Source organism: Nonomuraea sp. NPDC049714, assembly GCF_044465295.1.
Taxonomy (GTDB): domain Bacteria; phylum Actinomycetota; class Actinomycetes; order Streptosporangiales; family Streptosporangiaceae; genus Nonomuraea.
Genome location: NZ_JBITLM010000009.1, coordinates 216,861 through 261,026, shown reverse-complemented (window position 1 = coordinate 261,026; position 44,166 = coordinate 216,861). Strand labels below are relative to the sequence as shown.

Annotated in this window: 46 protein-coding genes and 1 pseudogene (1 of these 47 cut by a window edge); 27 read left to right on the top strand and 20 right to left on the bottom strand. The window is 70.8% G+C overall.

Annotated elements, in window-relative coordinates:
- On the bottom strand, positions 1 to 565 hold a 565-nt coding region (locus ACIBQX_RS32565; RefSeq protein WP_397011283.1), incomplete at its 3' end, for a hemopexin repeat-containing protein.
- A gap of 108 nt (positions 566 to 673) precedes the next feature.
- Here ACIBQX_RS32565 and deoC point away from each other — a divergent pair.
- Together deoC and ACIBQX_RS32555 are read left to right on the top strand one after the other, a co-directional pair.
- The gene (deoC, locus tag ACIBQX_RS32560; protein WP_397011545.1) at positions 674 to 1,603 is read left to right on the top strand and encodes a deoxyribose-phosphate aldolase; all 930 of its coding nucleotides are present in this window, start codon (positions 674 to 676) and stop codon (positions 1,601 to 1,603) included.
- 129 nt (positions 1,604 to 1,732) lie between these two features.
- Positions 1,733 to 2,689, top strand: coding sequence for a metallophosphoesterase (locus ACIBQX_RS32555; protein ID WP_397011281.1), 957 nt, complete (start codon positions 1,733 to 1,735; stop codon positions 2,687 to 2,689).
- A gap of 39 nt (positions 2,690 to 2,728) precedes the next feature.
- Here the strand turns inward: ACIBQX_RS32555 and ACIBQX_RS32550 are convergent, their stop codons facing one another.
- On the bottom strand, positions 2,729 to 3,610 hold the full coding sequence (locus ACIBQX_RS32550) for a helix-turn-helix domain-containing protein (RefSeq protein ID WP_397011279.1): 882 nt from the start codon (positions 3,608 to 3,610) through the stop codon (positions 2,729 to 2,731).
- 103 nt (positions 3,611 to 3,713) lie between these two features.
- Here ACIBQX_RS32550 and ACIBQX_RS32545 point away from each other — a divergent pair, with 103 nt between their 5' ends.
- A complete protein-coding gene (locus ACIBQX_RS32545; RefSeq protein ID WP_397011277.1) occupies positions 3,714 to 4,415 on the top strand; it encodes an SDR family NAD(P)-dependent oxidoreductase in 702 nt (233 codons plus the stop codon).
- Between the two features lie 2 nt (positions 4,416 to 4,417).
- Here ACIBQX_RS32545 and ACIBQX_RS32540 read toward each other — a convergent pair whose 3' ends face one another.
- Positions 4,418 to 5,611, bottom strand: a complete 1,194-nt coding sequence (locus tag ACIBQX_RS32540; protein ID WP_397011275.1) for a cytochrome P450 — start codon at positions 5,609 to 5,611, stop codon at positions 4,418 to 4,420.
- A gap of 116 nt (positions 5,612 to 5,727) precedes the next feature.
- Here ACIBQX_RS32540 and ACIBQX_RS32535 point away from each other — a divergent pair, with 116 nt between their 5' ends.
- From ACIBQX_RS32535 to ACIBQX_RS32500, 8 genes are all read left to right on the top strand, one after another.
- Complete coding sequence (locus ACIBQX_RS32535) at positions 5,728 to 6,375, top strand: TetR/AcrR family transcriptional regulator (protein ID WP_397011273.1); 648 nt, start codon at positions 5,728 to 5,730, stop codon at positions 6,373 to 6,375.
- Positions 6,376 to 6,479: 104 nt separating this feature from the next.
- Positions 6,480 to 6,815, top strand: a complete 336-nt coding sequence (locus tag ACIBQX_RS32530) for a hypothetical protein (protein ID WP_397011271.1) — start codon at positions 6,480 to 6,482, stop codon at positions 6,813 to 6,815.
- Between the two features lie 224 nt (positions 6,816 to 7,039).
- Positions 7,040 to 7,489 carry a hypothetical protein gene (locus ACIBQX_RS32525; RefSeq protein WP_397011269.1) on the top strand — a complete coding sequence of 150 codons (450 nt, stop codon included), beginning with the start codon at positions 7,040 to 7,042 and terminating at the stop codon, positions 7,487 to 7,489.
- Positions 7,490 to 7,495: 6 nt separating this feature from the next.
- A complete protein-coding gene (locus tag ACIBQX_RS32520) occupies positions 7,496 to 8,419 on the top strand; it encodes a hypothetical protein (RefSeq protein ID WP_397011267.1) in 924 nt (307 codons plus the stop codon).
- A gap of 982 nt (positions 8,420 to 9,401) precedes the next feature.
- The gene (locus ACIBQX_RS32515; RefSeq protein ID WP_397011265.1) at positions 9,402 to 9,722 is read left to right on the top strand and encodes a hypothetical protein; all 321 of its coding nucleotides are present in this window, start codon (positions 9,402 to 9,404) and stop codon (positions 9,720 to 9,722) included.
- 228 nt (positions 9,723 to 9,950) lie between these two features.
- Entirely contained in the window at positions 9,951 to 11,375 is a 1,425-nt protein-coding gene (locus ACIBQX_RS32510; protein WP_397011543.1) for an aldehyde dehydrogenase family protein, read from the top strand.
- Positions 11,365 to 11,553: a hypothetical protein gene (locus ACIBQX_RS32505; RefSeq protein ID WP_397011263.1), complete on the top strand. Its 189-nt coding sequence runs from the start codon at positions 11,365 to 11,367 to the stop codon at positions 11,551 to 11,553. The genes ACIBQX_RS32510 and ACIBQX_RS32505 overlap by 11 nt, the downstream gene beginning before the upstream one ends.
- Entirely contained in the window at positions 11,546 to 12,394 is an 849-nt protein-coding gene (locus ACIBQX_RS32500; RefSeq protein ID WP_397011262.1) for an aldehyde dehydrogenase family protein, read from the top strand. The genes ACIBQX_RS32505 and ACIBQX_RS32500 overlap by 8 nt, the downstream gene beginning before the upstream one ends.
- A gap of 28 nt (positions 12,395 to 12,422) precedes the next feature.
- On the opposite strand, the gene ACIBQX_RS32495 is transcribed toward ACIBQX_RS32500, so the two are convergent.
- The gene (locus ACIBQX_RS32495) at positions 12,423 to 13,865 is read right to left on the bottom strand and encodes an amidase (protein ID WP_397011260.1); all 1,443 of its coding nucleotides are present in this window, start codon (positions 13,863 to 13,865) and stop codon (positions 12,423 to 12,425) included.
- Positions 13,866 to 14,133: 268 nt separating this feature from the next.
- Here ACIBQX_RS32495 and ACIBQX_RS32490 point away from each other — a divergent pair, with 268 nt between their 5' ends.
- Genes ACIBQX_RS32490 through ACIBQX_RS32480 form a run of 3 tightly spaced genes read left to right on the top strand, consistent with a single transcriptional unit; the run spans position 14,134 to position 15,984 of the window.
- Complete coding sequence (locus ACIBQX_RS32490) at positions 14,134 to 15,084, top strand: SPFH domain-containing protein (protein WP_397011258.1); 951 nt, start codon at positions 14,134 to 14,136, stop codon at positions 15,082 to 15,084.
- A 5-nt stretch (positions 15,085 to 15,089) separates the two neighbouring features.
- Positions 15,090 to 15,359: a hypothetical protein gene (locus ACIBQX_RS32485; protein ID WP_397011256.1), complete on the top strand. Its 270-nt coding sequence runs from the start codon at positions 15,090 to 15,092 to the stop codon at positions 15,357 to 15,359.
- Entirely contained in the window at positions 15,334 to 15,984 is a 651-nt protein-coding gene (locus ACIBQX_RS32480; RefSeq protein WP_397011254.1) for a GPP34 family phosphoprotein, read from the top strand. Before ACIBQX_RS32485 ends, ACIBQX_RS32480 begins: the two co-directional genes overlap by 26 nt.
- Positions 15,985 to 16,108: 124 nt before the next feature.
- Here ACIBQX_RS32480 and ACIBQX_RS32475 read toward each other — a convergent pair whose 3' ends face one another.
- From ACIBQX_RS32475 to ACIBQX_RS32465, 3 genes are all read right to left on the bottom strand, one after another.
- Positions 16,109 to 16,900, bottom strand: a complete 792-nt coding sequence (locus ACIBQX_RS32475) for a hypothetical protein (RefSeq protein ID WP_397011252.1) — start codon at positions 16,898 to 16,900, stop codon at positions 16,109 to 16,111.
- A 71-nt stretch (positions 16,901 to 16,971) separates the two neighbouring features.
- On the bottom strand, positions 16,972 to 19,449 hold the full coding sequence (gene hrpB, locus ACIBQX_RS32470; protein ID WP_397011250.1) for an ATP-dependent helicase HrpB: 2,478 nt from the start codon (positions 19,447 to 19,449) through the stop codon (positions 16,972 to 16,974).
- The gene (locus ACIBQX_RS32465) at positions 19,436 to 19,753 is read right to left on the bottom strand and encodes an ArsR/SmtB family transcription factor (RefSeq protein ID WP_397011248.1); all 318 of its coding nucleotides are present in this window, start codon (positions 19,751 to 19,753) and stop codon (positions 19,436 to 19,438) included. Before ACIBQX_RS32465 ends, hrpB begins: the two co-directional genes overlap by 14 nt.
- An 84-nt stretch (positions 19,754 to 19,837) precedes the next feature.
- Between ACIBQX_RS32465 and ACIBQX_RS32460 the strand changes: the two are divergent.
- A pseudogene (locus ACIBQX_RS32460) lies at positions 19,838 to 20,917 on the top strand (MFS transporter); the annotation flags it as partial.
- Positions 20,918 to 20,953: 36 nt separating this feature from the next.
- On the opposite strand, the gene ACIBQX_RS32455 reads toward ACIBQX_RS32460, so the two are convergent.
- On the bottom strand, positions 20,954 to 21,784 hold the full coding sequence (locus ACIBQX_RS32455; RefSeq protein WP_397011246.1) for an undecaprenyl-diphosphate phosphatase: 831 nt from the start codon (positions 21,782 to 21,784) through the stop codon (positions 20,954 to 20,956).
- Positions 21,785 to 21,944: 160 nt separating this feature from the next.
- Positions 21,945 to 22,760 (bottom strand): NmrA family NAD(P)-binding protein, encoded by an 816-nt coding sequence (locus tag ACIBQX_RS32450; RefSeq protein ID WP_397011244.1) that lies wholly within the window; start codon positions 22,758 to 22,760, stop codon positions 21,945 to 21,947.
- Positions 22,761 to 22,836: 76 nt separating this feature from the next.
- Here ACIBQX_RS32450 and ACIBQX_RS32445 point away from each other — a divergent pair, with 76 nt between their 5' ends.
- The 4 genes from ACIBQX_RS32445 (at position 22,837) to lipB (ending at position 25,159) form a co-directional block, all read left to right on the top strand.
- Positions 22,837 to 23,757 carry an AraC family transcriptional regulator gene (locus tag ACIBQX_RS32445; protein ID WP_397011242.1) on the top strand — a complete coding sequence of 307 codons (921 nt, stop codon included), beginning with the start codon at positions 22,837 to 22,839 and terminating at the stop codon, positions 23,755 to 23,757.
- A complete protein-coding gene (locus ACIBQX_RS32440; protein WP_397011240.1) occupies positions 23,754 to 24,260 on the top strand; it encodes an HAD domain-containing protein in 507 nt (168 codons plus the stop codon). Before ACIBQX_RS32445 ends, ACIBQX_RS32440 begins: the two co-directional genes overlap by 4 nt.
- A gap of 63 nt (positions 24,261 to 24,323) precedes the next feature.
- Positions 24,324 to 24,506 carry a PspC domain-containing protein gene (locus ACIBQX_RS32435; RefSeq protein ID WP_397011238.1) on the top strand — a complete coding sequence of 61 codons (183 nt, stop codon included), beginning with the start codon at positions 24,324 to 24,326 and terminating at the stop codon, positions 24,504 to 24,506.
- Between the two features lie 17 nt (positions 24,507 to 24,523).
- A complete protein-coding gene (gene lipB, locus ACIBQX_RS32430; RefSeq protein ID WP_397011236.1) occupies positions 24,524 to 25,159 on the top strand; it encodes a lipoyl(octanoyl) transferase LipB in 636 nt (211 codons plus the stop codon).
- Between the two features lie 99 nt (positions 25,160 to 25,258).
- Here lipB and ACIBQX_RS32425 read toward each other — a convergent pair whose 3' ends face one another.
- The 3 genes from ACIBQX_RS32425 to ACIBQX_RS32415 all read right to left on the bottom strand — a co-directional run bounded on the left by ACIBQX_RS32425 (position 25,259) and on the right by ACIBQX_RS32415 (position 27,797).
- Positions 25,259 to 26,782 (bottom strand): amino acid permease, encoded by a 1,524-nt coding sequence (locus ACIBQX_RS32425; RefSeq protein ID WP_397011234.1) that lies wholly within the window; start codon positions 26,780 to 26,782, stop codon positions 25,259 to 25,261.
- A gap of 98 nt (positions 26,783 to 26,880) precedes the next feature.
- On the bottom strand, positions 26,881 to 27,417 hold the full coding sequence (locus tag ACIBQX_RS32420; RefSeq protein ID WP_397011232.1) for a type 1 glutamine amidotransferase domain-containing protein: 537 nt from the start codon (positions 27,415 to 27,417) through the stop codon (positions 26,881 to 26,883).
- A gap of 32 nt (positions 27,418 to 27,449) precedes the next feature.
- The gene (locus tag ACIBQX_RS32415) at positions 27,450 to 27,797 is read right to left on the bottom strand and encodes a DUF2809 domain-containing protein (protein ID WP_397011230.1); all 348 of its coding nucleotides are present in this window, start codon (positions 27,795 to 27,797) and stop codon (positions 27,450 to 27,452) included.
- 28 nt (positions 27,798 to 27,825) lie between these two features.
- Between ACIBQX_RS32415 and ACIBQX_RS32410 the strand changes: the two genes are divergently transcribed.
- From ACIBQX_RS32410 to ACIBQX_RS32385, 6 genes are all read left to right on the top strand, one after another.
- Positions 27,826 to 29,454, top strand: coding sequence for an ABC-F family ATP-binding cassette domain-containing protein (locus ACIBQX_RS32410; protein ID WP_397011228.1), 1,629 nt, complete (start codon positions 27,826 to 27,828; stop codon positions 29,452 to 29,454).
- 119 nt (positions 29,455 to 29,573) lie between these two features.
- Complete coding sequence (locus ACIBQX_RS32405; protein WP_397011226.1) at positions 29,574 to 31,382, top strand: ABC transporter substrate-binding protein; 1,809 nt, start codon at positions 29,574 to 29,576, stop codon at positions 31,380 to 31,382.
- On the top strand, positions 31,379 to 32,410 hold the full coding sequence (locus tag ACIBQX_RS32400) for an ABC transporter permease (protein ID WP_397011224.1): 1,032 nt from the start codon (positions 31,379 to 31,381) through the stop codon (positions 32,408 to 32,410). The genes ACIBQX_RS32405 and ACIBQX_RS32400 overlap by 4 nt, the downstream gene beginning before the upstream one ends.
- Positions 32,407 to 33,288, top strand: coding sequence for an ABC transporter permease (locus ACIBQX_RS32395; RefSeq protein ID WP_397011222.1), 882 nt, complete (start codon positions 32,407 to 32,409; stop codon positions 33,286 to 33,288). The genes ACIBQX_RS32400 and ACIBQX_RS32395 overlap by 4 nt, the downstream gene beginning before the upstream one ends.
- Entirely contained in the window at positions 33,285 to 34,259 is a 975-nt protein-coding gene (locus tag ACIBQX_RS32390) for an ABC transporter ATP-binding protein (RefSeq protein WP_397011220.1), read from the top strand. The genes ACIBQX_RS32395 and ACIBQX_RS32390 overlap by 4 nt, the downstream gene beginning before the upstream one ends.
- Positions 34,256 to 35,266 (top strand): ABC transporter ATP-binding protein, encoded by a 1,011-nt coding sequence (locus tag ACIBQX_RS32385; protein WP_397011216.1) that lies wholly within the window; start codon positions 34,256 to 34,258, stop codon positions 35,264 to 35,266. Before ACIBQX_RS32390 ends, ACIBQX_RS32385 begins: the two co-directional genes overlap by 4 nt.
- Here the strand turns inward: ACIBQX_RS32385 and ACIBQX_RS32380 are convergent.
- The 3 genes from ACIBQX_RS32380 to ACIBQX_RS32370 all read right to left on the bottom strand — a co-directional run bounded on the left by ACIBQX_RS32380 (position 35,245) and on the right by ACIBQX_RS32370 (position 37,613).
- The gene (locus ACIBQX_RS32380) at positions 35,245 to 36,081 is read right to left on the bottom strand and encodes an NAD(P)H-binding protein (protein WP_397011214.1); all 837 of its coding nucleotides are present in this window, start codon (positions 36,079 to 36,081) and stop codon (positions 35,245 to 35,247) included. The genes ACIBQX_RS32385 and ACIBQX_RS32380 overlap by 22 nt on opposite strands.
- 112 nt (positions 36,082 to 36,193) lie before the next feature.
- Positions 36,194 to 36,835 (bottom strand): maleylpyruvate isomerase N-terminal domain-containing protein, encoded by a 642-nt coding sequence (locus ACIBQX_RS32375; protein WP_397011212.1) that lies wholly within the window; start codon positions 36,833 to 36,835, stop codon positions 36,194 to 36,196.
- 43 nt (positions 36,836 to 36,878) lie between these two features.
- Positions 36,879 to 37,613, bottom strand: a complete 735-nt coding sequence (locus tag ACIBQX_RS32370) for a nucleotidyltransferase domain-containing protein (RefSeq protein ID WP_397011210.1) — start codon at positions 37,611 to 37,613, stop codon at positions 36,879 to 36,881.
- Positions 37,614 to 37,703: 90 nt separating this feature from the next.
- Here ACIBQX_RS32370 and ACIBQX_RS32365 point away from each other — a divergent pair, with 90 nt between their 5' ends.
- A complete protein-coding gene (locus tag ACIBQX_RS32365) occupies positions 37,704 to 38,468 on the top strand; it encodes an SDR family oxidoreductase (RefSeq protein ID WP_397011208.1) in 765 nt (254 codons plus the stop codon).
- Positions 38,469 to 38,510: 42 nt separating this feature from the next.
- Here ACIBQX_RS32365 and ACIBQX_RS32360 read toward each other — a convergent pair whose 3' ends face one another.
- Genes ACIBQX_RS32360 through ACIBQX_RS32350 form a run of 3 tightly spaced genes read right to left on the bottom strand, consistent with a single transcriptional unit; the run spans position 38,511 to position 40,564 of the window.
- Positions 38,511 to 39,449 (bottom strand): ribose-phosphate diphosphokinase, encoded by a 939-nt coding sequence (locus ACIBQX_RS32360; protein WP_397011206.1) that lies wholly within the window; start codon positions 39,447 to 39,449, stop codon positions 38,511 to 38,513.
- Between the two features lie 18 nt (positions 39,450 to 39,467).
- On the bottom strand, positions 39,468 to 39,938 hold the full coding sequence (locus ACIBQX_RS32355) for a GNAT family N-acetyltransferase (RefSeq protein ID WP_397011204.1): 471 nt from the start codon (positions 39,936 to 39,938) through the stop codon (positions 39,468 to 39,470).
- Positions 39,935 to 40,564 carry an HAD family hydrolase gene (locus ACIBQX_RS32350; RefSeq protein WP_397011202.1) on the bottom strand — a complete coding sequence of 210 codons (630 nt, stop codon included), beginning with the start codon at positions 40,562 to 40,564 and terminating at the stop codon, positions 39,935 to 39,937. The genes ACIBQX_RS32355 and ACIBQX_RS32350 overlap by 4 nt, the downstream gene beginning before the upstream one ends.
- A 138-nt stretch (positions 40,565 to 40,702) precedes the next feature.
- On the opposite strand from ACIBQX_RS32350, the gene ACIBQX_RS32345 reads away from it, so the two are divergent.
- The gene (locus tag ACIBQX_RS32345) at positions 40,703 to 42,505 is read left to right on the top strand and encodes an alkyl/aryl-sulfatase (RefSeq protein WP_397011200.1); all 1,803 of its coding nucleotides are present in this window, start codon (positions 40,703 to 40,705) and stop codon (positions 42,503 to 42,505) included.
- Here the strand turns inward: ACIBQX_RS32345 and ACIBQX_RS32340 are convergent.
- Both ACIBQX_RS32340 and ACIBQX_RS32335 read right to left on the bottom strand, forming a co-directional pair.
- A complete protein-coding gene (locus ACIBQX_RS32340) occupies positions 42,444 to 42,956 on the bottom strand; it encodes a hypothetical protein (protein ID WP_397011198.1) in 513 nt (170 codons plus the stop codon). The two genes, ACIBQX_RS32345 and ACIBQX_RS32340, sit on opposite strands and share 62 nt — an antisense overlap.
- Positions 42,957 to 42,985: 29 nt before the next feature.
- A protein-coding gene (locus tag ACIBQX_RS32335) for a purine-cytosine permease family protein (protein WP_397011196.1) crosses the window boundary here: on the bottom strand, positions 42,986 to 44,166 show its 3' portion. Its footprint extends 229 nt past the window's final position; 1,181 of the gene's 1,410 nt are visible here — the last part of the coding sequence; the start codon falls outside the window, past its right edge; it ends in the stop codon at positions 42,986 to 42,988.

Genomic DNA, 44,166 nt, shown 5'->3' with positions numbered 1-44,166 from the left:
CGTAGCCGAGGTAGTGGTCGCCTTTGAAGAAGTAGGCCTTGCCGTTGTTCCAGGTGACGGCCGCGTTGATGCCGTCGCCGAAGCCCGCCTCGGCCACGCCGGGCCAGTTGCCGGCGATGAGTTTGGGCTGGGGGTCGGCGTGGTCGGCGTTGAGGTCGTAGCCGAGGTAGTGGTCGCCTTTGAAGAAGTAGGCCTTGCCGTTGTTCCAGGTGACGGCCGCGTTGATGCCGTCGCCGAAGCCCGCCTCGGCCAGGCCCGCCCAGTGGTCGGTGATCAGCAACGGGTAGCCCTGGTCGACCGTGTTGCTCTGCTGATCCACTCGGACGTACTCAGCGCCTTTGAACAGATAGACCTTTCCCCCCGCCAGGTCGAGAGCCGCGTCCAGGTCGCTCTTGAATGCCTCCGGCAGGTTGGTCCAGCCCGCCGAGAGCGCCTTCGGGTAATCGCCGTCCACACGATCGGCGTCGGTGTCGTACCGCACGTAGCGGCTGCCACTCAGCAGGTAGGCCTTGGCCATGACGGTGTCGTCCCTCTCCTTGGACGCATGGATGATCTCGAGCGTCACTTACCCGACGGCTTTCTCGATCAACCGCTGACCTGCGTAAATGCCATTCCTTGAGGCTCCGGTTTGGAGGTGGGCTCTCGGGTCGGCGATGCTGTGGTGGTGTCAACTCTGACTACTTCGCTCGCGGACGTCGCCGCGTCAGGCGCGACCCTGCGCGCATTCCTGCACGGCCTGCCCGGTGTCGACCGGGTCGGCGCGGACCAGCGGGCGGCGATGCTCGGCACCCGATCCATCAAGACGACGGCCAAGGCGCAGGCCATCGACCTGGCCATCTCCATGGTCGACCTCACCACGCTCGAAGGCGCCGACACCCACGGCAAGGTCAGGGCGATGTGCGCCAAGGCGATGCACCCCGGCGAGGGCGCGCCCAGGGTGGCGGCCGTCTGCGTCTACCCCGACCTGGTGTCCGTCGCCGTCGAGGCGCTGGCCGGCTCGGGGGTGAAGGTGGCCTCGGTGGCGACCGCGTTCCCCAGCGGCCGCACCTCGCTGGAGGTCAAGGTGACCGACACCGCGCTCGCCGTCGCCGCCGGCGCCGACGAGATCGACATGGTGATCGACCGTGGCGCGTTCCTGTCCGGCGACTACGCGAAGGTCTTCGAGCAGATCGTCGCCGTCAAGGCCGCCTGCGGCGACGCCCACCTGAAGGTGATCCTGGAGACGGGCGAGCTCGCGACCTACGACAACGTACGGCGTGCGTCCTGGCTGGCGATGCTGGCCGGGGCCGACTTCATCAAGACCTCCACCGGCAAGGTGTCACCGGCGGCGACGCTGCCGGTGACGTTGATCATGCTGGAGGCGGTGCGCGACTTCCGCGACCGGACCGGACGCCAGGTGGGCGTGAAGCCGGCCGGCGGCATCCGCACCACCAAGGACGCCATCAAGAACCTCGTCCTGGTCAACGAGACGGCGGGCGACGACTGGCTCTCCCCGGACTGGTTCCGCCTGGGCGCGTCGTCGCTGCTCAACGACCTGCTGATGCAGCGCCAGAAGCTGGTCACCGGCCGCTACGCGGGTCCGGACTACTTCACCCTGGACTGAGGCGGTGGCAGCGCCGCGAGCACCGGATGGTGGGTCTCCCGGGCGGCCATCCATGCTCGTCGGCAAGATTTCTCCGAGTGGTCGGCCCTGCGTCCATGCCCGGTAGCCGGAGCATGTCGAGATTCTCCTATGCGTAATCCCCTGTTCGCAGCAGCCGTCGTCGCAGCCTCGCTGGCCGCGGGCCTGCTGTCTCCCGCCGCCGCCGACACCCGGCCCGGTGCCGTCACCTTCGCCCTGCTCGGTGACACCCCCTACGGTGACGCGCAGCAGGTGGTGTTCCCCGGCCTGGTCAAGGCCATCGACGCCGACCCGGACGTGCGCTTCGTCCTGCACGCGGGCGATGTCAAGAACGGCTCCTCCACCTGCGACGACGCCCGCTTCGCAACCTTGGCCGAGCTGTTCGGCACCTTCGACGACCCGTTCGTGCTGACCCCCGGCGACAACGAGTGGACCGACTGCCACCGCACCGCCGCGGGTGGCTACCTGCCGACCGAGCGCCTCGACGCGGTCCGCCGGGTGTTCTTCCCGACCGCAGGCCGCACGCTCGGTGGCCACCAGATGGCGGTGCGCACCCAGGCCAAGGACCCTGGTCACCGCGACTACCGCGAGAACGTGCGCTTCACCCGCGGCCGGGTCGTCTTCGCCACCGTGCACGCCGTCGGCAGCGACAACGGCCTGGCGCCGTGGGACCAGCTGCCCGGCGGGGACCGGCCGCAGGTGCGTCTGGCCGAGTTCGAAGCGCGCAAGGCCGCCGCTCTCGACTGGATCGACGCCGCGTTCGCCACCGCCGAGCGCACCCAGGCCCCCGGTGTCCTGCTGATGATGCAGGCCGAGCCCGTCGAGACCCCGGGATTCAGCGAGATCCGCGCCCGCATCGTCGAGCGGGCTCGCGCGTACGGCAAGCCGGTCCTGCTCGTGCACGGTGACGAGCACGTCTACGAGGAGGAGCCGTCCTACGCGGGCGTGCCCAACCTGACCCGCCTGGAGACCTACGGCGACACCGCGACCCAGTGGCTACGGGTCACCGCCGACCCGAAGGCGCCCCAGGTCTTCTCCTGGGAGCCGCAGACGGTGACCGCCGGATAGTCGATCGGCCCGCCACCACGACACCCCTGCCTCCAGCCCTTAGCGCTGGAGGCGACGGGTAGCTTGTGGTGGCGACGGGGGACCGGCGATCACGGCGAGCCGGAGCTTGGTCTCGTCCGTGCCGCCGGGCTCGGTGCTCATGATCACGATCTTGAGCTCGGAGTCGCCGTCGGTCAGCACGTCGCAGTCCACCGTGACCGGTCCCACCGAGGGGTGCTCGATCGTCTTGTGGTCCTCGCGGTGCGCGGCCACCGTACCGATCGCCCACAGGTCGGCGAACCGCTGGTTGCCCGTGCTCAGGTGGCGGATCAGCTCCGCCAGGCGGGGGTCCTGCGGGAAGCGGCCGGTGGCGCGGCGCAGGTCGGACACGACGGCGGCGTCGATGGCGTCCCGGTCCAGTTCGATCACGGGCCACAGCGCGAGCTGGGCGGGACCCGTACCGACCGGGAACCTGTCGCGGGCGAAGTTGCGCAGCCGCGGTGGCGCCGACGAGGGGTCGCCCAGCAGGGCGGCCCAACCGCGGTTCCACCAGATCAGCTGCCAGTCCGCCGCGAACACGGCGACCGCGACATCTCCCAGCCTGGCGAGCACCCGGTGCACCCCGGGCGGGATGTGGTCGGAGATCATGCCGTCCGCCGGCGGTACGAGCCGGGCGAGCCGGTACAGATGGTCCCGTTCCGGGATGGTCAGCTGCAGCGCGCGGGCGAGGGACGCGACGACCTGTGCCGAGGGCGTCGTGGCCCGTCCCTGCTCCAGGCGCACGACGTAGTCGACCGACACGCCGGCGAGCTCGGCGAGCTCCTCGCGGCGCAATCCGACCGCGCGGCGTGCCGGGCCCACCGGCAGCGCCGCGGCCGACGGAGGCAACCGCTCCCGCCACGTACGGATCATCGCGCCCAGTCCGGCCCCGGGAGTCGTCATGACCTCCATCCTGCGCCATCCCCGGTCGTCGATGGTGGTACGGCTGCTCCTACCGTCGCGGCTTCCCTGGCTGAACGCCGCAGGTGAAACGAACAATGGCCCTATGACAGTCACCTTCATCACCGGAGCGAACAAGGGCCTCGGCCGTGAGACCGCCCGCCGCCTCATCGAACTCGGCCACACCGTGCTCATCGGAGCCCGCGACCCCGGACGGGGCGAGGTGGCCGCCGCCGCGCTCGGCGCGCGGTTCGTCCAGATCGACGTGACCGACGACGCGTCCGTCGCCGCCGCGGCCGCGGACGTCGCCGCTCACGAGGGCTCGGTCGATGTCCTGGTCAACAACGCCGGCGTCCACGGCCCGTACGGTGACCCCAGCACCCTGACCGGCACGGACGCGCTCAGCGTCTTCGACGTCAACCTCGCCGGCGTGGTCCGGACGACCACCGCGTTCCTGCCCCTGTTGCGCCGGTCAGCGGACCCGGTCATCGTCAACGTCAGCAGCGGAATGGGCTCGCTCGCCCTCACCCACGACCCGTCGCGGCCCGAATCGGCGGTGGTCGCGCCCCTCTACACCGCCTCGAAGGCGGCGCTCACGATGCTGACCACCCAGTACGCCAAAGGGCTGCCGGACATCCGCGTCAACGCCGCCGACCCCGGCTACACGGCGACCGACCTGAACGGCAACAGCGGCCCGCAGACCGTCACCGAGGGCACGGACGCCATCGTCGCCCTGGCCACCGAGAAGCCCGGCGCCGGCTCCGGCCGCTTCGTCAGCCGCACCGGCGAGATCGCCTGGTCCGGATGATCTCACCAGGTGACGGGTAGCTCGTGGACGCCGTAGACGGTGGCTCTGGTACGCATCCGCACCTGCTCGGGCGGCCCGGCCAGTTTCAGCCCCGGCAGGCGGCGCAGCAGCGCCGGGAAGGCGACGCGCATCTCGATGCGGGCCAGTTGCTGGCCGAGGCACTGGTGGATGCCGTGCCCGAAGGCCAGGTGGCTCTCGGCCTGGCGGGTGAGGTCCAGCCGGTCGGGGTCGGTGAAGCGGCTGGGGTCGCGGTTGGCGATCGGCAGTGAGACCGTCACCGTCTCGCCCGCTCGTACGGTGTGTCCGCCCAGTTCGATGTCGGCCTTGGCGACGCGGATCGGCCCGATGTGGATGATGGAGAGATACCGCAACAACTCCTCCACGGCGCTGTCGGCCAGGGCCGGGTCCTGACGCAGCGCGTCGGCCTGTGCCGGATTCCGCAGCAGCAGGAAAGTGCCCAGGCCGAGCATGTTGGCGGTGGTGTCGTGCCCGGCGGTCAGCAGCAGCGCGGCCACGCCGCTCAGGTCCTCGTCGGACAGCTCGCCCCCGGCCACCAGACCGCCGAGCACGTCGTCGGTCGGTTCGGCCCGCTTGCGCACCACCAGCTCAGCCAGGTAGCCCATGGCCTGCGCGGAGGCCCGCGCCCGGTCCTCGGGCGGGCGGCCGAGATCCAGCATGGTGTCGGCGGCCGCCAGGAACGGCCCGCGGTCAGCGGCCGGTACGCCCAGGAGTTCGCAGATGACCTGGGAGGGCACCGGCCGCGCGAAGGCCGCGACGAGATCGGCCGGTGGCCCGGCGCGCTCCATGTCGTCCAGCTGCGCCTCGACGATCTCGGCGACCCGCGGCTCCAGCGCGCGCATCCGCCGGGTGCTGAACTGGCCGGTCAGGAGTCTGCGGAAGCGGCCGTGCTCGGGGTCGTCCATCGCGATGAAGTACCCGGGCGGCGCCGGTATGGGCTCCTTGGGCATGACGGCGAGCAGCTCCTTCAACGGCGGGCTGCCGCCGGCTTCCAGCCGGTTGCTGAAGCGCGGATCGTCCAGCACGGCGCGGGCCTCGGCGTAGCCGGTGACCAGCCAGCCGAGCCGGCCGTCGGCGTACGTCATGGGATGTACCGGCGCCTGGTCGCGGACCGCGAGCAGCCCGGTGGGCGGGTCGAACGGGGTCGCGCGGTCGGTCGGCAGGCTGGGAAGGGTCATGGCGCCCTCCGGGCGGAAAGTGCGGGACGGCGTCCCGCGACCACTTCAAGAAAACCTCAGACTCTGAAACATTGCAACCTATGAAGAAGTTTAGCTTCTGCGTGTTAAGCTGAACCATGACTTCTGAGCTGGGTCTTCGTGAGCGCAAGAAGCTGCGCACGCGCCGGGCGCTGGTGGCGGCCGCAGTGCGGCTGTTCGACGAGAAGGGCTACGAGCAGACCACCGTGGACGAGATCGCGGCGGCGGTCGACGTGTCCGCCCGGACCTTCTTCAGCTATTTCGGCACCAAGGAGGACGTGCTGTTCATGCAGGCCGAGGCCCGGGGCGAGCGGATCCTGGAGGTGGTTGACCACCCGCTTCCCGGCGAATCGCTCGAGGACGTGCTGATCCGGCTGTACGAGGCCGACGTGCAGGCGTTCGTCGACGACGACGACCTGGACGTCGCACTCTCGCCGGTGCGCACCCGGCTGATGCTCACCGAACCGGCCCTGCGGGCACGCGCCATGCGCCTGACCGCCGAGGCGCAACCGCGACTGGCCGGGGCGCTGCTGCGGGCCTTCCCCGACCGGCTCGACGTGATCTCCGCCGCCGCCCTGGTCGGCAGCTTCTTCGGGGCCATCGCCGCGGCCGGCATCGCCGCCCACGAGCAGGGCTACCCCGCCGACCAGATGCTGGAGATCGGCCGGCGCGCCACCAAGATCGCCGTGTACGGCGTGGCCGCGCTCGGCCCGCCCGGGGATTCCCAGAACGCCACCGCGAGATGACCCGTGCTTCCGCGAGGGGGCGGGGCGCTTGTAAGAAGCGAGCCGATCTTGCCCTCCGGACCAGGCTCTCAAACCCAAAGGTCAGAGGGCGGCGGGGTGGTCGGGTGGCGTGGCTGCAGGACACCGAGCGGGAGGCGCGGGCCGCCGTAGAACGCGCCAGCGCCCCGCTGGCCCTGAGCCAGCTCCCGCTCGGAATGGGCATGCTCACCGACAGCCAGCTGGCCGCCCGGACGCGGCCGCTCACCGAGCGCGCCAGTTCGGCGGCCGCCGCTCGCCAAGCCGCTGAACAGCAGGCCCGCCGATACGCCCGCGACGGGGGCGGCCCCGCGGAGAAGGCGCTGCAGGAGAGGCGGGCCCGGCTCGCCGATCAGGTCCGCCAGATCGACGTCGCCGCACGCGGCCGCACGGGAACTGCAGCGCGTCCTACGGCTGTCCGGTGACGCACGTTGGCGATCTTCTCGAAATCGACCGTTTCCGGGACGGCTCTTTTTGCGGGTCGGCGCGGTCGCGGCGGCCGCCTCCTGGGGCATGACCTTGATGCGCGCCCGGGTCTTCTTCTCGAAATCTGTGCAGACATGATCATCTACGGCCGGCATACCGCCGATATACCGCTGATCCCTACGATCCTTTCGACGGATGCAAGTAAGGCAACGGAAAGGGCATCATGCGACTGAGCACCATACTTCGGCATGCGGCGATCGTCGGGACCGCGGTACTGACGTTGTCGATCGTCGGCGCCGGCGGCGCTTCCGCCTCTGCGTCGGCTGACAAGACTCTCAGCGGTAGTTGCTCGTCGGACCCCAAGGGTTTCAGCGGCTCGGCACGCTACTACTACAACGGCGTAGGGCGTGACGTCTTCACCAAGTTCACGTACACGATCGGCGGTCGCGCTGGATCGAAGACCGACGTGGCCATCGATGTCTATTCGGACAAGAACAACGCACCCGACACGTGGTGGAACGGTTGGAGCACCGACAGCGCCAAGGTGGGCACGAAGAGCGTGACCGTCAGCATCCCTGCCTCGTCGAAGGACAAGGTCTACGTGAAATTCTGGGTGCGCTGGGACCTTCCGGGCCTCGACCCCACGTGCAGCTTCCAGACCAAGCGGATCTAGCGGCCGATGAACCACCGCGCACGTGTCGCGTCCCTGGTGGCGCTGGTGGCGGTCACGTCGTGTTCCACCGGCGGTGAGCAGGAAACTCCGCCGGTGTTCGTCGCCGCATCCTCGACAGGGGCGATCGTGTACGACCCGCAGACCGAATCGCACTTCGGATACGCCTCGGACGGGCGGCACGTGTGGACGGACAAGCAGGCTGCCGTCTGCGCGGCCCGGTGCCCTGAAGCGGCCTTCTCCACCGCTACCCGGAAGGTGCTGAGCCGGCGGGGCGATACGGACACGGTCGTCGCCGAGGGAGGCACACTCCAGATCCAGCGTTCGGACGGCAAGGAGAGCCATCAGATCGCCGGCGCGGAGAACGTCCTCTGGCGGGAGAGCCCCGACCGGACGACGGCTCTGCTGCTCTACGCCGACCCCACGCTGCCCGGCGGCGAGATCCTGCGCTTCCAGCGCGACGCTCACGGATGGCGGGCTACAGGGAAGCGCGTGCCCGCTGGGGGGTTCTGGGGTGGCTGCGTCGGCGGAGACTGGGCGGTCCTGACCGGCGAGCGCGGAGGGATACTCAAGGACGGGACCGTCGTTCCCCTTCAGGTCAATCTCGACCAGCCCGGGGAATGCGTGGCCGGTACGCGAGGGGGCGCGGTGGTGTCCCGCTACGTTGACCAGCGCGGAACCCATCACACCGAGGTTCGCGGCATCGACCCGAGCGGGCGGCAGACGTGGTCGCGCGATGTCGCCGCTCGGGCCGGTGTGATCGCCGATCCGTCCGGTACGGCGGTCGGCCTGGTCCACGAGGGTGAGCTGGAATTGCTCGACGCCAAGGGGGAGGTCCGCGAGCGGCGCGAGGACGTCGTCGCGGCCAGCTTCACTGAGACGGGCCGCATGGTGACGGTGAACGCCGACGGCAAGGTCACCTGGGCTGCATAAAGCTCACTCATCCGCGTGTCAGCCGGCGTGTACGCCTGTGCGAACGTGCCGGGCCAGTTCGGCCGACCCACAAGCCTCATCGCTGTGCAGCGTGATCTCATCGGCGTGACGATCCCAGCGCTGTAGCACTCACACCACCTGGGGCGGCGCAGCGTTCGGAGGGCCCTGAGGGACGCTCGCTTCGGTCGACGGCCTCAGGGCCCGGCGCTCGGGTCGGTGTCACCAGACGCAAAGTAGGGCGTCCGCGCAGGTCAGAGGGCTGGACGGCGGGTGGCCGCCGGAGCGGTTACGGCTGTGGACAACCAGGGCGGGGCAGTGGCCGAATCATGGCGTTCGGGAGTCCTAGGGCGCTGACCTGGGCGGATGCGATTCGGGAGACCCGACAGAGCTAACGTTCTGTCCGGGTCAGACCTCACGCTGAGCTACTTCACCCCTGGTGACACCGACTGCCGGATGATGCGTGGGACGTGGCGGTACGCCAGGCGGAGGTGATCGGCCGGCTGGCCGCCGAGCCGCGGTGACCGACGACGTGCTCGCCGCCGCCCGGGCCCGCCAGGGGGCGGCCAGTCCATCAAGGGCGGTGCACGACCCAACAGTGTCGAGTCGGCTCTCGGCCCGAATCTGGCGGGGACAGTCCAGCCAGCTACCGTGATCTTGAGTTTTTCCGCAGGTCGCGATGGCCATCTGTTTCGTGATCGGTCTCACCGCCAGTGGCTGTCTCCGCGTTCCTCGACCCCAGACCTGGGGCGTTCATGCTGGGCGGGCATGACACGACCCTCGATGCACATCGACGAGCTCGTCGAGCATTGGACGATCCTGGAGGAAGAGCGCCAATACCCCTGCCCGCTCTGCTGCCGGCGAGCATCCTGGTCCCGCCACCGGGAGCGGATCGGGGGCATGGCGAGCACCGGTTCCAGCGCGAACGCTGCATGGGACGGCCTGATAGCAGAGGGCCTGGCAGAAGCCCTGGACGGCGGCACGCATGCCCGGGAACGACGGCTCCGCCGGGGCGGCCTCGGCTACGGCGGCCTCTACTGGGGCCCCGGCCGCGGCTCCGGCCGCAGCCGCGGCGCTGGCCACCTCGTCGGATGCGCCGACGAAGGCCACCAGCGTCAAGACCAAGGTTCACAGCAATAGGACCGGTCTCGGCACGCTGCAGATGCGCTACGGCAAGTACAAGAACAAGACCTGGATCTGGGCCCGTATCGAGAAGCCGACGAAGCTGGCCAACGACAAGTACGAGATCACGGTCTCCGCCCAGAGCAACTATCTCCACCGAGCTCCTCCGCGAGGAGTGAGCTGAAGCCCGCCCCCTCCTGGCCTAAAGCCCCTCCACGCACACGGCCGATGAGCTCATCAACGGCTTGTACGGGGCTGTCTGTACGGTGACATCAGTAGCGCCTCAGGGCCGGTGGACGCTCGGTCCTGGTGGCGATCGTGGCGCGTTCTGTGCCGGGCCCGCTGAGCACACGGGAGGACCGTCTACGCTGGCAGGCGTGATGTCCCAATACTTCACTCTGGGCTGATGGCGATGTTCGAGTACGCACCCGCGCCAGAGTCGCGCGACATCGTCGATCTCAAGCCGTCCTACGGGTTGTTCATCAACGGAGAGTTCGTGGACGGCTCAGGGCCGTCCTTCAAGACCGTCAACCCGGCGACCGAGGAGACGCTCGCGGAGGTGGCCACCGCCTCCTCCGACGACGTCGACCGCGCCGTACAAGCCGCTCGCAAGGCCTTCGACGGCTGGAGCGGGCTGCCGGGCGCGGAGCGGGCCAAGTACCTGTTCCGCATCGCCCGGATCATCCAGGAGCGGGCCAGGGAGCTGGCCGTGCTGGAGTCGCTCGACAACGGCAAGCCGATCCGTGAGTCGCGCGACGTGGACGTGCCGCTGGTCGCGGCGCACTTCTTCTACTACGCGGGCTGGGCCGACAAGCTGGGCTACGCCGGGTTCGGCGCCGATCCTCGGCCGCTCGGCGTCGCCGGGCAGGTCATCCCGTGGAACTTCCCGCTGCTCATGCTGGCGTGGAAGATCGCGCCGGCGCTCGCGTGCGGCAACACGGTGGTGCTCAAGCCCGCCGAGACCACCCCGCTGACCGCGCTGCTGTTCGCGGAGATCTGCCGGCAGGCCGAGCTGCCGCCCGGGGTCGTCAACATCGTCACCGGCGCGGGTGAGACCGGCGCCGCCGTGGTCGCCCACCCCGACGTGAACAAGGTGGCCTTCACCGGCTCGACCGAGGTCGGCCGGGTCATCGCGCGCACCGTCGCCGGCACCGGCAAGAAGCTCACGCTGGAGCTGGGCGGCAAGGCCGCGAACATCGTGTTCGAGGACGCCGCCCTGGACCAGGCCGTCGAGGGCATCGTCAACGGCATCTTCTTCAACCAGGGCCACGTCTGCTGCGCGGGCTCGCGGCTGCTGGTCCAGGAGTCGATCCAGGACGAGCTGCTGTCGGCGCTCAAGCGCAGGCTGGCGACGCTGCGGCTGGGCGACCCGCTCGACAAGAACACCGACATCGGCGCCATCAACTCCGCCGATCAGCTCGCCAAGATCCGGCAGCTGTCGGACCTCGGGGAGTCGGAAGGGGCCGAGCGCTGGTCGCCGGCCTGCGAGCTGCCCGGCAGGGGCTACTGGTTCCCGCCCACGATCTTCACCGGCGTGGCCCAGTCGCACCGCATCGCCCGAGAGGAGATCTTCGGCCCGGTGCTGTCGGTCCTGACCTTCCGCACCCCGGCCGAGGCCGTCGAGAAGGCCAACAACACGCCGTACGGCCTGTCCGCGGGCATCTGGACCGAGAAGGGGTCGCGCATCCTGTGGATGGCCGACCAGCTCAGGGCCGGTGTGATCTGGGCCAACACCTTCAACCGGTTCGACCCGGCATCCCCCTTCGGCGGCTACAAGGAGTCCGGATACGGACGCGAAGGCGGCCTGCTCGGCCTGGAGGCGTACCTTGACGTGTGACCACCGCCGTCGCGGGACGCGCGCCCAGGCCACCCGCGGCCACGCCTTCGCCCGCGCCGGACGCCCCGTGCGCACCGGCTGGTACGCCCATCGCTGCGGCGTGAGCCGGTGCGGCCAGGTGTTCGTGCCGGTCCAGACGACTCAGGAGATCATGTGGAGGGGGCGCGGCGATGAGTAGGGTGTCCGTTCGCAAGACCTACAAGCTGTTCATCGGCGGGAAGTTCCCGCGCTCTGAGAGTGGGAGGTCCTACACCGTGACCTCGCCCAAGGGCGACTTCCTCGCCAACGCGTCCAGGGCCTCGCGCAAGGACGCCAGAGACGCGGTGACGGCCGCGCGCAAGGCCTTCCCCGGCTGGTCGGGCGCCACCGCCTACAACCGCGGCCAGATCCTCTACCGCGTCGCCGAGATGCTGGAGGGCCGCCGCGGGCAGTTCGCCGAGGAGCTCGGCACGGGCAGGAAGGCCGCGCTGGAGGCGGTGGACGCGACGATCGACCGGCTCGTCTGGTACGCGGGCTGGTCGGACAAGATCGCATCCGTGCACGGCACCGCCAACCCCGTCGCGGGCCCGTACTTCAACCTGTCCTCGCCGGAGCCGACCGGGGTGGTCGCCGTCGTGGCGCCCGCCGATCCGCTGCTGGGACTGATCTCGGTGGTCGCGCCGGTGATCGTCACCGGCAACACGTGCGTGGTGGTGGCCTCGGAGCGGACCCCGCTGCCGTCGATCACGCTGGCCGAGGTGCTGGCCACGTCCGACCTGCCGGGCGGTGTCGTCAACATCCTCACCGGTCACCAGGCGGAGCTGGCTCCCTGGCTGGCGGCCCACATGGACGTCAACGGCCTGGATCTGACGGGAGTGGCGGACGCCGACCTGGCGCTGCGCTGCGAGCAGGAGGCGGCCGTCAACCTCAAGCGGGTGCTGCCCCACGCCATGGCGGAGGACTGGGCGGCCGATCCCGGGCTGAGGCGGATGACCCGCTTCCTGGAGACCAAGACCGTCTGGCACCCCCTGGGCGTCTGAGCCCTCAAAGGAGCTCTCGAAGGGATCCTCAGAGGGAGAAGCCCGGTGGCCGGATCGGCGGGTGGGCCGCCTGCAGCTGGGCGGCCAGCCCGAGCAGGTGGGGCTCGCCGCCCGGCGGGGCGATGAGCTGCACGCCGATGGGCAGGCCGCTGGAGTGGGTGGCGATCGGGACCGTCATGGCGGGCCAGCCGCACATGTTCCACGGGCCCGTCACGGGGGCGTAGCGGACGTTGCCCAGCACCGTGCGGAGCAGGCCGCGCCCGCCCCAGCCCTCGGCCTTGGGCGGGATCGCCGCCAGCGCCGGGGTGATGAGCACGTCGGCGTCACCGAACCACTGGTCGGCGCCGTAGCCGCTCCAGCGGTCCCGGCCCCGACTGCCGTCCAGGCCGAGCCGGGTGAGCACCCGCCCGGCGCGGGCCAGCGCGCGGCTGCGGCGTTCCAGGCGCCGCCGGTCCAGGCCGGTGGCCGTGTCGTGGGCGCGCGAGAGCCAGGTGGCGATCGTGGCCGGGCCGAGCCAGGTGGGCAGGCGGGCGTCGCGCTCGACGATGGTGTGCCCGGCGACGCGCAGCGTCTCGGCCGCTCCGCGCACCGCCGCCTGGAACTCCTTGTCCATCGGCAGGCCCGCGGGCAGGGGCTGCGGGGCGTAGGCGATGCGCAGGTCGAACGGCTCGGGGCTGTCCTGCGGCGGCGGCTGTTGCCAGACCTCGTCGTCGTCCGCCCAGACCGAGCGGAGCATCGGCCGCCGTGGCTCCAGCCGGCAGCCGCCACGCCACGCCTCCGCCAGCGACGGGTCCGCCGCCAGCACGGACAGCATCAGCGACAGGTCCGCGGCGGCGGTGGCGATCGGGCCGTTCTCCGACAGGCCCTGCCAGGCGTCCGACGGGGGCGGGACCAGCCCGGTGCCCGGCTTGAGCGCCAGAACGCCGCAACACGCCGCCGGGATCCGGAGCGAGCCCATCCCGTCGTTGCCGAGCGCGATCGGCACCATCCCCGCCGCCACCGCCGCCGCGCTGCCCGACGAAGAGCCGCCCGCCGTGCGGCTTCTGTCCCAGGGATTGCGTACGGTGCCGTACACGCTGTCGCCGAAGGCCACCAGGCCGAGCTCGGGCAGGTTGGTCAGCCCGATCACCACCGCGCCCGCCGCCCGCAGCCGGGCGACCGCTACGTGATCCTCGGCGGCGGGGGCGTCGCCCGTGACGGCGGAGCCGAGCCGGGTGGCCTCCCCGGCGACCTCCACGTTGTCCTTGACGGCGACGGGCACCCCGGCCAGCGGCAGGTCCGCCAGGTCGCGGCGGCGCTGCACGGCCCGCGCCTCCTCCAGCGCCTCCCGCCGCACCAGGCGGAACGCGCCCACGCGCGAGTCGCGCTCGGCGATCACGCGCAGGTGCTCCTCGACGACCGCCGGGGCCGTGACCTCACCCTGCCGTACGGCCGCCGCGATCTCCATGGCGGACCTGCCTGCCCACAACATGCCTAGAGTGTGCAGGTTTCTACTCCTCGTTGCGAGGCTCCTTGCCTGCCTTCTGCTCCCTGCCCACCGGTCGCGCGGTCGCCGCAGAGCTCGGTGATCACCTCTGTCGCCGGCCGGGGTTACGGACTGTCCGAGGTGATGGTGCAACCGACGGCGTGGGAGAAGTGCGGCATTCCCCTCGATTCCCCCTGAGAATCAGCCTTCCACAGGCACTGAAAAAGTGATATCACTTTGATAGCAGGATGGAGTCGCATAGAAGGGACGGACGATGGCGAACACATCGGGCGGGGCCGCACTTGAGGCCGCCGTCGTGGACATGCCCGCACCGCGTACGAGCGAGCACCCGGTGCGGGCGGCCAACGGGTTCGTGATGCTGGGGGTGGCGACGGCGCTGGTCCTGGGCGCGATAGCGCTGCTCGTCGTGGGCATCGTCATGCTCGCCTCGGGGGCCGGGCAGGGCGGCATGTGGGTGGTCATCGTGAGCATCCTGATGATCCTGCTCGGGTTCTTCATGTACTTCGGCCTCACCGCGGTGGCGCCGGGCGAGGCCAGGGTGGTGCAGCTGCTCGGCCGGTACATCGGCACCCTGCGCACCCCCGGCTTCCAGTGGGTCAACCCGATCACGGTGCGCCGGCGGGTGTCCACACGGATCCGCAACCACGAGACGGGCGTGACGAAGGTCAACGACGCGGATGGCAACCCGATCCAGATCGCGACCGTGGTGGTCTGGCAGGTGGAGGACACCGCGCAGGCGGTTTTCGAGGTGGACGACTTCGTGGAATTCGTGGCCATCCAGGCGGAAACGGCCGTGCGGCACATCGCGGGCAGCTATCCGTACGACGCGCACGGCGACCCGAGGCTGTCCCTGCGGGACAACGCCGACGAGATCAACGAGCGGCTGTCCACGGAGATCGCGGCCAGGGTGTCGTCCGCCGGGGTGAAGGTCATCGAGTCCCGTATCATCCACCTGGCGTACGCGCCCGAGATCGCCCACGCCATGCTGCGCCGCCAGCAGGCGGGCGCGGTGGTGGCGGCCCGGCAGCGGATCGTCGAGGGAGCGGTCGGCATGGTGGAGATGGCCCTGGCCCGGCTCGCCGAGCACGACGTGGTCGAGCTGGACGAGGAGCGCAAGGCGGCCATGGTGAGCAACCTGCTCGTGGTGCTGGTCGGTGACCGCGACACCCAGCCCGTGGTCAACACGGGCACGCTCTACCACTAGTCACTGTGGAGCGGAAGAAGATCCTGCTGCGCCTGGACCCGGTGGTGCATGACGCGCTGGCCAGGTGGGCGGCCGACGAGCTGCGCAGCACGAACTCCCAGATCGAGTTCCTGCTGCGCAGGGCCCTTTCCGAGGCCGGGCGGCTGCCGGATGGGGTGGGGCGGATGCGCCCACGCGGACGGCCGAAGAAGGCACCAGAGGACGGCACAGGAGACGACACAGATCAGGAAGAAGAAGAGGAGCGGGTGGATGGAGACGCGAGTGAAGCAGGGTGAGTCACTGACCCGGTCAGCCTTCCTACTGGCCTTCGACCTGCGGAAGGAAAAGCTGACCCAGCGGGACGTGCTGGGCTATCTGCTGCGCGCGGCCACCCTCGCCGAGCTGCTGCTGGCGGGCAACCTGGCGGACGAGTCGGGCAAGGCGCGAGCTTGCACCGCCCCGGCCGCCGAGCCGGGTTCCCTGTCGGCCGTGGTCTGGGAGCAGATCTCGAGTTCGCCGCCCCGCTCGTGGCGGCGGTGGGTGCAGAAGGACAACGGCAAGGCGGTCCGCGTGGTGTGCGACGAGCTGGTGGCCGCCCGGATGATCAGCGTGGAGCGGCGCCGGATCCTGCTGTTCCCGGTCGAGCGGATCACGCCACGCAAGGCGTACCTGTCGCGCAGGCTGGCCGAGCGCGTCGGCCGGGCCATCCGCGGCGGCCAGCCGGTCGGCCACCTGGATGAGGACGTCCGCGTCCTGGCGGCGCTGGCCACGGCGGCCCGGCTCAAGACGGTGGTTCCCTCCTGGCGGGAGACGCGGCTGCTCCGGGACCGGATCCAGCAGTTGTCCGCGCCCATCGAGCCGATCGCGACCGCATTGCGCAAGAGCGTCGAGGCGGCCGCGGCGGCGAGCGCCGGCGGCTGACACGACGAGTCAAGGCGGCTCCCACCGCCGGCTCTCGGAGGAGATCGCTTGACCACGTCATTCGAAGCACTGGCCGGGACCCGCGCCGAGCGGGCCCTGGCCCCGCGTTGACCGCGTGCGGTCGTCAGGGGGATTTCAGCCAGATGCGCAGCGGGCCCGCCGGGGTGAAGCCGTGCTGGGCGGCCGGGGCTGGGTCGGACTCGTAGCCGACCAGCGAACGGCCGGGGAAGAGGGCCGCGGCCTGCGCGATCGTGCCCGCCCAGGCGGCGTCCAGGTGGCCCGGCCGGGCGAAGACGTTCGAGACGCCGACGGTGTCGTCGGCACGCGTGGCGTTGAGCACGAAGCCGCAGACGATGCCGCCCTTGTCGGCCGCGTGGCCTATGTCGCTTATGTCCGCCAGGTTGACGTCGGCTTCGGCTGCGCCGCCTGTGTCGCCGCCTGTGTCGCCGCTCTGGACGCCGGCCAGGATGGCGATGCCCGGCTCGGTGAGCAGCGGCGCGGTGAACAGGCCCTGGGGCTCGCCGTCGAAGCAGGCGAGCTCCCACGCGCGCAGCCCGTCCGCCTCGGCTACGAGGTGCCAGGTGATGCCGCCTGCGGCCTGCCGCGACGCCGACGCCTGGGTCGACGCCGGGGCCGGGCGGTGGATCCAGGTGGCCTCGATCAGCGCCTCGAAGCCTGCCGGCCGCAGGTCCAGGGTGGCGAAGCTGTCCTTGATCGACGCGCCGGGGCCCGTGTCGATACCGGGCAGGACGTCGTCGAGGGTGGCGTCGGGGGACAGGGTGACGGCGTCCGGGTAGAACAGCGGGGTCCGGACCGGGTTCGTCCAGGCACGAGGGGCGAACACGCCGGGGAAGCCGTGGGCGCGGCACATGGCGTCACACCACTCGGCGTTGTTCAGGGCCGCCTGAAGCATCATGTCTTCCGTTCGGTGTTGTTCAGTGCCGTCCGCGATATCAGGGTCGGTGTTGTTCAGGGCAGTCCGCGGCGTCATGTTCTCCGCTTCACCCGGCGCGTCGGAACCGCCGTGAGCGGGTCCTCGGGCCAGGGGTGCCGGGGGTAGCGGCCGCGCAGCTCCGCGCGGACGGCACGGTAGCCGTCCCGCCAGAACGACGCCAGGTCCGCCGTCACCGCGACCGGCCGTCCGGCCGGGGACAGCAGGTGGATCAGCAGCGGGACGCCCGCGATGCGCGGCGTGTCCTCCCAGCCGAACAGCTCCTGCAGCTTCACCGCGAGCACCGGCTGCTCGCCCGAGTAGTCCAGGCGCACCCGCGACCCGGTCGGCACCTCGACCCGCTCCGGCGCCACCGCGTCCAGCCGCTCGCTCCACGGCACCAGCCGGTGCAGCGCCGCCGCCACGTCGACGCGCTCCAGGTCGGCCCGCCGCCGGGCCCTGGACAGCTCCGGCTCCAGCCACTGGTCGGCCAGGTCGATGAGACGGTCCATGTCGGGCCACGGCGCGCCGAGGGCCCGATGACAGAACGCCAGCCGATCCCGTACGGCCTGCGCCTGTTTGGTCCAGGTCAGCACGTTCTCCGTACGCAGGCCGTACAGCAGGGCCTCTCGCACGTCGGCGCCGGGCAGCGGCGCGGAGGACAGCTCGATGGCGCCGAGCCGCTCGACCACCCGCGCGGCCACGTCCCCGCGCCGCCCGCCGGGGGGCGCCTTCCAGGCGACCTCCTCCTCGGTGGTCACCGGGTGGGCCTGCCTGGCGAGGTGCTCGTCGATGGCCACCGCCTGGCGGATGCGCGCGGAGGCCGAGCCCGTGGGCCTGTCGGCGACCGCGACGGCCAGCCACTGCGCGGTGGCGAGCTTCGAGCCCTCCTTGAGCTGCGCCTCGGTGCCGGAGGCCATCAGGTAGCCGCCGCCCCGGCGGCGGGCCACCCGCTCCGGGAAGGCGAGCGCGACCGCGAGCCCGGCCAGCTCGTCGTCACTCAGGCTCGTGTTCGTACGCGGGCCGTCCGCGGCGCGCGTCAACCGCCTGGCCTCCCTGCGCCAGCGGGCGGTGAAGGCGTCGTCGCCCCGGCGGGCCGTGCGCCAGACCTCCACCAGGTCGTCGCCCGTCTCGCGGGGGAGCTGCTCCGACAGCAGGGCGATCACCTCGGCGGCGCGCGGCCCGAGGTCGATCAGCGTTCTGGCCAGGCGCGGCTCGACGCCCGCCACGGCCATCCGGCGCCCTCGCGGGGTCACCCGGCCCGACTCGACCGCGCCCAGCGTCTGCAGGGTCCTGAGCGCGGCGGACATGGCGGCGGGCGGCGGCGGGTCGAGCAGGGCGAGGCCGGCGGCGTCCGGGGAGCCCCAGCAGGCCGTCTGGAGGGCGAAGGCCGTCAGGTCGGCCAGCGCGATCTCCGGGCGTGGATGGGCGGCCAGGCGATCGTGCTCGGCGGCCGTCCAGCAACGGTAGACGGCGCCGGGAGCCTCGCGGCCGGCCCGTCCGGCGCGCTGGTCGGCGGAGGACCTGGAGACTCTGACGGTGGTCAGGGAGCCGAGGCCGCGCGCGTGGTCGGTGCGCGGCTCCCTGGCCAGGCCCGCGTCGACCACCACGCGCACGCCGGGGACGGTCAGGCTCGACTCGGCCACCGACGTGGCCAGCACCACGCGGCGGGTCGTCCCCGGCGCCAGCACGGCGTCCTGGACGCGGGCCGGCGCCTGGCCGTGCACCTGCAGCACCTCCACCTGCTGGACGCGCTGGGATCCCTGGATGTCGGCGAGCATGGCGGCCACCCTGGAGATCTCGCCCACGCCCGGCAGGAAGCAGAGCACGTCGCCGTCCCGCTCGGCCAGCGCGCGCCGTACCACCTGCGCGACGTGCGACAGCAGCGCGGGGTCGACGCGCAGCCCGTGCGGCGGGGCGACAGGGCGCGGCGGTGGGGCCCACACGATCTCGACGGGATGGGTGGTCCCGGTGGCCCGGACGATCGGCGCATCCTGGGCATCCTGGGCATCCTGGGGGTCACGGGGGTCACGGGCGTTACGGCCGAGCAGGCGGGCCCAGGGGGCGGCGTCGGCGGTGGCGGAGGTGGCGATGAGGCGCAGGTCGGGGCGGAGGGTGTCGCGGACGTCCAGGAGGAAGGCGAGCGCCGTGTCGGCGTCCAGGTGGCGTTCGTGGCACTCGTCGAGCATGACCACGTCCACCCCAGGCAGCTCCTGGTCCCGCTGGAGCCGCTGCAGGAGCACGCCGGTGGTGACGACCTCGACCATCGGGTTCGCGCCGACGTGGCGCTCGCCGCGGATGGAGAAGCTGACGCCCATGCGCCTGGCGGCGGCGCGCACGGCCAGGCGTCTCGGCTCGGCGACCAGGACGCGCAGGCCGGTCGCGGCCAGCGCGAGCGGGACGACCGTGGTCTTGCCGGTGCCGGGCGGGGCCGTCAGCACGGCGCTGCCCGCCCGATCCAGGGCTTCCAGCAGCTCGGGCAGAACGTGGCGGATCGGCAGCGCGTCAGCGGGCGGCGGGTCAGGCGGCGGCATGCGTCGCCGAGAGCACGGAGTCGAGCAGGCCGGGGAAGCGGGCGTCGAGGTCGTCGCGGCGCAGGCTCAGGAACTTGAGCCTGCCCTCCTGCTTGGTGCGCAGGATGCCCGCCTCGCGCAGGATGCGGTAGTGGTGGGAGGCGGTGGACTTGTGGACGCCGAGCTCGTCGCCCGCGTCGCCGCACGTCATCTCGCCGCTGACGGCCAGGCGGATGACGATCTCCAGGCGTACGGGGTCGGACAGGGCCCGCAGGACCTCCGTGAGCTGGATGTCCTCGACGGTCGGATGGAAGAGCGGGCGCATGCCCGAACGATACCCGGATTCATTGTTTGACAAGCATCAAACAATCCGTCAGTTTGATGTGCATCCAACAAAACCGGAGGAATCGTGAATCGCCGGCTCTATCCGCTGGCCGTGGGGAACTTCGCCGTCGGCACCGGCATGTTCGTGACCGCAGGACTGCTGGCCCCCATCTCCCGCCAACTGGACGTCTCCACGGCCGCCGCCGGCCAGCTGATGACCGTCTTCGCGCTGGCCTACGCCCTGCTGTCGCCCCTGCTCGCCGCCGTGACCGCGAGGCTGTCACGCAGGCGGCTGCTGCTCGTCGCGCTGGGCGTCTTCATGCTCGGCAACGCGCTGACGGCCCTCGCGCCGACCTATCCGCTCGTCCTGGCCGCCCGGGTGGTCGCCGCGGCGGGAGCGGCGATGTTCACGCCCACCGCCTCGGGCGTGGCCACGGCCCTCGCCGAGCCGGAGCGTCGCGGGCGGGCGCTGGCGCTGGTCCTGGGCGGGGTGAGCGTGTCGTCCGCGATCGGCGTGCCGCTCGGCACCTGGCTGGGCGGCGTGACGGGCTGGCGGTCCGCGATGTGGCTGGTCGTCGGGTTGGGCGTGGTCGGGTTCATCGGGGTCCTGGCCGTGGTTCCCGATGTCAGGATCGCGGTCTCGGGCCGGCCGGCCGAGAGGTTCGCGCCCCTGGGGGACCGGCGGCTGCTCGCGGTGCTGGTGACCCAGCTGCTCATGTTCGCCTCCGGGTTCACCGCCTACGTCTACATCGGCTCGCTGATCGACCTGCCGCTGCCGGCCGTGCTGTGGGCGTGGGGAGTGGGCGCCATCGTCGGCAACCAGCTCGGCGGGCGCCTCACCGACGCCTACGGGCCGCGCCGGATGGTCTTCGCCGGGCTGGCCGCGTCCACCGTGTTCGTGGCGCTCATCCCGCTGGCCAACCTCGCGCTGCCCGTGGCCCTGGTGTGGGCGTTCCTCTGGGGCGGGCTGGGCTGGCTGATCGGGCCCGCGCAGCAGTACAGGACCGTCGCCGTCCTGCCGGACAACGTGCCGATCGGGCTCGGGCTGCTGTCCTCCTTCCAGTACGCGGGGCTCGTGGTGGCGGGCATCACCGGCGGGCTGGCCTTCGACGGGTGGGGACGGGCGGGGGTGATCGTGCTCGCCACCGGGTTCGGCCTGGTGGCGGTGCTGTTCACCCTGGTCACCTACCGGCCGGAGGCGTCACGCCTGGGCGGGGATCCAGCCGAGGGTCACGGCCAGGATGACGAACACGCCCAGGATGACCCGGTAGATGACAAAGCCGGTGAAGCGGTGGCTGCTGATGTAGCGCAGGAACCAGGCCACCGCCGCGTAACCGACGATGAACGAGATCACCGTGGCGAGGATCGTCGGCCCCCAGGCGGGCGCCGTTCCCTCGCCGATCTCGGTGATCTCCAGGAACCCCGAGGCCAGCACGGCCGGGATGGCCAGCAGGAAGGAGTACTTGGCCGCGTCCTCGCGCCGGTAGTCGAGCAGCAGGCCGGCGGTGATGGTGCCGCCCGAGCGGGAGACGCCCGGGATGAGGGCGAGTGACTGGGCGAAGCCGTACACCAGGGCGTGCGGCAGGCTCAGGTGCTTGACCAGCGTGAGCTTGTTGCGGGCGGTGTGGTCGGCGAACCACAGGATGATCCCGAAGACGATCAGCGTGGTCCCCACCAGGCGCAGGTCCCGGAAGGGGGACTCGATCTGGTCCTTCAGCAGCAGACCGAGCACGCCGATGGGGATGCTGCCGACGATGACGTACCAGCCCATGCGCGCGGCGTGCAGGGAGCGCAGGGCCGGGGTGTACAGGGAGCGGGTCCAGGTGGAGATGATCTCCCAGATCTCTCTCCTGAAGTAGATCAGGACGGCCGTCTCGGTGCCGAGCTGGATGACGGCGGTGAAGGCGGCCCCGGGGTCGTCCCAGCCGAGGAACGCCGAGACCACGCGGATGTGGGCACTTGAGGAGATCGGCAGGAACTCCGTGAGACCCTGCAGCAGCCCCAGCACCACCGCTTCCATCCAGCCGATCACGTGCGCACCTTCCCAGGAACCACCGGAGTGAACGAGGTGAGGCTAGCGGAAGCGGGGCCTCCTGGTTGCCCGCCTTCGAGCCACCGCTGGGGAGGTCAGGGGAAATTCATCCCTCGGATCACGAAAATTCATCTTATGAGCGTGCCTCGGGAGCCCTGGTTCATCGGGACTGCGCCCACGTCGCGGCGTTCGCGCGGGCGTAGTCGGAGAAGTCCCGCGCCGGCCTCCCCAGGGCCTGCTGGACGCCGTCGGCCAGGTAGGAGTTGCGGCCGTCCAGAATCTCGGCGAACAGCTTGGTCAGCATGTCGATGTCCTCCTCCGGCAGCCCGTGCTCGGCCGCCCCTGCGGTGTACTCCTCGATGCTGAGCGGCACGTACACGATCTCCCTTCCGGTCGCCTTGGACAGCTCGGCCGCTACTTCGGTGAACGTCAGCAGTCTCGGGCCGGTGAGCTCGTAGATCCGGCCGGTGTGGCCGTCCTCGGTGAGCGCGGCCACCGCCACGTCGGCGATGTCGTCCACGTCGACGAACGGCTCGGTCACGTCACCGGCTGGCAGCGCGATGACCCCCTCCCGGACCGGGTCGAGCAGGTAGCCCTCGGTGAAGTTCTGCATGAACCAGCTGCAGGTGACGATCGTCCACTCGGCGCCGGACTCCTGCACGACGCGCTCGGCGGCCTGCGCCTGTGCCTCGTTCCTGCCGGAGAGCAGGACCAGCCGGCGTACGCCCGCCGCCACGGCCTGCTCGGTGAAGGCCCGGATGTCGTCGAGCGCGCCGTCGACCGCGATGTCGGGATAGTAGGAGATGTAGACGGACTGTACGTCGCGGAGCGCGGCCGCCCAGGTGGCCCGGTCCTTCCAGTCGAAGGGCGGCGTGCCGGAGCGGGAGCCGGCCCGGACGGGCAGGCCGAGAGCGGTCAGCTTGTCTGCGATGCGGCGGCCGGTCTTGCCGGTCGAGCCCACTACCAAAATTGTCATGCCCCTATTAAGCGGCCAATGCCCTGAGACTCTCCATGGTTGAGAAGCGCAATGGCATATGCGATCGTCTAAAGCTATGGACCACTTGGCAGCGTTGCTGGACGGCCCGAGAGCCCGTGGGGCGTTCCTCCTGCGCATCCTCCTCGATCCCCCCTGGTCGCTGCGCATCCAGGACGAGGCCCCGCTCACCGTGCTGACCCTGGTGCGCGGTTCGGCCTGGATCATCCGGCAGAACGGGGAGGAGGTGTCCCTGCGACCGGGCGAGGTGGCCATCGTTCGCGGGCCGGAGCCGTACAAGATCGCGGATGACCCCGGAACCGAGCCGCAGGTGATCGTCCACCCCGGCCAGAACTGCACCACCCTGGACGGGCGGTCCCTCTATCAGGAGATGAGCCTGGGGGTGCGCACCTGGGGCAACGCCCCCGATGGCGGCACCATGCTGATCACCGGCGTCTACCAGATGGAAGGCGAGATCAGTAAGCGGCTGCTGGAGACGCTGCCGCCGGTGCTGGTGCAGCCCGGCGGGACACCTGCCGTGCTGCTCGGCGCCGAGGTGGTCAAGGACGAGCCGGGGCAGGAGGCCGTGCTGGACCGGCTGCTCGACCTGCTGCTCATCTCGACGCTGCGCTCGTGGTTCGCCACCCACGAGGCGCCCGCCTGGTATCGGGCGCGCAGCGACCCCGTCGTGGGCAAGGCCATGCGGCTCATGCACAACAACCCGGCCCACCCGTGGACCGTCGCCGCGCTGGCCGCCCACGTAGGGGTCTCGCGTGCCTCGCTGGCCAGGCGGTTCACCGAGCTGGTGGGGGAGCCGCCGATGGCCTTCCTGACGGACTGGCGGCTGGCCCTGGCGGCCGACCTGCTGCGCGAGCCGGACGAGACGATAGGCTCGGTCGCCAGGAAGGTCGGCTATGGCAGCCCGTTCGCGCTGAGCGCCGCCTTCAAGCGCGTGCGCGGCGTGAGCCCGCACCACCACCGGGTCGGAGCGGTGCGGTGAAACCCCTGGTGCTGCTGGACGTCGACGGGGTACTCAACCCCACCGGCCGCGTCACCCCGGACTTCAGGCGCTACCGATGCACGGTCGACGGCTACGACTACACCGTGCACCTCAACCCCCGGCACGGGCCCAGGCTGATGGAGCTGGCCCTGCGCACCGGGGCCGAGCTCGCCTGGGCGACCACCTGGGAGGAGCACGCCAACGAGTGGATCGCCCCCCGCCTCGGCCTGCCGGCCCTGCCGGTGGTCGCCCTGGGGCGGGACCGCGACAGCGAGCACGGCGAGATGTTCAAGACCCGCTACGTGGCGGAGTACGTCGGGCGCAGGCCCTTCGTCTGGTTCGACGACCAGGTCTACCAGGAGGACGACGCGTATCTCAGGGCCTATCAGGGTCTGGATGACTTCCTGCTCGTTCACGTGCCGGCCGCACGCGGGCTGACCAGCGAACATCTGGCTCGGGCGCGGGAATGGCTGACCCTCACAGGGTTTTCTCAGGGGTCCTAGCGGGATAGGTGCCAGGGGGCCGTCCGTTGGACAGGGAGAACGTAACCACACGGAGGAAACAGAATGTACCGCTCAAGGAAGCACAGGATTCTGGCCGGCGTCTGCGGTGGTATCGCCGACAAGACGGGCATGCCGCCGACCCTCGTCCGGACGCTCTGGCTGATCCTCTCGCTCTTCCCCGGGCCGATGTGGGTCGTCTACGCCGTGATGTGGATCCTGGTCCCCGAGGAGCCGCAGAAATACTGAGGTCTTATCCTCATACCATGAGGGCAAGGCCGCTGACACTCATCCAGGACGAGCTCGTCGACTACGACAAGGCGATGGAGCGCATGGCCGACCTCGTCGGCGAGCGCCAGCGCGACGAGCGGCCGGACACGCTCTGGCTGCTCAGCCATCCATCGGTCTACACCGTGGGGCGCCGCACACCGTCGGCGCATCTGCCCGACCCGTCGCGCGGCATCCCGGTGATCGAGACCGGCCGGGGCGGCCAGCTCACCTACCACGGCCCCGGTCAGCTCGTCGGCTACCTCATCGTCAAGCTGGGCGAGGACCAGGGGATCGTCGACTACGTCCGCGAGGTGGAGCTCCGGCTGGTGGAGGCGCTCGGCAAGCTCGGCCTGCCCGCCGAGCGCCGCGACACCCCGCCGGGCTCCGAGCTGCTCACCGGCGTCTGGACGGCCGAGACCGGCCGCAAGATCATCTCCATCGGCATGCGGCAGAGCCGTGGCGTCACCAGCCACGGCTTCGCCCTCAACGTCGACGGCGAGCTTGAGCCGTGGCACTGGGCGGTCGCCTGTGGCATGCCGGACGTGGACATGACCTCGCTCCAGCGCGAGCTGGGCGCCGCCTCGATGGACGAGGTCCGCGCAGCCGTAGCAGCCTCCTTCGAGGCATCCTGACTCAGCTTCGCGGGAGGTCGGCACCGACCGGTCTGCCGTGCGCGTAGGGCGGACGACGCCAGCAGCGGGTACGGCCAGGTGGGCCGCACCCGCTGGAGGTCAGTCCTCGTCGACGGTGCGGCGGGGGCCGGTGAACCAGTGGCGGGCTGACAGGCGCCACCACAGGGCGATGCCGATGAGCACCACGCCGACCGCGATCGGCGCGTAGTTGACCGAGGTCCAGGTGAAGTTCTCGTTGCCGGGGACGCCGGCGGGGGAGAACGGCATGATGAAGTAGACGCAGACGATCGCGATCTCGACGCAGGCGATCCAGCCCAGCACCTTGTAGCGCGGGCCCAGCGTCCAGGGGCCGGGTTCGAAGCGGTCGCCCATCCGCAGCCGGAGCCAGATGGGGATCAGGAAGGCCAGGTAGAGGCCGATGACCGCGATGGAGACGACGGCGTAGAAGGCGACCGGGGTGGTCAGGCCGGCCGGGGCGTAGAGGGCGGGCAGGGTGATCAGGGCGGCCACCGCGCAGCCCGCGAGGATGGCGTTGACCGGGGTGCGGTTGCGGTCCACCTTGGACCACAGCCGCCAGCCGGGCACCGCGCCGTCGCGGGAGAAGGCGTACGTCATCCGCGACATGGAGGTCACGCAGCTCATGCCGCAGAAGAACTGGCCGATCGTGGAGATCGCGAAGATGGCGGTGGCCAGCGGCGAGGAGAGCGCCGTGGTGAAGATGGCGCCGACGAAACCGCCCTGGTTGTTGATCTCCTCGACGTTGGTGGCCGCGAACAGGAACGCCAGCAGCAGGATCCAGCCGCCGATCGCCGAATAGAAGATCGACTGCCACAGGCCCCGGGCGGCGGCCGTGGACGCGCCCTGGGTCTCCTCCGACACGTGCGCGCAGGCGTCGAAGCCGGTGATCGTGTACTGGGTGAGCAGGAAGCCGAGCGGCAGCACGTACAGCCAGAAGGGCAGTCCGCCGTCGCCGTCGCCGAAGCCGGAGTTGTTGATGGTCTCGGTGAAGACGAAGCCGAGCGACTGGTGCTCGGTCGGGGCGAAGATCAGGATGCCGACGATGACCGCCGCGCCGGCCACGTGCCACCAGACCGAGACGTTCTGCAGCAGTGAGATGAGCCGGTGGCTGTAGATGTTGATCAGCGCGTGCAGGACGAGCACGATGACGAACAGCAGGAACGCCTGGGAGAGCGTGCCTTCCCAGGCCCCGCTGGTCAGCCGGGACAGGGTGATGTTGAGGAAGGTCGCGCAGCCGTAGTCGACGGAGGCGGTGACCGCGATGAGGCCGATGAGGTTGAGCCAGCCGGTGAACCAGCCGTGGATCGGCTTGCCCATCTTGGCGGCCCACCAGTAGATGCCGCCGGCGGTCGGGTAGGCGGAGACCAGCTCCGACATGCAGAAACCGATGATCAGGATGAACAGCGAGATCAGCGGCCAGCCCCAGGAGATGGCGATGGGGCCGCCGTTGTTCCAGGCCTGTCCGAAGGTGGTGAAGCAGCCGGCGAGGATCGAGATGATGGAGAAGGAGATCGCGAAGTTGGAGAAACCGCTCCAGGTCCTGGCCAGCTCCTGCTTGTAGCCGAGCTCGGCCAGCCGCCTGGAATCCTCTTCTGTTGTGCTCATACGACGTACTCCTTGGGGGGCGCGGAGGACGCTATTTGGTCTACATCTAGACCATTTCCTCCGCGCGAGCAAGGAGTTACGGGTGAGTTTCGATGCTGTCAGCCGAACGCGTCGACGGCCGCCTGGCAGAATGCCTTGAGATCATCTGGTTTGCGGCTGGTGACCAGGACGTTCGGCCCGGCGTCGCAGATCACGACCTCCTTGTCCTCCCAGGTCGCCCCGGCGTTGCGCACGTCGGTCCGCAGGCTCGGCCAGGAGGTCAGGGTGCGGTCGCGGACCACGTCCGCCTCGACCAGGGTCCACGGCGCGTGGCAGATCGCCGCGACCGGCTTGCCCGCGTCGAAGAAGTCCCTGACGAAGCGCACGGCCTGCGGGTCGGTGCGCAGGAAGTCGGGGTTGGCGACGCCGCCGGGCAGCACCAGCCCGTCGAAGTCCGCGGCCGAGACGTCCTCGACGGTGGCGTCCACGGCGAAGGTGTCACCCTTGTCGAGGTGGTTGAAGGCCTGGATCTGCCCCTGCTCGGTGGAGATCAGCCGCGGCGTGCCGCCGGCCTGCTTGACGGCCTTCCACGGCTCGGTCAGCTCGACCTGCTCGACCCCTTCGGGCGCCATGAGGAACGCGATGGTCTTGTCCATGGTGATCCTCTCCTGTGTCGATTCCCCTCCCCCTATCCGGACGATCCCGGCCTACACGTGTGCACGGCACAGGCGAGGGCCGCTCCGACGGCGTACCAGAAGAGGTCCGGCGGGTTGAACGTGCTGCCCAGCACCGGGCGCAGGACGGCGGGGATGTCGCCGAGCTGGGCGAACTCGATCGCCCAGCTCAGCCCGGCCGACACCAGCGCCGCCACCCAGGGGCGGATCGCCGGCCAGGCCAGCACGAGCAGCAGGTAGATCAGCACGGTGTAGAGCGCGTCGCCGGCGTACTTGGCGAACGGGCCGTCCCACAGGAGGCGGATCCCGAGGCCGGCCGCGATGGTGAGCAGGGCAGCGAGAGCAACGGGCAAACGGGACATCTCGCTCACCCTAGTAGCATCGGCGGACATGAGCGCGACCATGGTGGTGCGGGACCTGGCGGCGGGGCACGGGGAGCGGGTGCTCTTCTCGGGGCTGGATCTGGTGGTGAGCCCCGGCGACGTGATCGGGCTCGTCGGCGCGAACGGCGCGGGCAAGTCCACGCTGCTGCGCCTGCTGGCCGGCATCGACCGGCCCGAGCACGGCTCGATCCAGCTCAGCCCACCGACGGCCACGGTCGGTCATCTGCCGCAGGAGCCGGATCGCCGGCCGGGTGAGACGGTGGCCGAGTTCCTGGCCAGGCGCACCGGCGTCGCGCAGGCGCAGCTCGACCTCGACGCCGCCACGCAGGGGCTGGTCGAGCAGGCGCCGGGGGCCGACGAGGCCTACAGCGCGGCGCTGGAGCGGTGGCTGTCGCTGGGCGGCGCGGACCTGGAGGAGCGGGCCGAGGCGATCGGGCTGTCGGTCAGCCTGGACCAGCCGATGACCTCGCTGTCCGGCGGTCAGGCGGCGCGGGCCGGGCTGGCCTCGCTGCTGCTCAGCCGCTATGACCTGTTCCTGCTCGACGAGCCCACCAACGACCTGGACCTCGACGGGCTGGAACGCCTGGAGGGCTTCGTCAAGGGCCTGCGCGCGGGGGCCGTGCTGGTCAGCCATGACAGGGAGTTCCTGGCCAGGACCGTCACCAAGGTGCTGGAGCTGGACCTGGCGCAGCAGCAGATCAGCCTGTACGGCGGCGGCTACCAGGCCTACCTGGACGAGCGGGAGGTGGCCAGGAGGCACGCCAGGGAGCAGTACGACGAGTACGCCGGCACGCGCGCCCAGCTGGAGGCCCGCGCCAGGACCCAGCGGGCGTGGATGGAGAAGGGCGTCAAGAACGCCAGGCGCAAGGCCCCCGACAACGACAAGATCGGCCGCAACGCCCGCGTCGAGACCACCGAGAAGCAGGCGGCCAAGGCCCGCCAGACGGAGAAGATGATCGAGCGGCTGGAGACGGTCGAGGAGCCGCGCAAGGAGTGGGAGCTGCGGATGGAGATCGCCGCCGCGCCCCGGTCCGGCGCGGTGACGGCCACGCTGCGCGGCGCGGTGGTCAGGCGCGGCTCGTTCACGCTCGGCCCGGTCGACCTGGAGATCGGCTGGGCGGAGCGGGTGGCGATCACCGGGGCCAACGGCGCGGGCAAGACGACGCTGCTGGCCGCCCTGTTGGGCCGCACCCCGCTCGACGAGGGGCACGCCTCGCTCGGCCCCGGCGTCGTGGTGGGGGAGGTGGACCAGGCCCGCCGGCTGTTCGAGGGCGAGGAGGGGCTGCTCGACGCGTTCGCCCCGCATGTGCCCGAGCTGCCGCCCGCCGAGGCGCGGACGCTGCTGGCCAAGTTCGGCCTGCGGGCGGCGCACGTGCTACGGTCGGCCGCCACGCTCTCGCCCGGCGAGCGGACCCGGGCGGCGCTGGCGTTGCTGCAGGCCAGGGGCGTCAACCTGCTGGTGCTCGACGAGCCGACGAACCATCTGGACCTGCCCGCCATCGAGCAGCTGGAGTCGGCGCTGGCGAATTATCCCGGCACGCTGCTGCTCGTCACGCACGACCGCCGCATGCTCGACGCGGTGCGGGTCGACCGCCGCCTAGGGGTGGATCAGGGCAAGGTGTACGAGAGCCACTGAAAATTTACACCGCACAAAGAAACGAAGATGAAACAATTCTCCGTGCCTCGTTGACATGCGGTGTTCGTATGGTGTGCCGTGCTCTACACAGATACCCCCCCGCCTGAAGGTGAGGCATCATGAGGAAATGGCTCGTACGCCTAGCAGCAGTGGGCGTCGCGCTCTTAGTGGCAGGTCAGGGTCAGACGGCCCTGGCGCAGGATCCCTCGGCGGGGAAGAAGACCATCCGCGTCGGTGCGACCCAGGCCGTGGACTCGATGAACCCGTTCCTCGCCGTGCGCCTGGTCTCCACCTCGATCCACCGCTGGATGTACGGCTTCCTCACGGTCCCCGACCACAAGACGCTGCAGCCCAGCCCCGACCTCGCCGAGTCGTGGACCACGTCCGACGACGGGCTCACCTGGACGTTCAAGATCCGTGAGACCAAGTGGTCCGACGGCCGGCCGGTCACGGCCGAGGACGCCGCGTGGACGTTCAACAAGATCATGACGGACGACGCGGCCAAGACCGCCAACGGCCCGGCCGTCGAGAACTTCGAGAGCGTCACGGCCAACGGCCAGGAGCTGACCATCAAGCTCAAGGCCCCGCAGGCGTCGATGCTGGAGAACCCGATCCCGATCATGCCCAAGCATGTCTGGGAGAAGGTCACCGACCTGGCCAACTTCACCGGTGACCAGTACCCAGCCGTGACCAGCGGCCCGTACATCGCCGTGGAGCACCAGAAGGACCAGTTCGTGAAGCTGAAGGCGAACCCCGGCTACTGGCGGGGTGCGCCCAAGATCGACGAGCTGCAGGTCGTCTTCTACGACAACCCGGCCGCCTCGATCATCGGCCTGAAGAACGGCGAGATCGACCTGATCGGCCGGCTCAACCCGCCGGACTTCGAGGCGCTCAAGGGCGACGCGAACATCGTCCAGTGGAACCAGCAGGGCCGCCGTGCCGCGTACCTGCAGATCAACCATGGCGCCACCACCACCGACGACAAGGCCGTCGGCGACGGCCACCCGGCGCTGAAGGACCAGAAGGTGCGCCAGGCGCTGCACTACGCCATCGACAAGCAGAAGCTGGTCGACGAGGTGCAGAACGGCCTGGCCAAGCCGGCCGACGGCTCGATCGTGCCGCCGATGTACACCGACTTCTTCTGGGAGGCGAGCGGCGACACCAAGGTCACCTACGACGTGGCCAAGGCCAACAAGATCCTCGACGACGCCGGCTACAAGAAGGGCGCCGACGGCGTCCGCACGATGCCCGACGGGGAGAGGAAGCTGGAGTTCCGCTTCAGCATCCACACCGACACCCCCATCGAGGACAAGCTGGGCGAGTATCTCGCCGGGTTCTTCAAGGAGATCGGCATCACGCTGACCACCCAGAAGCTCGACTCCAGCAAGTTCACCGAGGAGACCGGCGTCACCGGCCTGTTCGACATCGCCATCAGCGGCTGGTCGGTCAACCCCGACCCGGAGGAGGTCCTCGCGACCCACCTGTGCAGCCGCAGGCCCACCCCGTCCGGCGAGGGCGGCGGCACCGAGTCCTTCTACTGCGACGACACCTTCGAGAAGCTCTACAAGGAGCAGCTCAAGGAGCTCGACCGGCCCAAGCGCGCCGAGCTGATCAAGCAGATGCAGGAGCGTCTCTACACCGACGCCCCGGTGATCGCCATCTACTACCCGAACGACCTTGAGGGCTACCGCAAGGACCGGATCAAGTCCATCACCTCCATCCCGGAGGCCGACGGCATCCTGTACGGCGGCAGCAGCTTCTGGCCGTTCTACTCCCTTGAGGCCGTGGACCAGCCCGCCTCCGCGTCCGCCGAGGGCGGCTCCAACACCGGCCTCATCGCCGGTGTGGTCGGCGGCGTGGTGGTCCTCGGACTGGCGGGATTCCTCCTGATGAGGCGGCGTAAGAGCGTCGCGGACGACCGCGAATGACAGCACCGCTCGAAACGGCTGAGCCCGCCGCCGCCCAGGCGGCGGCGGGCCCGGCCCGGCTCGGCACCTTGCGTTACGCGCTGTCGAAGGCCGGCGGGGCGCTGCTCAGCATCAGCATGGTGATCATCGGGACGTTCTTCCTGTTCCGGCTGCTGCCCGGCGATCCGGTGCGCAACCTGGCCCAGGGCCGCAACATGACGCCCGAGCAGCTCGACCTGGAGCGGCGCCGGCTCGGTCTGGACCAGCCGCTGTTCGACCAGTTCCTCGACTTCGTCGGCCAGACGCTGCGGTTCGACCTCGGCACCTCCTACGAGTACAAGCGGCCGGTCCTCGACCTCATCGGCGACCGGGTGGGGGCGACCCTGCTGCTCGCCGGGACCAGCCTGGTCATCGCGGTCAGCCTGGGCCTGTGGCAGGGCATGCGGGCCGGCTGGCGGCACGGGAGCAAGTTCGACCGGTTCTCCACCGGCACCTCGCTGGTGCTCTGGTCGGTGCCGACGTTCTGGCTCGGCCTGCTGCTGCTCCTGGTCTTCAGCTCCTGGTTCCAGTGGTTCCCGTCGCGGGGCATCCAGGACGTGGACGCCCCCGACGGCTTCGGCTACGTCCTCGACGTGGCCCACCACATGGTGCTGCCCTGCATCGCCATGGTCGGCGTGCTCTACGCGCAGTATCTGCTGGTGATGCGCTCGTCGCTGCTGGACGAGGTGGGGCAGGACTACGTGACCACCGCGCGGGCCAAGGGCCTGCGCGACGACGAGGTGCGCAAGCGCCACGCCGTGCCCAACGCGCTGCTGCCCACGGTGACGCTGGTCTTCATGCGCATCGGCTTCGTCGTCGGCGGCGCGGTCACCGTGGAGGCCGTCTTCAGCTGGCCCGGACTCGGCCAGCTCTTCTACGAGGCGATCAGAGTGCCGGACTTCACCCTCATGCAGGGCACCTTCATGCTGATCGCGGTGTCGGTGATCCTGATGAACACGCTGGCCGACGTGGTCTACCACATCCTCGACCCACGGGTGAGGTCGGCATGAGCGTCACCTGGACCCGCAGGCGCATGGCGCTCGGGCGCTTCTGGGACACCTTCCGCGGTCAGCGCCCCGGCGTGATCGGCCTGGCCATCCTGGTGATCGCCGTCGCGGCGGCCCTGGTCGCGCCGCTGTTCATCGACGAGAGCGTCACCGGCGTGGTGCGCGGCACCGGGCCCGAGATGGCCCCGCCGAGCTGGGACTACCCGTTCGGCACCGACGAGTCGGGGCGGTCCATCCTGCTGATGGTCTGGTGGGGCTCGCGCACCTCCCTGCTCATCGGCTTCCTCGCCGCGCTGGTCAGCATGCTGATCGGCACCGTGCTCGGCATCGCCGCCGGGCACTTCAGGGGCTGGATCGGCGCGGTCATCCTGCGCGTCACGGACTGGTTCCTGGTGCTGCCCTCGCTCATCACCGCGCTGGTGCTGGCGGCCATCCTGGGCGGCAGCACGTTCACCATCATCATGGCCATCGGCATCACCACCTGGCCGACGACCGCCCGACTGATCAGGGCGCAGACGCTGGCGGTGGAGGCCCGGCCGTACATCGAACGCTCGAAGGCGCTCGGCGCCGGCCACTGGCACGTCACCACCCGGCACGTGCTGCCCAACGTGGCGCCGCTGCTGCTGGCCAGCACCACGCTGGAGGTCGCCAGCGCCATGGTCACCGAGTCCACGCTGGCCTTCCTCGGCGTGAGCGCGAACAAGACCTCCTGGGGCACCATGCTGCGCGGCTCCTACGACTGGGGCGCGGCCACCAACGGCGCCTGGTGGTACATCCTGATCCCGGGTCTGTGCATCGTCGCGGTCGTGATGGCGTTCACGCTGTTCGGCCGGGCGCTGGAGGCCGTGCTCAACCCGCGACTGCGGAAGGCGGGATCATGACCCTGCTCGAACTGGACGACGTCTCGGTCACGTACCGGATCGCGGCGGGCGAGGTGCCCGCCGTCCGAGGCGTGTCGCTCTCGCTGGACAGCGGGGCGGCTCTCGGGGTCGCCGGCGAGTCGGGATCCGGCAAGTCGACGCTGGCCATGGCGCTGCTGCGGCTCCTGCCGCGCGACGCCCGCGTCGGCGGCCGGATCCTGCTCGACGGCGAGGACATCCTGACCATGAAGTGGGGTCGGCTGCGGGCCGTGCGCTGGGCCGAGGCCTCGATCGTGTTCCAGGGCGCCCAGCACGGGCTCAACGCGGTGCAGCGGATCGGCGACCAGATCGCCGAGCCGATCCTGGTGCACGGCCTGGCCAAGCCCGACGAGGCGGCCAAGCGCGTGGCCGAGCTGCTGGAGCAGGTGGGCCTGCCCGCCTGGCGGGCCCGCAGCTATCCGCACGAGCTGTCCGGCGGGCAGCGCCAGCGCGTGATGATCGCGATGGCGCTGGCGTGCTCGCCCAAGCTCATCATCGCCGACGAGCCGACCACCGCGCTCGACGTGATGGTCCAGGCGCAGGTGCTGACGCTGATCAAGGAGCTGGTCGCCGAGCACGGCATCTCGCTGATCATGATCTCGCACGACCTGTCCGTGCTGGCCGACGTCTGCGACCGGCTCGCGGTCATGTACGCCGGACGGCTGGTCGAGCACGGCCCGTCGCGGGAGGTGTTCCACGACGCCCGGCATCCCTACAGCAAGGCGCTGGCGGCGGCCTTCCCCACCGTGGGCGACCCGGTCTCGCGGCTGGCGCCCAAGGGGCTCGGCGGCGACCCGCCCGACCCCATGCACCTGCCGGGCGGGTGCCCGTTCCACCCGCGCTGCGCGGTCGCGCTGGAGGAGTGCTCGACGCTGGACGTCCAGCTGTGGCCCGCCGGTGACAGCCGCGCCGCCGCGTGCGTACACGTACGGTCGAAAGAGGAGGCGTCATGACCGAGACGACCGAGACGCAGGCGGCGGACCCCGTGGCGACGGCGAGCAGCACCCTGCTGGAGGCGCGCGACCTGCACGTCGAGTTCACCTCGCGCGGGCGTCGCGCCCGCGCGGTCGACGGCGTGAACCTCTCGCTCGGCGCGGGCGAGATCGTGGCGCTGGTCGGCGAGTCCGGCTGCGGCAAGACGACGCTGGCGCGCACGCTGCTCGGCCTGGAACGCCCCACCTCGGGCGAGGTCCGGTACGGCGGGCAGCCGCTGAAGTACGGCTCCAAGGCGCTGAAGGCCTATCGCAGGCAGGTGCAGCTCGTCCTGCAGGACCCCACGGGCTCGCTGAACCCCCGCCAGACCGTCTACGAGGCGGTGGCCGAAGGCCCGCGCATCCACCGCATGCCCGACGAGGCGGAGGTGGTGAACTCGGCGCTGTCCAGGGCGGGGCTGCGACCGCCCGAGCGGTTCCTGCTGCGCTACCCGCACGAGCTGTCCGGTGGCCAGCGGCAGCGGGTGGTGATCGCCGGGGCGCTCGCGCTGAACCCGAAGGTGCTGGTCGCCGACGAGCCGGTGGCCTCGCTGGACGCCTCGGTGCGGGGTGAGATCCTGGCCCTGATGCTCAAGCTGCGCGACGACCTCGGCCTGTCCGCGCTGGTCGTCACCCATGACCTGGGCCTGGCCTGGAACATCGCCGACCGGGTGGCGGTGATGTACCTGGGCCGGATCGTCGAGTCGGGGCCCGTCGAGCAGGTGCTCACCGCACCCCGGCACCCCTACACGCAGGCCCTGCTGTCGGTGCTGCCCGAGTCTCCCGAACGGGTGGTGCTGACCGGTGAGCCGCCGGACCCGACCCGGATCCCGGGCGGCTGCCGCTTCCACGCCCGCTGTCAGGTGCTCGCCTCGGGCAAGGCCGCCGAGGCGGGCGTGGACGCCAGATGCAGGGGCGACCTGCTCGACATCCTGCCCGCCTCACCGCTGTCCCAGGCGGCCTGCCACTACGCGGACGCCACCGGCTGAAACGCCTCCGCGTGCTCGGCGGCCCACTGGGCGAAGCCGCGCGGTGCCCGGCCGGTGACCTGCTCGACGGTCGGGACCACCGTGTAGCCCTCCTCGGGGGTGTTGCCGAGCGCCTCGAAGAGGAACTCGATGGTCTCCGGGCCCATGCCGGCCAGCTGCCACTGGGCCCGCGCCTCTTCCCGGGTGAGCTCCACGAACCGGATCTCCGCGCCGACGGCCGCACCGAGCAGGCGGACCTTGTCGCGGGTGGCCACCGCCTCCGGTCCGGTCAGCGTCAGCGACTCGCCGTGGTGACCGCCCTGGACCAGCACCGTGGCGGCCACCGCGGCGATGTCCCGCTCGTGCACCATGGCGCTCAGCCTGTCGCCGAACGGCTCCTTGACGACCCCTTCGGCCCTGACGGAGTGGGTCCACCACTGCAGCGTGTTGGCCATGAACTCGACCGGGTGCAGCAGCGTCCACTCCATGCCGGTGGCGGCCAGCGCCTGCTCCAGCGGCCCGTCGGCGCGCCCGCCGAGCACGGTCACCCGCCGCACGCCCGCCCGCGCGGCCAGCTCCGCGATCCGGTCGCCGTGCTGGAGCGGCGCGTAGTCGTCGCCGGCGAAGTTGATGAGGTGCGCGGCGTCGACGCCGTCGAAGGCGGCGGCGAGGCTCTCGGGCCGGGCCAGGTCGCCCGCCACGACCTCGACGCCCTCGGGCAGGTCTGCCTTGGCGGGGTTCCTGGTCAGGGCGCGCACCTGCTGCCCGGCCTGGACGAGCTCCTCGACGATGAGGCGGCCGACGGTCCCGGTGGCTCCGGTGACGAGGATGGTCATGGGGAACTCCTTCTACATGCACGGAACGGAACGTTCTGCTCTTATAGTACCAGAACAGAACGCTTCATTCCGCAAATCCGGCGCCCTGGTTTTCGCCGGGGCGTGCCGGACGCTAGAAGGCGCTTATGGTGGCCGGAGCCCGCTCCGCCCGGCTCAGGGCGCGGACGACCGCCGTCGCTCCATGACGCTGTACGGCCAGCCGCGCCAGCATCTCGACCACCGGGTCGATGACGTTGGACGGCAGCTCGGGCGTCTCCACGCCGACGCTGGCGGCCAGGTCGTCGGAGTGCACGACGAGCTCGATCAGCCGCGTGAGCAGAAAGTCGTCCAGCCGCAGCGACCAGCTCGCCCAGGGCAGGTCGACGACCCTGTCCGCGGGCTCGGCGGGCAGCATGGCCCGCAGGTTCTCCAGCACTTCGGCGGCCCTGGTGACCAGCGTGGCGGGGCCCTCGGCGGCGGCCGCCTCACCGCCTCGCCTGACGGTCACGTTGCTCTCGTGGTCGAGCCCCGCCTGCACCCAGGCGGACATCGAGAAGTGCTCGATCAGCGGAACCGGCTCCCGGGTCGCCTCGGCCCCCGACTCCAGCACCTGGCATACCCTGACGAGCTGCAGAGACAGGTGCCCGGCCAGGCCCGCGACGCTGAACTCCGTCAGCGCGCTCGGCTTGTCCCAGGCGGCGGCCACGGCCGGATCGCGCAGCAGCGCCACCGCCGACGCTGCGGCCACCAGGTACGACTCCCTGATTTCCCCCATATGCGCCCCTTCTCCCTGATTGGGTGATATTTCGTGTCAAAGACTAGTCGTGGGCCAGGACACGCCGGATGGCGCTCCTGACGAAGGCCCGGGCCAGCTTCCCGCGCCGGAACCTGCTCAGCACGGGCCTGCGCTCCCCGTAGCGCCGGGCCCGGATGTCGGCCACCACGACCTCCGGCGCACCCAGCTCGCCCAGCACGTCCAGCGCCTCCCGCTTGCTGATCAGCCGCCCGTCCCGCAACGTCACCGTCGCCCGCGCGACCGTCACCATGCCCAGATCCACCCACACCTCCTGAAGCCACCGCTTGCGCCCTTCCGTCTTCATCAGCCAGAAGTCACGCAGGTCGGCCCGGACGAAGTCGGTCAGCTCCTGATCCGAGACCGGCGGGATCAGCTCGTCCGGCGGCTCGCCGTACAGCTCCAGAGCGCCCGTCAGCAGCTCGCGGCGCGTCACGGCCGTGACCGGCCGCTCGAACAGCTCCTCCATGGCCCACGTCACATGCTCCGTCCCGTGATCGGACAGCCGGCCCAGGGGCAGGTAGGAGCAGTGTAGGTGCGGGGCGAGCGGCAGGTCGAGGTCCTGGTGCAGGCTCGCCAGCCCGTCCCGCTGCGCGTCCGTGAGCGGCGTCTCGACCACCGCGACGAGATCGAGGTCGCTGCGTCCTGGCTGGTAGTCGCCCTTGGCCAGCGACCCGTGCGCCCACAGCGCCACCAGCGGCACGACCGGCCTGACTTGCGCGAGGAACTGCGTCAACAGGAGCTCAGTGGCGGTGTGCATGAATATCACTATGATCCAGCCCCGGCTCCGAAAAAAGATCGCGGGAAAAGCCGGTTGCCGGATCGCCACCGATCCTCGACGATCTCAGGGGTGACATACACCGCATCTCGCCCAGTCGCGCTGATCACCGGCGTGGGACGCACGGTCGGCATCGGCGCCGGGATCGCCAGGCGGCTCGCGGCGTCGGGCTGGGACATCGCCTTCACCCATTGGAGCCCGTACGACGAGCGCATGGACTGGGGCGTCGAGGCCGGCGCGACCGAGGCGATCGACGCGGCGCTGAGAGACAGCGGCGCGGCCACCGTGGCGATCGAGGCGGACCTCGCCGACGTGTCCATCCCCGCCATGGTCTTCGACCGGGCGGAGCACGCGCTGGGCCAGGTCACCGCCCTGGTGCTGTGCCACTGCGAGTCCGTGGACTCCGGGCTGCTCGACACCACCGTGGCGAGCTTCGACCGGCACTTCGCCGTGAACGCCCGGGCCACCTGGCTGCTGATCCGTGAGTACGGGCTGCGCTTCCGGGGCACGCCGGGCACTGGCCGGATCATCAGCCTCACCAGCGATCACACCGTCGGCAACCTGCCCTACGGCGCCAGCAAGGGCGCGCTGGACCGCATCACCCTGGCCGCCGCGCACGAACTCGCTCACCTCGGGGTCACCGCCAACGTCATCAACCCGGGGCCGGTGGACACCGGCTGGATGTCGGACGAGGTGCGGGAGACCTGCCTGCGCCAGACACCGCTCAACCGCCTCGGCACGCCGCAGGACACCGCGCACCTCGTCGACTTCCTCTGCTCGCCGCAGGGCCAGTGGATCAACGGTCAGCTGCTCATGAGCAACGGCGGCTTCGGCTGAGGAGTGCCGAACAGCTCGGCTAGGGAGTGCCGAACAGCTCGGCTAGGGAGTGCCGAACAGCGCGCTCACCGACTCGCCGTAGTGGATCCGCCGCATGGCCTCCGCCAGCGCGGGGGCGATCGACAGGACCGTGAGCTTGTCGCTCGGCTTGGGCGGCGGCACCGTGTTGGTGCAGACGATCTCCTCGACCTCAGGCAGCGCGCCGAGCCGCTCCACCGAGCCGTCGGCGAACAGGCCGTGCGTGCAGGCGACGCGCACCGACCGCACCCCCAGCTCGCGCAGCCGGTCCAGCAGCTCGATGACCGTGCTGCCCTTGGCGATCTCGTCGTCCAGGATGATCACGTCCTTGCCCGCGACGTCGCCGATCACCGAGCTGATCACCACCCGGTCGTCGGGGAAGCGCTGCTTGGCCCCCATCGCGACCCCGGTGCCGAGCAGCCGGGCGAAGTGCGCCGCCTCCTTGGCGTTGCCGAGGTCGGGGGAGACCACGACCGTGTTGGACAGGTCGTAGCGGTTGAAGTGCGCGGCCAGCTCGCGCAGCGCGTGCAGGTGGTCCACGGGGACGCTGAAGAAGCCGTGCACCTGCGGCGAGTGCAGCGTCATCGCCAGCACCCTGCTGGCGCCCGCCGCCACCATCAGGTCGGCCACCAGCCGCCCGCCGATCGAGATGCGCGGCGCGTCCTTCTTGTCCGAACGCGCGTAGGCGTAGTGCGGCAGCACCACGGTGGTCCTGGCCGCCGACGCGCCCCGGGCGGCGTCGAGCATCAGCAGCAGCTCGACGAGGTTCTCCTGGGTGGGCGGCACGAGAGGCTGGATGAGGAAGACGTCACGCTCGCGACAGTTGGCCTGGAGCTGGACCTCGATGACGTCGTTGGCGAAGCGGTCGACCTTGACGGGATGGAGGGGAGTGCCCAGGTGGGCGCAGATCTCCTCGGCCAGAGCGGGATGGGCGCTGCCACTGAAAACCGTGATGTCTCGCACGATTCACAAAGGATAGCGTCACGGGCTGAGGTAATGGTGGAGCAGGGCGGGCTCACCGGCGGAGTTCAGCCATCGGGCCCGGGTGCTGGCGAACCTGCGCCAGCCGTGCCGCTCGTAGAAGGCGATGGCGGCCCCGCCCTCGTCCGACACCTCCAGGGCCAATGGGCCGCCGGCGGCGACCCGTACCTCGTCGAGCAGGCGAGCGGCGAGCCCGCCACGGCGGGCCGGCGGGGTGACGAACAGGCGGGTCACGGCCCCGCCCAGAGCGACGCCGAGCGACTCCGCCGGCTCCGGCCCGGTCCTGGTCAGCCCCACGTGCCCGAGCACGGCGCCGTCCGCCACGGCCACCCAGGCGGCGGTGAGGTCGTCGGGGGTGAGCCAGGCCCGGGGGTCGTCCGGCCAGTGCACCGGGTAGCGGTCGGCGGCCTGCACGTCGGCGAGGGCCTGGACGCAGGCGTTCAGGTCCGCGTCGGTCCTGAGGCGGATCATCGCCCGAGGAGCTCGGGGGTGAGCGAGCCGAGGTCGTCCACCACCTGCCAGGCCAGAGCGAGGGCGTCGGAGGCGGGCGGGTAGCGGGGGTGGGGGACGGCGATGACGCGCATGCCGGCCGCGTCGGCCGAGCGCAGGCCGTTGCTGGAGTCCTCCACGGCGACGCAGCTCCTGGGGTCGACGCCGAGCCGCCGGGCCGCCTCCAGGTAGCCGTCGGGTGCGGGCTTGCCGCGCGCGACCTCCTCGGTGGAGACCGTGGCGGTGAAGCACTCGCGCAGCGCGCTGGCGTCGAGCGCCACGTCTATCAGCGCCCGGGGCGACGAGCTGGCCAGGCCCAGCGTGAACCGGTCGGCGAGCCGCCGCACGGCCTCGGTGGCGCCCTTCATGAGCGGCACGCCCTCGCGGTAGTGCGCCGCCATCTGGTCGATCACGCCGCGGGCGATCTCGTCGGGAGGCAGCTCGACGCCGAGTTCGTGCAGGTACGCCGCCCATTCGCCGGTGCTCATGCCCATGAGCCGCGACTGGGTGTCGTGCTGCCAGGTGCCGCCGTGGTCGGCGACGAAGGCACGCCGTACCTCCTCCCACACCGGCTCGGAGTCGACGAGCACCCCATCAAGATCGAACACCCACGCTTCCACCCCGGATCCCCCCAGATCACTCACGACGCCGCCATGTCTCGATATTTCCGGATATGTAACGGAGGTTCATGGTATTTCGTACGTTCATTGACCGTGCCTGTGCCGGTTTCCGGGCATCCCCCTGGCATGGCCGACCTTCCCTTCCATGACCGTGCCGACTTCGACGACGCGGACCGCGGCTTCATCGCGCACCTTACCCCCGCGGTGATCAAAAACGCCGACGGCAGGGTCGTCTGGGACGGCGACGCCTACGCGTTCCTGGATCAGGAATGCCCGGACAGCGCCCACCCCAGCCTCTGGAGGCACGGCCGGCTCTGCGCCAAACAGGGCCTGTACGAGGTCGCCGACGGCATCTATCAGGTCCGCGGCCTCGACCTGTCGAACATGACCCTGGTCGAGGGCGACACCGGCGTCGTCGTCATCGACCCGCTCATCTCCACCGAGTGCGCCGCCGCGGCGCTCAAGCTCTACCGCCGTCACCGCGGCGACCGCCCGGTCACCGGCGTCGTCTACACCCACTCCCACGTCGGCCACTTCGGCGGCGTACGCGGCGTCACCGGCGGCGGCATCCCCATCCTGGCCCCCTTCGGCTTCCTGGAGCACGCCGCCGCCGAGAGCGTCTACGCCGGCCCGGCCAGGACCCGCCGCTCGCTCTATCTGTACGGTCCCGCGCTGGACAGGTCACCGGCCGGTCAGCTCGGCGCCGGGCTCGGCCTGGCCGCCTCGACCGGGAGGATCTCCCTCATCCCGCCCACCGTGCACATCCGGCGCACCGGCCAGGAGGAGACGGTCGACGGGGTCCGCTTCACCTTCCAGCTCGGCCCCGGCTCCCCGCCGGGGATGGTCTTCCTGCTCCCCGACCGGCGCGCCCTCTGCCTGGCCGCGAACGCCACCCACAGCCAGCACGACCTCCTGGACCTGCGCGGCGCGCACGTCCGCGACCCCCGCCTGTGGACGCGCTGCCTGACCGAGACCCTCACGCTCTTCGGCGGCCAGGCGGACGTGGCCTTCGCCTCCTACCACTGGCCCACCTGGGGCGGCGAGAACATCGTCCGCCTGCTGTCGCAGCACCGTGACCTGCACGCCTACCTGCACGACCAGACCCTGCGCCTGATGAGCAAGGGCCTGACCGGAGCGGAGATCGCCGAGCACATGCAACTGCCGCCGGCCCTGGAGCAGGTCTGGCACACCCACGGCTACCACGGCTCGACCGGCCACAACGTCAAGGCCATCTACCAGCACTACATGGGCTGGTTCGACGGCAACCCGGCCCACCTGTGGGAGCATCCGCCGAGGCAGAGCGCCATCCGCTACGTCGAGTGCCTCGGCGGCGGCGCGGCCGTGGTCGCCCTGGCCAAGGGCTACCTCGCGGAGAACGACCTGCGCTTCGCCGCTCAGCTGCTCAACCACGCGGTCTTCGCGGACGAGGGCAACAAGGAGGCCCGCGACCTGCTCGCCGAGGTCTACACCCGGCTGGGCCACGGCGCGGAGAACGCCGCCTGGCGCAACGCGTACCTGATGGGCGCGCTGGAACTGGACGACGGCATCGTGCCCGCCACCGGCGCGCCCGGCACGGCCGTGTCACCGGACCTGGCCGCCGCGCTGAGCGTGAGCCAGATCTTCGACGCGATCGCCGTCCGCGTCGACGGGCCCCGAGCCTGGAACGAGAGCCTGTCGATCGACTGGCACCTCACCGACCTGGGGCAGTGCTTCCGCACGACGCTGTCCAACGGCGCGCTCATCCAGCAGATGGACCCGCCGCCGCAGCCCGCCGACCTGACGCTCAGGCTGACCAAGGCCCAGCTCCTGGCCATGCTCATGGGCAGGGACGTGGAGGGAGTGGATCGGGAGGGGGACACGCGGGTGCTCAAACGCCTGGTCGCCGTGCTGGACGCGCCCGTGCGCGACTTCGCGATCGTGACCCCGTGATCGGTCCCGCCCACATCACCGTGGCCACCACCGCCTGCGCCGCCGGCCCGGCCACCAGCACCGCCGACACCCCGCCCGCGTGCAGGCTCGCCGCCGCGACGCTCACACAGGTCAGTACGGCCACGCCGAACATCGCCGCCCACAGCGGAAGCACGTACAGGACGGCCAGCGACAGCGGGAACGCGAGCCAGGCGAACACCGGCGCGAGCGCGCTGAGGACCGCCCAGCCCAGCGTGACCACCACCAGCCAGGCCCGCTCCCGCCTCCGCCCGTTCACCCAGCCCGTGAAGGCGGGACCGGCGGCGTAGAGCACGCCCAGCAGCAGGCCCGCGACGGCCACGGCGATGTGGCCGTCACGGGCCGCGCCGAGCACGGCCACCAGCAACAGCACTCCGGACCCGCCGTGGACAGCCCACCACAGCAGCCGGAGCACATCCGGAGAACGAGGCATCTCCTACGGAGAGTAACCTCTGATGACCGTCAGGCACCGGAACGGCGCGGCGCCAAGCTGGAGATCGCGAAGTAGAGCAGCCCGGCCAGCACCAGGGCCACGACCACGCCGATGTTGGCCGAGGCGAACGTGCCGGCCTTCAGGTCCTCGCTCATCAGAAACCCGACGACGCGGGCGATGTTCGGGTCGGCGGAGGCGATCAGGCCGACGCCCACGACCGACGCGGTGACCAGCGAGATCAGCCCCGGCACGTTCACGGCGGGGGCGCCGGGCCGCAGCAGGCGCTCGTCGTAGGCGCGTCCGCCGGCACGCCAGCGCCACATGTCCACGAGGAAGATGGCGACCCACGCGGCCATGACCACGCCGATGATCGCCAGGAACGCCTGGAAGGTCGCCAGGAAGCTGGTCGAGACGAACAGCACGTAGTAGCCCGCGAGCACCATGAGCGCGCCGTCGATCAGCACCGCGTAGTGCCGCCGGACCGGCACGCCCAGCGCCAGCATGGACAGCCCGGAGGAGTAGATGTCCATGATCGCCCCGGCCAGGAAGCCGCCGATGGCGGTCAGCAGGTAGGGCAGCAGGAACCAGGTCGGCAACGCCCCCGCCAGCGCCCCCACCGGGTCGGCCGCCGCGGCGTCGGCCAGCCGGGGGTCGCCGCCCGCGAGCAGCACGCCGAACACCAGCAGCAGCATGGGCGGCACCGCTCCGCCGAGCATGGTCCACGTCGCCACCCTGGAGGGCCGCGAGCTCGTGGGCAGATAGCGGGAGTAGTCGGCGCCGCAGTTGACCCAGCCGAGACCGAGCAGCGTCATCGCGAAGATCACCCCGCCCACCCAGCCGCCGAAGCCCGCGGTCGTCTCCAGCGACGTGCCGAGCCTGGGCGCCATCAACACCATGTAGACGACGGTCAGCACGATGAAGGCGTACGTCAGATACCGCTGCACCACCATGATCATCGCGTGGCCGTACACCCCGACCGCGATCGTGACCAGCGCGGCGACCACGAAACAGACGGCCGTGGCGGTCGAGGCCGGGATGCCCGGCGCGACCCGCCCCAGAATGGCCGCCCCGCCCTGCGCCGACAGCGTGACCAGCACGGTCTCCCAGCCCACGTTGGAGATGTACGACAGCGCGGCCGGCAGCTTGTTGCCCTGATAGCCGAACGGGGCCCGGCCCAGCGTCATCGTCGGCACCCCGGACCGCGCGCCCG

Coding starts and splice junctions, on each gene's coding strand:
- ACIBQX_RS32555 (WP_397011281.1), top strand. CDS start 1,733: ATGCGTAATCCCCTGTTCGCAGCAGCCGTCGTCGCAGCCTCGCTGGCC.
- ACIBQX_RS32550 (WP_397011279.1), bottom strand. CDS start 3,610: ATGACGACTCCCGGGGCCGGACTGGGCGCGATGATCCGTACGTGGCGG.
- ACIBQX_RS32545 (WP_397011277.1), top strand. CDS start 3,714: ATGACAGTCACCTTCATCACCGGAGCGAACAAGGGCCTCGGCCGTGAG.
- ACIBQX_RS32540 (WP_397011275.1), bottom strand. CDS start 5,611: ATGACCCTTCCCAGCCTGCCGACCGACCGCGCGACCCCGTTCGACCCG.
- ACIBQX_RS32535 (WP_397011273.1), top strand. CDS start 5,728: ATGACTTCTGAGCTGGGTCTTCGTGAGCGCAAGAAGCTGCGCACGCGC.
- ACIBQX_RS32525 (WP_397011269.1), top strand. CDS start 7,040: ATGCGACTGAGCACCATACTTCGGCATGCGGCGATCGTCGGGACCGCG.
- ACIBQX_RS32520 (WP_397011267.1), top strand. CDS start 7,496: ATGAACCACCGCGCACGTGTCGCGTCCCTGGTGGCGCTGGTGGCGGTC.
- ACIBQX_RS32515 (WP_397011265.1), top strand. CDS start 9,402: ATGCCCGGGAACGACGGCTCCGCCGGGGCGGCCTCGGCTACGGCGGCC.
- ACIBQX_RS32510 (WP_397011543.1), top strand. CDS start 9,951: ATGTTCGAGTACGCACCCGCGCCAGAGTCGCGCGACATCGTCGATCTC.
- ACIBQX_RS32500 (WP_397011262.1), top strand. CDS start 11,546: ATGAGTAGGGTGTCCGTTCGCAAGACCTACAAGCTGTTCATCGGCGGG.
- ACIBQX_RS32495 (WP_397011260.1), bottom strand. CDS start 13,865: ATGTTGTGGGCAGGCAGGTCCGCCATGGAGATCGCGGCGGCCGTACGG.
- ACIBQX_RS32490 (WP_397011258.1), top strand. CDS start 14,134: ATGGCGAACACATCGGGCGGGGCCGCACTTGAGGCCGCCGTCGTGGAC.
- ACIBQX_RS32480 (WP_397011254.1), top strand. CDS start 15,334: ATGGAGACGCGAGTGAAGCAGGGTGAGTCACTGACCCGGTCAGCCTTC.
- ACIBQX_RS32475 (WP_397011252.1), bottom strand. CDS start 16,900: ATGATGCTTCAGGCGGCCCTGAACAACGCCGAGTGGTGTGACGCCATG.
- hrpB (WP_397011250.1), bottom strand. CDS start 19,449: ATGCCGCCGCCTGACCCGCCGCCCGCTGACGCGCTGCCGATCCGCCAC.
- ACIBQX_RS32465 (WP_397011248.1), bottom strand. CDS start 19,753: ATGCGCCCGCTCTTCCATCCGACCGTCGAGGACATCCAGCTCACGGAG.
- ACIBQX_RS32450 (WP_397011244.1), bottom strand. CDS start 22,760: ATGACAATTTTGGTAGTGGGCTCGACCGGCAAGACCGGCCGCCGCATC.
- ACIBQX_RS32445 (WP_397011242.1), top strand. CDS start 22,837: ATGGACCACTTGGCAGCGTTGCTGGACGGCCCGAGAGCCCGTGGGGCG.
- ACIBQX_RS32435 (WP_397011238.1), top strand. CDS start 24,324: ATGTACCGCTCAAGGAAGCACAGGATTCTGGCCGGCGTCTGCGGTGGT.
- lipB (WP_397011236.1), top strand. CDS start 24,524: ATGAGGGCAAGGCCGCTGACACTCATCCAGGACGAGCTCGTCGACTAC.
- ACIBQX_RS32425 (WP_397011234.1), bottom strand. CDS start 26,782: ATGAGCACAACAGAAGAGGATTCCAGGCGGCTGGCCGAGCTCGGCTAC.
- ACIBQX_RS32420 (WP_397011232.1), bottom strand. CDS start 27,417: ATGGACAAGACCATCGCGTTCCTCATGGCGCCCGAAGGGGTCGAGCAG.
- ACIBQX_RS32415 (WP_397011230.1), bottom strand. CDS start 27,797: ATGTCCCGTTTGCCCGTTGCTCTCGCTGCCCTGCTCACCATCGCGGCC.
- ACIBQX_RS32410 (WP_397011228.1), top strand. CDS start 27,826: ATGAGCGCGACCATGGTGGTGCGGGACCTGGCGGCGGGGCACGGGGAG.
- ACIBQX_RS32405 (WP_397011226.1), top strand. CDS start 29,574: ATGAGGAAATGGCTCGTACGCCTAGCAGCAGTGGGCGTCGCGCTCTTA.
- ACIBQX_RS32400 (WP_397011224.1), top strand. CDS start 31,379: ATGACAGCACCGCTCGAAACGGCTGAGCCCGCCGCCGCCCAGGCGGCG.
- ACIBQX_RS32395 (WP_397011222.1), top strand. CDS start 32,407: ATGAGCGTCACCTGGACCCGCAGGCGCATGGCGCTCGGGCGCTTCTGG.
- ACIBQX_RS32390 (WP_397011220.1), top strand. CDS start 33,285: ATGACCCTGCTCGAACTGGACGACGTCTCGGTCACGTACCGGATCGCG.
- ACIBQX_RS32385 (WP_397011216.1), top strand. CDS start 34,256: ATGACCGAGACGACCGAGACGCAGGCGGCGGACCCCGTGGCGACGGCG.
- ACIBQX_RS32380 (WP_397011214.1), bottom strand. CDS start 36,081: ATGACCATCCTCGTCACCGGAGCCACCGGGACCGTCGGCCGCCTCATC.
- ACIBQX_RS32375 (WP_397011212.1), bottom strand. CDS start 36,835: ATGGGGGAAATCAGGGAGTCGTACCTGGTGGCCGCAGCGTCGGCGGTG.
- ACIBQX_RS32370 (WP_397011210.1), bottom strand. CDS start 37,613: ATGCACACCGCCACTGAGCTCCTGTTGACGCAGTTCCTCGCGCAAGTC.
- ACIBQX_RS32355 (WP_397011204.1), bottom strand. CDS start 39,938: ATGATCCGCCTCAGGACCGACGCGGACCTGAACGCCTGCGTCCAGGCC.
- ACIBQX_RS32345 (WP_397011200.1), top strand. CDS start 40,703: ATGGCCGACCTTCCCTTCCATGACCGTGCCGACTTCGACGACGCGGAC.
- ACIBQX_RS32340 (WP_397011198.1), bottom strand. CDS start 42,956: ATGCCTCGTTCTCCGGATGTGCTCCGGCTGCTGTGGTGGGCTGTCCAC.